Source organism: Lentzea sp. NPDC020367 (genome assembly GCF_044387305.1).
Taxonomy (GTDB): domain Bacteria; phylum Actinomycetota; class Actinomycetes; order Mycobacteriales; family Pseudonocardiaceae; genus Lentzea.
Genome location: NZ_JBIRVV010000023.1, coordinates 56,651 through 99,484 on the forward strand (window position 1 = coordinate 56,651; position 42,834 = coordinate 99,484).

General features: G+C 70.4%; 40 protein-coding genes (1 of these 40 running past the window's edge). 11 read left to right on the forward strand and 29 right to left on the reverse strand.

Features of this window, described 5'->3' with window-relative positions; genetic code table 11:
• The 3 genes from ACH413_RS44370 to ACH413_RS44380 all read right to left on the reverse strand — a co-directional run.
• Nucleotides 1-1,338, reverse strand: the 5' portion of a protein-coding gene (locus ACH413_RS44370) for a tetratricopeptide repeat protein (protein ID WP_360038966.1). The gene continues 747 nt to the left of window position 1, outside the view; only the first 1,338 of its 2,085 coding nucleotides appear in the window; the start codon lies at nt 1,336-1,338; its stop codon lies beyond the left edge, outside the window.
• 11 nt (nt 1,339-1,349) lie between these two features.
• The gene (locus ACH413_RS44375) at nt 1,350-2,555 is read right to left on the reverse strand and encodes a hypothetical protein (RefSeq protein WP_360038968.1); all 1,206 of its coding nucleotides are present in this window, start codon (nt 2,553-2,555) and stop codon (nt 1,350-1,352) included.
• 302 nt (nt 2,556-2,857) lie between these two features.
• Nucleotides 2,858-3,328 (reverse strand): hypothetical protein, encoded by a 471-nt coding sequence (locus tag ACH413_RS44380; RefSeq protein WP_360038971.1) that lies wholly within the window; start codon nt 3,326-3,328, stop codon nt 2,858-2,860.
• A gap of 111 nt (nt 3,329-3,439) precedes the next feature.
• Here ACH413_RS44380 and ACH413_RS44385 point away from each other — a divergent pair, with 111 nt between their 5' ends.
• Nucleotides 3,440-4,363, forward strand: a complete 924-nt coding sequence (locus ACH413_RS44385; RefSeq protein WP_360038974.1) for a LysR substrate-binding domain-containing protein — start codon at nt 3,440-3,442, stop codon at nt 4,361-4,363.
• Here the strand turns inward: ACH413_RS44385 and ACH413_RS44390 are convergent.
• The 6 genes from ACH413_RS44390 to ACH413_RS44415 all read right to left on the reverse strand — a co-directional run bounded on the left by ACH413_RS44390 (nt 4,360) and on the right by ACH413_RS44415 (nt 9,363).
• Nucleotides 4,360-5,337 carry an amidohydrolase family protein gene (locus tag ACH413_RS44390; RefSeq protein WP_360038977.1) on the reverse strand — a complete coding sequence of 326 codons (978 nt, stop codon included), beginning with the start codon at nt 5,335-5,337 and terminating at the stop codon, nt 4,360-4,362. The two genes, ACH413_RS44385 and ACH413_RS44390, sit on opposite strands and share 4 nt — an antisense overlap.
• Nucleotides 5,338-5,339: 2 nt before the next feature.
• Nucleotides 5,340-5,858 carry a 3-hydroxyanthranilate 3,4-dioxygenase gene (locus ACH413_RS44395; RefSeq protein ID WP_360038980.1) on the reverse strand — a complete coding sequence of 173 codons (519 nt, stop codon included), beginning with the start codon at nt 5,856-5,858 and terminating at the stop codon, nt 5,340-5,342.
• The gene (locus ACH413_RS44400; protein ID WP_360038983.1) at nt 5,855-6,280 is read right to left on the reverse strand and encodes a RidA family protein; all 426 of its coding nucleotides are present in this window, start codon (nt 6,278-6,280) and stop codon (nt 5,855-5,857) included. Before ACH413_RS44400 ends, ACH413_RS44395 begins: the two co-directional genes overlap by 4 nt.
• Nucleotides 6,277-6,993: a 4-oxalocrotonate decarboxylase gene (locus ACH413_RS44405; RefSeq protein WP_360038985.1), complete on the reverse strand. Its 717-nt coding sequence runs from the start codon at nt 6,991-6,993 to the stop codon at nt 6,277-6,279. The genes ACH413_RS44400 and ACH413_RS44405 overlap by 4 nt, the downstream gene beginning before the upstream one ends.
• Nucleotides 6,990-8,429, reverse strand: a complete 1,440-nt coding sequence (locus tag ACH413_RS44410) for a 2-hydroxymuconic semialdehyde dehydrogenase (protein WP_360038988.1) — start codon at nt 8,427-8,429, stop codon at nt 6,990-6,992. The genes ACH413_RS44405 and ACH413_RS44410 overlap by 4 nt, the downstream gene beginning before the upstream one ends.
• Nucleotides 8,430-8,511: 82 nt before the next feature.
• Entirely contained in the window at nt 8,512-9,363 is an 852-nt protein-coding gene (locus tag ACH413_RS44415) for an alpha/beta hydrolase (protein WP_360038991.1), read from the reverse strand.
• A gap of 124 nt (nt 9,364-9,487) precedes the next feature.
• Between ACH413_RS44415 and ACH413_RS44420 the strand changes: the two genes are divergently transcribed.
• Nucleotides 9,488-10,072, forward strand: a complete 585-nt coding sequence (locus ACH413_RS44420) for an ABATE domain-containing protein (RefSeq protein ID WP_360038993.1) — start codon at nt 9,488-9,490, stop codon at nt 10,070-10,072.
• Here the strand turns inward: ACH413_RS44420 and ACH413_RS44425 are convergent.
• On the reverse strand, nt 10,051-10,728 hold the full coding sequence (locus ACH413_RS44425) for an alpha/beta fold hydrolase (RefSeq protein WP_360038996.1): 678 nt from the start codon (nt 10,726-10,728) through the stop codon (nt 10,051-10,053). The genes ACH413_RS44420 and ACH413_RS44425 overlap by 22 nt on opposite strands.
• Before the next feature lie 106 nt (nt 10,729-10,834).
• On the opposite strand from ACH413_RS44425, the gene ACH413_RS44430 reads away from it, so the two are divergent.
• Nucleotides 10,835-11,269 (forward strand): cupin, encoded by a 435-nt coding sequence (locus tag ACH413_RS44430; RefSeq protein WP_360038999.1) that lies wholly within the window; start codon nt 10,835-10,837, stop codon nt 11,267-11,269.
• 3 nt (nt 11,270-11,272) lie between these two features.
• Here the strand turns inward: ACH413_RS44430 and ACH413_RS44435 are convergent, their stop codons facing one another.
• A complete protein-coding gene (locus ACH413_RS44435; RefSeq protein ID WP_360039002.1) occupies nt 11,273-11,635 on the reverse strand; it encodes a helix-turn-helix domain-containing protein in 363 nt (120 codons plus the stop codon).
• 110 nt (nt 11,636-11,745) lie between these two features.
• Between ACH413_RS44435 and ACH413_RS44440 the strand changes: the two genes are divergently transcribed.
• The 5 genes from ACH413_RS44440 (at nt 11,746) to ACH413_RS44460 (ending at nt 16,151) form a co-directional block, all read left to right on the forward strand.
• Nucleotides 11,746-12,117 (forward strand): DoxX family protein, encoded by a 372-nt coding sequence (locus ACH413_RS44440; protein WP_360039005.1) that lies wholly within the window; start codon nt 11,746-11,748, stop codon nt 12,115-12,117.
• A 103-nt stretch (nt 12,118-12,220) separates the two neighbouring features.
• Nucleotides 12,221-13,444, forward strand: a complete 1,224-nt coding sequence (locus ACH413_RS44445; RefSeq protein WP_360039008.1) for a glycosyl hydrolase family 8 — start codon at nt 12,221-12,223, stop codon at nt 13,442-13,444.
• A gap of 105 nt (nt 13,445-13,549) precedes the next feature.
• The gene (locus ACH413_RS44450; protein WP_360039544.1) at nt 13,550-14,149 is read left to right on the forward strand and encodes a right-handed parallel beta-helix repeat-containing protein; all 600 of its coding nucleotides are present in this window, start codon (nt 13,550-13,552) and stop codon (nt 14,147-14,149) included.
• Between the two features lie 112 nt (nt 14,150-14,261).
• A complete protein-coding gene (locus ACH413_RS44455) occupies nt 14,262-14,978 on the forward strand; it encodes a spermidine synthase (RefSeq protein ID WP_360039011.1) in 717 nt (238 codons plus the stop codon).
• 69 nt (nt 14,979-15,047) lie between these two features.
• The gene (locus ACH413_RS44460) at nt 15,048-16,151 is read left to right on the forward strand and encodes a VanZ family protein (RefSeq protein WP_360039014.1); all 1,104 of its coding nucleotides are present in this window, start codon (nt 15,048-15,050) and stop codon (nt 16,149-16,151) included.
• Here the strand turns inward: ACH413_RS44460 and ACH413_RS44465 are convergent.
• Complete coding sequence (locus ACH413_RS44465) at nt 16,088-18,190, reverse strand: alpha/beta fold hydrolase (protein WP_360039017.1); 2,103 nt, start codon at nt 18,188-18,190, stop codon at nt 16,088-16,090. The genes ACH413_RS44460 and ACH413_RS44465 overlap by 64 nt on opposite strands.
• Complete coding sequence (locus ACH413_RS44470; RefSeq protein WP_360039020.1) at nt 18,187-19,260, reverse strand: class I SAM-dependent methyltransferase; 1,074 nt, start codon at nt 19,258-19,260, stop codon at nt 18,187-18,189. Before ACH413_RS44470 ends, ACH413_RS44465 begins: the two co-directional genes overlap by 4 nt.
• A 105-nt stretch (nt 19,261-19,365) precedes the next feature.
• Between ACH413_RS44470 and ACH413_RS44475 the strand changes: the two genes are divergently transcribed.
• Nucleotides 19,366-22,020, forward strand: a complete 2,655-nt coding sequence (locus ACH413_RS44475; RefSeq protein WP_360039547.1) for an AAA family ATPase — start codon at nt 19,366-19,368, stop codon at nt 22,018-22,020.
• On the opposite strand, the gene ACH413_RS44480 is transcribed toward ACH413_RS44475, so the two are convergent.
• From ACH413_RS44480 to ACH413_RS44500, 5 genes are all read right to left on the reverse strand, one after another.
• Nucleotides 21,988-22,614: a glyoxalase gene (locus ACH413_RS44480; RefSeq protein WP_360039023.1), complete on the reverse strand. Its 627-nt coding sequence runs from the start codon at nt 22,612-22,614 to the stop codon at nt 21,988-21,990. The genes ACH413_RS44475 and ACH413_RS44480 overlap by 33 nt on opposite strands.
• A 10-nt stretch (nt 22,615-22,624) precedes the next feature.
• Entirely contained in the window at nt 22,625-23,251 is a 627-nt protein-coding gene (locus ACH413_RS44485; protein ID WP_360039025.1) for a DedA family protein, read from the reverse strand.
• Entirely contained in the window at nt 23,248-24,387 is a 1,140-nt protein-coding gene (locus ACH413_RS44490; RefSeq protein WP_360039028.1) for a dienelactone hydrolase family protein, read from the reverse strand. The genes ACH413_RS44485 and ACH413_RS44490 overlap by 4 nt, the downstream gene beginning before the upstream one ends.
• Nucleotides 24,388-24,463: 76 nt before the next feature.
• Nucleotides 24,464-25,120 (reverse strand): response regulator transcription factor, encoded by a 657-nt coding sequence (locus ACH413_RS44495; RefSeq protein WP_360039031.1) that lies wholly within the window; start codon nt 25,118-25,120, stop codon nt 24,464-24,466.
• Nucleotides 25,117-26,574 (reverse strand): histidine kinase, encoded by a 1,458-nt coding sequence (locus ACH413_RS44500; RefSeq protein WP_360039034.1) that lies wholly within the window; start codon nt 26,572-26,574, stop codon nt 25,117-25,119. Before ACH413_RS44500 ends, ACH413_RS44495 begins: the two co-directional genes overlap by 4 nt.
• A 134-nt stretch (nt 26,575-26,708) precedes the next feature.
• Between ACH413_RS44500 and ACH413_RS44505 the strand changes: the two genes are divergently transcribed.
• Both ACH413_RS44505 and ACH413_RS44510 read left to right on the forward strand, forming a co-directional pair.
• Nucleotides 26,709-27,290, forward strand: coding sequence for an NAD(P)H-dependent oxidoreductase (locus ACH413_RS44505; RefSeq protein WP_360039037.1), 582 nt, complete (start codon nt 26,709-26,711; stop codon nt 27,288-27,290).
• A gap of 6 nt (nt 27,291-27,296) precedes the next feature.
• Nucleotides 27,297-27,926, forward strand: coding sequence for a helix-turn-helix domain-containing protein (locus ACH413_RS44510; RefSeq protein WP_360039040.1), 630 nt, complete (start codon nt 27,297-27,299; stop codon nt 27,924-27,926).
• Here ACH413_RS44510 and ACH413_RS44515 read toward each other — a convergent pair.
• From ACH413_RS44515 to ACH413_RS44565, 11 genes are all read right to left on the reverse strand, one after another.
• Nucleotides 27,889-28,794: an arsenic resistance protein gene (locus tag ACH413_RS44515; protein ID WP_360039550.1), complete on the reverse strand. Its 906-nt coding sequence runs from the start codon at nt 28,792-28,794 to the stop codon at nt 27,889-27,891. The two genes, ACH413_RS44510 and ACH413_RS44515, sit on opposite strands and share 38 nt — an antisense overlap.
• Before the next feature lie 82 nt (nt 28,795-28,876).
• Nucleotides 28,877-29,749 (reverse strand): alpha/beta hydrolase, encoded by an 873-nt coding sequence (locus tag ACH413_RS44520; RefSeq protein WP_360039043.1) that lies wholly within the window; start codon nt 29,747-29,749, stop codon nt 28,877-28,879.
• Complete coding sequence (locus ACH413_RS44525) at nt 29,746-30,702, reverse strand: glycerate kinase (RefSeq protein ID WP_360039046.1); 957 nt, start codon at nt 30,700-30,702, stop codon at nt 29,746-29,748. The genes ACH413_RS44520 and ACH413_RS44525 overlap by 4 nt, the downstream gene beginning before the upstream one ends.
• Entirely contained in the window at nt 30,695-31,744 is a 1,050-nt protein-coding gene (locus ACH413_RS44530) for a tartrate dehydrogenase (protein ID WP_360039049.1), read from the reverse strand. The genes ACH413_RS44525 and ACH413_RS44530 overlap by 8 nt, the downstream gene beginning before the upstream one ends.
• 57 nt (nt 31,745-31,801) lie before the next feature.
• The gene (locus tag ACH413_RS44535; protein ID WP_360039052.1) at nt 31,802-32,683 is read right to left on the reverse strand and encodes a LysR family transcriptional regulator; all 882 of its coding nucleotides are present in this window, start codon (nt 32,681-32,683) and stop codon (nt 31,802-31,804) included.
• A 9-nt stretch (nt 32,684-32,692) separates the two neighbouring features.
• A complete protein-coding gene (locus ACH413_RS44540) occupies nt 32,693-34,417 on the reverse strand; it encodes an ABC transporter ATP-binding protein (RefSeq protein WP_360039055.1) in 1,725 nt (574 codons plus the stop codon).
• Nucleotides 34,410-36,068, reverse strand: a complete 1,659-nt coding sequence (locus tag ACH413_RS44545; protein WP_360039058.1) for an ABC transporter ATP-binding protein — start codon at nt 36,066-36,068, stop codon at nt 34,410-34,412. The genes ACH413_RS44540 and ACH413_RS44545 overlap by 8 nt, the downstream gene beginning before the upstream one ends.
• Entirely contained in the window at nt 36,065-37,621 is a 1,557-nt protein-coding gene (locus ACH413_RS44550) for an alpha/beta fold hydrolase (RefSeq protein WP_360039061.1), read from the reverse strand. The genes ACH413_RS44545 and ACH413_RS44550 overlap by 4 nt, the downstream gene beginning before the upstream one ends.
• On the reverse strand, nt 37,618-39,198 hold the full coding sequence (locus tag ACH413_RS44555; protein WP_360039064.1) for a hypothetical protein: 1,581 nt from the start codon (nt 39,196-39,198) through the stop codon (nt 37,618-37,620). Before ACH413_RS44555 ends, ACH413_RS44550 begins: the two co-directional genes overlap by 4 nt.
• Nucleotides 39,195-39,923 carry a GNAT family N-acetyltransferase gene (locus ACH413_RS44560; protein WP_360039067.1) on the reverse strand — a complete coding sequence of 243 codons (729 nt, stop codon included), beginning with the start codon at nt 39,921-39,923 and terminating at the stop codon, nt 39,195-39,197. The genes ACH413_RS44555 and ACH413_RS44560 overlap by 4 nt, the downstream gene beginning before the upstream one ends.
• Nucleotides 39,920-42,670 (reverse strand): lanthionine synthetase LanC family protein, encoded by a 2,751-nt coding sequence (locus tag ACH413_RS44565; protein ID WP_360039070.1) that lies wholly within the window; start codon nt 42,668-42,670, stop codon nt 39,920-39,922. Before ACH413_RS44565 ends, ACH413_RS44560 begins: the two co-directional genes overlap by 4 nt.
• Between the last annotated feature and the right edge of the window lie 164 nt (nt 42,671-42,834).

Here is a 42,834-nt window from a genome sequence, read left to right on the forward strand (position 1 = left end):
GCGCAGCACCAGGCGGTGCAGCACGTGCTCGTCCGGCTCCAGGTCGCGGTCGAGCCTCGCCATTCCGTCGTTGACCAGGGCGAGCGCCACCTCGGGCTTCTGCTCGCGCACCTCGACCAGCGCCAGCCCGTTGCGGGTGAAGACCGACTGGAAGGCCTCCTTCTTCGGGTCGGTGAGCTGGGACGCGATCGCGATCGCCAGGTTCATCCACGCCCGTGCGCGAACGTAGTCGCGCTCGGCCTCCGAGTAGTGCCGCGCGTGCAGCATGGCCGTGGAGTACGCGAGTTCGAGGTGGATGGCCGCGTCCGTGGAGGCGGCGCGTCCCTCGACGTAGAGCGTCTCGGCCTCGGCGGCACGCCCGACGGCCGCCAGCACGATGCCCGTCTGGAACGTGAGGTGCCACCACAGGTCGGGGTCGGTCTCCCGATCCGCTGCCGCCCGCCCGCGCAGGCCGTGGTCCGCCGCGGCCTGGTAGAGCCCGACCTTGTGGCAATGGTCCAACGCGACGCGCAACGCCTTCGCGCCCGCTCCGGCCGGATCGCCGCCGTGCTCCAGGTGGTACGGAATCGCGCCGAGGTGCAACGAGAACTCCTCGGACGCCACGAGCTTCTCAGCACGGGCGTCGTGGAGCGCGGCACGGGCTTCGGCCGTCAGTTCGAGGTAGGCGGCCAGCACGCGTGGGTCGTCAGCGGTGCCGTCACTGTCCACATAGGCCTGCGCCAGGTCGCCTTCAAGAGCCTTCTCCGCGACCGGCTCGGCGTCGACGATCTGGGCGTGTGCCGCGATCGTCTGGGCCAGCGACACGTCGATCTCGCCGAGCGGGTCGGCCAGCGGCGCGCGGCTGGTGCCGACGACCACGGTGAGGTCCGGGATGTCGCTACGGCGCAACAGGACCGCGATGAACTCCTGATCGGACGCGTCCGCCTCGTGCGCGTTCTCGATCACGAGGGTGCGCGGACCGCCACCCAGGGCGGTGAGGTAGTCGCGCAGCAGTTCGGCCAGGCCGTTCGCGATGTTGCGGGTGTGCAGCCGCGAGTAGTAGCGGGTGCGTTCGCTGTCCTGCACGGCCCACTCGAGGGTGTGCCAGGCGCTCGGCACCTTGCCGGCGAGTTCCGGCGTGGTCGTGAGGAGCTCGATGTTGTGCCGCTCCCCCAGCTCAGGGCACCGTTCCAGCAGGTCGTCGGCGATCTGGCGCAGCAACGACCCCGCAGCCGTGTACGGTCCGCGCAGCCGCCGGTGGGCGTCGAGGACCGTCCAGATCGGCGGCAGTTCCAGTGCGGCGAGGGCGTGTGCCCGGTCGCGCCGCCGGTCGGCGCGGATCCAGTAGCGGCTGTCCATGGTGCGTCCTTTCAGTGAATGACGTGGTGCAGACGACGGTCCCGGCGTGCCCGCACGCGTTCCCGGACCATGAGCCAGCCGAGCACTGCGCACTGCGCGATCGCCACGCCGCCGAAGACGATCGAGTCGAGCAACTGGGCCGTGGGCACCCCGTCCCCCGTGAGCCGCCCGATGACGCCGGTGACGAACCGGTAGAGCACGGGAGCGCCGGCGAGCACGAACGTCGTGAGGCTGGCCGTGTAGCCGACGACGACGAGCCACGAGTACCAGCGCGCCACCTTGCGGTCGACCGGGTGCAGTGCCGACTCGTCCGTCTCCGGCTTGCCGAAGAGCCGCCGGACCCTGTTGCGGACCATCAGGAGCGCGGCCCCGTGCAGGTCGACGCAGCCGAGCACCGTGCTCACGAGCACGTAGATGTCCGTGCGCAGGTAGAGGAAGAACTGCCAGATGACCCGGAGCAGCGCGGCGAACGCGACGGCCAGCAGGAACCGCCCTGGCCCCGACAGCGTGCCGTCCGCGTGCCGCGTCAGGTCGGCGGCGATGGTGCACGCGGCGATCCCGAGCACGTCGGCCAGCAGTCCCGCGACGATCGGCAGGTAGCGCTGGCGGCGCGGTACCGCCACGAGCCCGTCGAGCGAGGTCTCCAGCACGATGAAGTAGAGCCGCCGCCCGATTCGCAGCCTCGAACGGACACCGAGCCGGCGTCCGGCCAGCGCGTGAAAGGACTCGTGCAGGAAAAGAAGAGGAATCGCGGCGAGGAACAGCCCGACCTGGATGACCATGTAATAGTCGGAGAAGAAGATGTTGTGATAGGTCGGCCGCAGGTCCGCGTTGAACACCATCGCGAACAATCCCCAGACGGCCACGGCCGCGTACACGAACCACGCCACCGGTGAGAACAACGCGGCACCCAGTCCGCTGAAACGCACCGGCGCCGTCTCGGTGGTGACTTCCCCGGATTTGCGAATGAGGTCGAGCTCGTCCAGGCCCGCGACGACGTCCTCGATGTCGACTTCTTCCCCGTATTCGCGCTCGAACCATTCAGCGGCCTGGCGCGGGGTGTCGCCGTCGACCAGCCTGCGCACGAGCGCGGCGCCCTCACCGGGGAAAATGCCGTACGAATCGACGTCGGGGCGACCGATCGTCACCTCGTCGCCGTCCTCCAGGAACACCAGCGGGTGCAATGGCACCGACCGGTCCAGATCGATCTCGCTCACGACGTTCCTCCCCGGCGTCAGGCCGGATGCGCTGGGCTCGGGACCCAGCGCATCCGCGTCGCGCCTTAGACCGGCTTGACGTTGTACTGCGAGCAGGCGGCCGCCGTGAGGCGAACCGGGCCCACCTTGCGAATGGTGATTCGCTTCATCTTGGCCTTGGTCTTCTCCATGAGTGCTCCTCCCTCCGATGTGCAACTGACATCGAGGAGTCTGCCCGCGCACTCCAAGAAAGCACCAAGAGCGCTCCAAAATCGTTCAGCCGTGCCTGAGCAATGAAAATCGAATGGGCAGTATTGCTCGGATCAGCGCCGGGTGGCCGTCGCGCCCTTGGCGATCAGGTTGTTGCCGATGTACTTCTCGGACAGCGCGCGGAACGTGTACCTGGCGGCGTCACCGTTCAGGTTCGGGGTCCAGCAGCGACGCTCACCCGCCTTGATGTGCTGGTTGCCGCCGGGCTCGGTGTCGCAGTTGACCTCGCCGACCCAGTTCCCGTTGTCGTAGCGCTGGAGCCAGACCTGCGCCGTCTGGTTCGTGACGAAGGTCTGCTCGTACAGCGCGAACGCGAAGTACAGGCTGCCCTGCCGGCAGAGGTAGATCGTGCCGATGCGGTCGCCGGTCGAGATGGACTTGATCGGCCCGGTGGTGACGACGGTCTGGAAGCCGTTGTCGTTCTGGCAGTCCGGGTTCGCCTCGATTCCCGCCGACGCCGGTGCCGCCAGGCCCACCAGAACAGCCCCCGCCACGGCGAGAGCCGCGGTGATCTTCTTGAACATGTCCCCTCCTCGTTGCACGGCGAGATGCCGTGTCCTCACGATGGAGAGCCGGTGCTGCGGACTCCTTGCGGATTTTCTTGAATCGCGAGGTCAGAGGCGTAGGGTCGGATCATGAAAACGCCGAAGCTGCTCGACGGCAGGCTGAAGCTGCGCCACCTCGTGCTGCTGGACGCGTTGCTCAGGCAGGGCACGGTCGTGGGCGCGGCGGCCGCACTGCACGTCACCCAGCCGGTCGTCACGCGCGGGTTGCACGAGCTGGAGGAGATCCTCGGCGTCACGCTGTTCGACCGCGGCCCGCGGGGCATCACGCCGACGGTGTACGGGTCGGCGTTCGGCGACCACGCCAGGGCCGTGCTCGCGCAGCTCAACGAGGCGGGCCGGCACCTGGTCGAACTGGCGCAGGCCGAACGAGGCACGGTGGTCGTCGGCACGCACCTCGCCGGCACGAACGTGTTGCTGCCGCGCGCGATCACCGCGATGAAGCGGCGGCGGCCGAACCTGACCGTCATCGTGCGCGAGGCCGCGCCCGAGCCGTTGCTCGCCGAGCTGGCGGCCGGGCGCGTGGACATGATCGTGGGACGGCTGACAGCCCCGTCGGACGAGCAGCTCGAACGGCGCAAGCTCTACGACGAGGCCGTGCACCTGGTCGTCCGGGCGACGCATCCGCTGGCGGGCCGCGAGGTCGGGCCGGCCGAGCTGGGCGAGTACCCGTGGATCATGCCGGGCGCGGAAACGGTGCTGCGGCGGGAGCTGGAGCAGTTCTTCGCGCGCCACGAGATCGCGCTGCCGGTCAACCGGGTGGAGACGACGTCGTTCCTGATCGTGCGGGAACTGTTGCTGGAGAACGACTTCATCGCCGCGCTGCCCAGCCTGATCACGGTCGACGACGCCCGGCTCTCCCGGTTGCCGGTCAAGCTCGACCAGGTCGGGCACAGCGTCGGGCTCACCCTGCCGTCCCGCACGCTGAGCCCGTCCGCCGAGGCGTTCATCGACTGCCTGACCGAGATCGCGTCCGAAATGGACAGCCGCAACTAGCCGAGAAACCGTTCGGCGTTGCCGCGTTCGATCAACGCGCGCTGCTCGTCGGTCAGGAACCCGCTCTTCGCCACGACTCCGCCGGCCGGGCGCTCCCCCAGCGGGTATGGGTAGTCGCTGCCGACCACCACCCGTTCCACCCCGACGGTGTCCACGAGCAGCCGCAGTGCGCGTTCGTCGAACACCACCGAGTCGACGTAGAACCGGTCCAGGTAGTGCGACGGCGGGTACTGCGAGGTGCCGATCACGTCGTGGCGCTGGTGCCAGGCGTTCTCGGTGCGGCCGAGCCAGAACGCGAACGAGCCGCCGCCGTGCGCGAAGCAGATCCGCAGCCGCGAGTCGATGCGGTCGAACACGCCGCCGAGGATCAGCGCGAGCACGGACAGGTGCGTCTCGGCGGGCATGCCGGTCAGCCACTGGGCCATCCACCGGTCGTTGCGCGGTGTGCTGGCCATGTCCCACGGGTGCACGAACACCGGTACGCCGAGCGACGCCGCGTGCTGCAGGAACGTCACCACGCCCTCGCTGTCGAGATCGTCGTCGCCGACGTGGTTGCCGATCTCGACGCCGCGATGTCCGTTCGCCAGACAGCGTTCCAGCTCCCGGCAGGCCTCGTCCGGGTCCTGCAACGGCACCTGGCAGAACGGGATCAGCCGGCCGGGCGCCGGTGCGCAGATGTCCAGCGCGAGGTCGTTGAAGATCCGGGCGATCCCGGCGGCCTGCGGTGCCGGTGCGCCGTAGGAGAAGAACGCCGGCGTGGGCGAGACGACCTGGGCGTCCACGCCGTCCGCGTCCATGTCGGCCAGCCGCGGTTCGGCGTCCCAGCAGTTCGACTGGACCCGCCGGAACTCGCGGGTGCCCATCATGATCATGGCGTCGGACGCCGATTCCAGCCGCAGCCAGGGTGCTTCGGCGCCGGGGAGTTCCGGCCAGCCCTGCGGAACGTAGTGCGTGTGGACGTCGATCAAGCCCATGGTCAGCCCTTGCCGGGATGCAGGGCGCCGCAGTTCTCGCAGGTGCGGCTGTCGACGGAGGCGTAGAACTTCTCGAACACCGGCGGCAGGTCGGCCACGATGTCGCGCACCTGCAGCTCGATCTCGTGGATGAGGTGCGAGCAGCTCAGGCAGTACCACTGGAACCGTTCGAGCGTGCCCTCCTCGCGGACGCGTTCGATCACGAGGCCGATCGAGTCCGGGTCGGGTCGCTGCGGCGAGTGCGGGGTGTTGCCGGGCAGCAGCCACGTCTCGCCCTCGCGGATGTGCACGGTCCGCGGGCCGTCCGCGGTCATGACGTCGACGTGCATGTCGCCCTTGATCTGGAAGAACCACTCCTCGTAGGGATCGTCGTGGAAGTCGGTGCGGCTGTTGGGGCCGCCGACGATCTGCACGATGAAGTCGTCGCCCAGTGCCATCGTCCTGTTCGCGACCGGCGGCTTGAGCAGGTGCCGGTTCTCGGCGATCCAGGCCTGGAAGTTGATCACGGGCGGCAGAGTCATCGAGTCTCCTCGGTACGCGGCAGGCGGGCGATCGCCTGGATCTCGATCAGCAGGTGCGGATGCGGAAGCTGGTGCACGGCGACGGTCGTGCGGGCCGGTCCGGTCTCGTCGAAGAACTCGGCGTAGACCTCGTTGTAGCCGCCGAAGTCGTTCATGGAGACCAGGAACGTGGTGACCTGGGTGACGTCGGCGAGCGTGCAGCCGACCTCGCCGAGGATGGTGGCGATGTTCTCGATCACGGCCCTGGTCTGGGCGCGGATGTTCAAGTTCGTGGTGCCCAGTTCGTCCACCTCGACACCGGCGAACGAGTCGTCGGGACGCCGGGAGCTGGTGCCGGAGACGAACACCAGGTCGCCGGAGACCTTGACGTGCGGGAACCGTCCGCGCGGGCGGGCGAGTCCGGTGATCGTGCGTGCGGTCATCGCGGCCGTCCTTCGAACGAGACGGGGCCGAGCCCGTCGATGGAGCACTCGACGTGTCCCCCGGTCAGTGGCAGGGCCACGGTCGCCGCGCCCGCCAGCACCACGTACCCGGCCTTCAACGGGATGTTCCGCTTCCGTGCCACCTCTTCGAGGGCTACCAGTGCGTTGACCGGGTCGCCCAGAATCGCGCTGGTGGAGCCTTCCACAATGGACGATCCCGCGGTCAGCCGCACGGCGCGGTCGCCGATGTCGGTCATGGGCTGCCAAGGTCCGATGACGTACCCGGCGGCGGAGGTGTTGTCGGCGATGACGTCGGTGTGGGTGAAGCGGAAGTTCTCGTACCGCGAGTCGATGATCTCGATCGCGGCGGCGACCGCGTCCACGCACTCCAGGATCGGGACGGTGCCGTCGACGTCGCGGGACAGCCGGTAGGCGATCTCCGGTTCGGCCTTGGGGTGGATGAGGTTCTCGCTCGTGCGGCCGGCCATCCCGCTCGTGAGCCTGCCGACGATCACCTCGGACACGCCCATCTGCCTCATCTTCGCCTCGCTGGTGAAGCCGAGCTTCACGCCGGTGACGATCTCGCCGTCGCGTTCCCGCAGGGCGATGAGCGCGTGCTGGACCGCGTAGGCGTCCTCCACCGTGAGGTCCCCGAAGCTGGAGATCGCCGTCGCGGTCGTCTGTGCTTTGTGGAGGGTCTCGGCGTGGTTCACAGCTGCACGCACACGTTCGTCGGCTCGGTGTAGAAGTGCAGCGACGACTCGCCGCCCTCGCGGCCGATCCCGGACATGCCCATGCCGCCGAACGGTGACCGCAGGTCGCGCAGGAACCAGGTGTTGACCCACGACATGCCGACGTTCATGGCCTGCGCGACGCGATGGCCGCGGCGCAGGTTGTTCGTCCAGACGGAGGCGGCCAGGCCGTAGTCGGTGTCGTTGGCGAGCGCGATCGCCTCTTCCTCCGCGTCGAACGGGATCAGCGCCGCGACCGGCCCGAAGATCTCGTCGCGCACCACGCGGTCGGCGTTGGTCAGCCCGGTCCACAGCGTCGGTTCGATCCACGAACCGTCCCGCAGACCTTCCGGCATCTCGGGAATCCCGCCACCGACGATCGCCTTCGCCCCGGCCTCCTCCGCCAGCGCGAGGTGGTCGAGCACCTTGCGCCGGTGCTGCTGCGAGATCAACGGACCGGTGGTCGTGTCCGGATCGGACGGATCACCGAGCTTGAGCGCTCGCGCGCGTTCGGCGAGCCCGTCCGCGACGTCGGCGAAGATCGTCCGCTGCACGTAGACGCGTTCGGTGCACAGGCAGACCTGGCCGGTGTTGGTGAAGATCGCCCGGCCCAGCCCGGCGAGCGCCTCGTCCAGGTGCACGTCGTCGAACACGATCGCCGCGTTCTTGCCGCCGAGTTCGAACGACACGGGGCGGACGCGCGGTGCGACCGTCCTCATGACACGGGTGCCGGTCGCGGTGGAACCGGTGAAGGTCACCCCGTCGATGCCGGGGTGTCCGGCCAGAAGCTCACCGATGTCACCGTGACCGTGCACCACGTTGTAGGCGCCCGCGGGCAGTCCCGCGTCGCGCAGCACCTCGGCGAGCAACGTCGCCGTGGCCGGGGTCAGCTCGCTCGGCTTCACCACGACGCTGTTGCCGCACGCGAGCGCGGCCGCCACCTTCCACGTCAGCAACAGCAGCGGGAGGTTCCACGGCACGATCACCGCGACCACGCCGAGCGGTTTGCGGACGGCGTAGTTCAGCGCCTGCCTGCCGTCCGCGAGATCGGTGAGGAACGACTCCTGACCGGCCGCGGACACCACGTCCGCGAACGTCCGGAAGTTGTGCACCGCCCTCGCCACGTCGAGTTCGCGGGCGAGCGCCACCGGTTTGCCGGTGTCCGCGACCTCGGCGGCGACGAACTCCTCGAACCGCGCCTCGATGCCGTCGGCGGCCCGTCGCAGCACGGCCGCCCGTTCCCGCACCGGCACCCGGTCCCAGCCGGACGTGCGCGCGGCGGCCACCGCCCGGTCGACCAGCGGCGCGTCGGCGGCCTGCACCATCGCGTGCGTCCTGCCGGTGGCCGGGTCGACGTCACCGAAGGCCGCGTCCCGCTCGGCGAACGCGCCACCGACGAAGTTGCGGATCATTTCCATGACCACCACTGTGGGCAGCGCCGCCATGCTCCGCCAATGCCGTTCTCGCGGCCGGTCATGCCCGCCCGGCTATAGCGTCAGGTCAGGCGAAAGTCTTCGCCAGCACCGTGTTCACGTGCGCGGCGATCTCGTCGGCCGCCTCCTCCAGCGCGAAGTGGCCGGTGTCGAGCAGTACGACCTCGGCGGAGGGCACGTCCCGGCGGTAGGCCTCGGCTCCGGGAGCGATGAAGAACGTGTCGTTGCGGCCCCAGATGGCGAGAACATTCGGCTGCCGCTCGCGCAGCCAGGCCTGCCAGGACGGGTAGCGGCCGGGGTTGGTCTGGTAGTCCCACAGCAGCGCCTTCATGTAGTCGGCGCGGCCGGGCAGGTCGATGACGGCCTGGTCGGCCAGCGCCTGCTCCGGGTCGATGTGCTCGGGGTTCTTCGCGCCCGTGAGCCACTGGTGCTGAGTGCCCGCGAGGCTGACGACCCAGTCGACGGTGTCCTGGTGCTTGGCCCTGTCGCTCCACCAGCCGTTCAAGCCCTCGACGTCAGGGCCGAAACCCTCCTCGTAGGCGTTGCCGTTCTGCGTGATCACGGCCCTGACCCGCTGGTCGTGCTCCAGCGCGATCCGGAAGCCGACCGGAGAACCGAAGTCGAACATGTAGACGGCGTAGTCGCCGACGCCGAGCAGGTCGATGACCTTGCCGGTGACCTCGGCCAGCCGGTCGAACGTCGGGCTCTCCGGCAGCGGGTCGGACGAGCCGAAGCCGGGGTAGTCGATCGCGACGAGGTGCCAGTCGGCGGCGAGGCGGTCGATCAGCCGCACGTAGGCACGGGTGCTCGACGGGTAACCGGGCAGCAGCACCAGGGTGGGCCTGCTCGCGTCACCCGCCTCGCGGACGAACACCTTCAGGCCGTCGACCTCGACGTGGTGGTGGCGGATCGCGGGCATCTCGTTCTCCTCGGTTCGTCCTAATGGATAGAACGACCGTATACACGTTAGGTTCGCCGCTGCAAGAGTTCCTGACGAGAATCTGCTAACGTCTTAAGAGTCGCTTCAACCATTAGGAGACGGTGTGGCCACGACCCTGCCCGAGTTCCAGGCGGCGGGCTTCCCGATGGGCGCCGAGCCGCTCGTGGCGCTCGACCTGGTGGACACGCAGGCGTTGTGCCTCGACCCGGTCAGGGACTTCCTCGCGGACGAGGCCGAGCACGCGAAGTGGTGGGCGCTGCAGGCGGACCGGCTGCCCGCCGCACCGCCACCGGCGATGAGCGCCACCCGCCGGTTGCGTTCGGTGCTCCAGGAACTGTTCGACGCTCACCTGACCGGGCGCGCGCCGGATCCGGCGCTGATCGCGGATCTCAACGCCGTCGCCGCCGCGGTTCCGACCAGCCCCCGGCTCGACGGCTGGGGAGCCGGGGCGAAGGCAGAGATCCGGTGGCACGACGACTACAACGGTCATCCGGCACTGGCCGCGATCGCGGGAGAGGCGATCCGGCTGCTGGCCGACCCCGTGCAGAGGGAGAAGCTGCGCGCGTGCGGCAACCCGGCCTGCTCCATGGTCTTCCTGGCCGAGAACAAGCGCCGGGTCTGGTGCGCCGCCAACGTGTGCGGCAACCGGGCCCGGGTCGCGCGGCACTACGAACGCACGCGCGCCTGATCCTTCGTGGCCTCGTGCAGCAGCACGGCGAGCGGGGCGGGCGTGGACAGGAACGGCGAGTGCGACGTCGGCAGGTGATGCACCACCGACGCGCGGGTGGCCAGCTCCTCCTGCAACGCCGGCGGCATCGTCTTGTCGTTGTCGCACACCAGGTACGTGGACGGGATCGTGAGCCAGCCGGCGGCCCTGAGCCGGTCGGAGGCGGAACGGGCGCTCTGCGGCCGCAGCATCGTGACGGCACGCTCGGCCAGCACGGGATCGACGTCGCCGTAGAACTGGGCGACGGCGTCGGGCGGCGGAGCGACGAACTCGGTCTCGAACGGCGGCATGCCCGCCGCCTCACCGATCGACGTGCCCGCTTCGAGCATCCACGCCGCCAGGTAGACCAGGCGCGTCACGAAGGCCGACCCCGCCGTCGCCTCGGTGACCGGGAAGCCACCGTAGGAGTGCCCGACCACCGCGACCGGCCGGTCGATCGCCGCGATCGCGTGCCGGATGGCCTCCGCGTCCTCGTGCAGCCCGGCGGGCGAACCCGAACTGGGCAGGTCGACGGTGTGCGCGGTGCGGCCGAGGTGGCGCAGCTCCTCGACCACGAGCTCCCAGCACCACGAACCGTGCCACGCGCCGTGAACGAGAAGGATGTCGGGCAAGTGCATCTGATCTCCCGCTAGGAAGCCGGAATCGTCTCACGGGCACGCCTCGCGCCGGACGAGACCCGGCTAAAATCGATCACGCTGCCGTTCTACGTCTGAGGAGACGCCCATGCGGACGATCAGCCGGCTCGCTCTGGTCACGGCGCTCGTCGGTCTCGCGGCCACCGCGGCACCGGCCGTCGCGGGTGCGACGCCGGGTCACGGGGTCAGCGCCGTCACGATCTTCGACCAGACCGTGGGCGACACCCAGTACGTGATCAGGGAGATCACCATCGAGCCGGGAGGGGCCACGGGCTGGCACTACCACCCCGGCCCGGTGCGCGGCGTGGTCACCAAGGGCGTGCTGACCCACCACGACTCCGACTGCTCGGTGGACGGCGTGTACCGGCCGGGTCAGTTCATCAGCGAGCGCAGCGGCACCGGGTACGTCCACATCGGACGAAACCTCGCGGCCACCCCACTGGTGCTGACCGTGTTCTACGAGAACCCGGTCGGCAACCCGCTGGCCGTCAGCACGCCGAACCCAGGCTGCTCCTTCGAGTGAGGACTACCGGCGGCGGTTCGCGTTGATCTCGTCGCGGTGCTCCAGCGCCCACTCGGCGAGCGCGATCACCAGCGGTACCAACGTCTTCCCGAGCTCGGTCAGCTCGTACTCGACCCGTGGCGGCACCTCCGCGTAGGCCGTGCGGCTGATCAGGCCGTCCTCGGCGAGGTGCTTCAACGTCAGCGTGAGCATGCGCTGCGAGATGCCGGTGACCGTCTTCTCCAGCTCGCCGAAGCGCAACGGGCCGGAGAACAGCGCGCCGACGACCAGCAGGCTCCACTTGTCGCTGATGCGGTCGAGGACCTCGCGGACCGCGCCCCCGTCGTTCATCGGCGGCGGGCAGCTGCCGCCGGGAGTGAACCCCATCACAGCCGGACCTCCCGTCCTGGACACATACATCGGTGTGCCTTTTGCGACGCCCTCATTGCAGACACATCATGAGGCTACGCACAAGAGGTAAGGATTGGAGAGTTCGAATGAACATCGCACTGTGGGTGGTCCAGGGCCTGTTGGCGGCGCTGTACCTGGGCGCCGGGGTCATGAAGCTGGTGCGGCCACGCGAGCAGATGATCGCGTCCGGAAACTTCGACTGGGCGAAGGACGTCACCGACACGGGCCTCAAGGGAATCGGTGCCGTCGAGGTGCTCGGCGCGCTCGGCCTGATCCTGCCGTGGCTGACCGGCATCGCTCCGATCCTGACGCCCATCGCGGCGGTCGGACTGGTCATCGTGCAGGTCTTCGCCGCGCGGGCGCACGTCAAGATCGGCGACACGAAGTCGTTGCCCGTCAACGTGATCCTGCTGCTGTTGGCCGCATTTGTCGCGATCGGCCGTTTCGCGGCATTATAGTATGTAAAGTTTCCTATCATATTGACCAGAGGTCTAGACGTGTGTCACGCTCACGAAAATCGCCGCCCTCCAAGCGAAAACGGCCACTTCGAGTGAGGGACACATGCGCAAAACCCTGCAAGCACTGGCTTTGACCGCTGTCGCCGCCACCAGCCTGATCTCCGCGCACTCGGCGATCGCCGCTCCGGTGGCGGCGAAAGCCGCGGCCTCCCCGTACGTTCCGGGAACGCTGCGACCGTCGGCTGACCAGGCGACCCAGGACGCCGCGTTGATGAAGTACTGGAACTTCTGGAAGACCAACTTCCTGAGCACCAAGTGCGGTTCCGGTACCTATGCCGTGCTGTCCAAGGACGCCGACCACGCCTACGTCGCCGAGGGCGAGGGCTACGGCATGACGATCGCCGCGATGATGGGCGGCAAGGACACCCAGGCGCGGGCGATCTTCGACGGCATCCTCAAGTTCGTCAAGGCGCATCCGTCGGTCAACAACAAGGACCTGCACGCGGCCGAGCAGGACGCGAACTGCAAGAGCGTCAACGGCAGCGACTCCGCGACCGACGGCGACCTGGAGATCGCGTACGGCCTGCTCGTCGCCGACAAGGTCTGGGGCAGCACCGGGTCGGTGAACTACCTGGCCGAGGCCAAGCGGGTCATCAACGCCATCAAGAAGTCCGAGGTCAACTCCAGCTCGAAGTACATGCTCCTGGGCGACTGGGGCAACGACGCCGAGTACAAGAACAGCTCGCGCTCGTCGGACTGGATGCCCGGCCACTTCCGCGCGTTCGCCAAGGCGACCGGTGACTCGACCTGGACCACGATCCGCACCACGCACGAGAGCGCGGTCACCAAGATCCAGTCGCAGTACTCGAGCAAGACCGGGCTGCTGCCCGACTTCGTGGTGAACACGAACAGCAGCATCAAGCCCGCGCCGGCGAACTTCCTCGAGGGCGAGTACGACGGCGCCTACAGCTGGAACGCCTGCCGCGACCCGTGGCGGCTCGGCGCCGACGCGATCACCGCGTCCGACAGCGCCGCGCAGGCCCAGGTCCGCAAGATGAACACCTGGATCCAGACCAAGACCGGCGGTGACCCCGCCAAGATCGGTTCGGGCTTCAAGCTCGACGGCACCGCGACCGAGTCCGGCGAGCACCCCTGCTTCACCGCGCCGTTCGCCGTGGCCGCGATGAACGACCCGGGCAGCCAGGTGTGGCTCGACAAGCTGTTCACCCAGATCACCAGGTTCAGCCCGGACAAGAACGACTACTACGGCACCGGTATCAACCTGCAGGTGCTGATCATCCTGTCCGGCAACTTCATCGCTCCCTGATCACCCTCCGCCGCCCCCATCGGAGGTTCCCTTGTCGGTCCGGCCGGTGAGCCGCCGGACTGCCCGGCCCCCGCCCCGGGCTACGACTCCGGTTACGGGCTATGGCTGGTCGACGCGCCGTACTGGCACCTCACCGGGTTCACGGTCGCGGAGTCCAAGAAGGGCATCGTCGCGGACAACTCGCACCACACGGTGATCGACCGCGTGACCGTGCGCAAGACCGACGAGGAGGGCGTCCACTTCCGGAAGTCCTCCGCCGACAGCGTCATCCGCAACTCGACGGTCACCGACACCGGCCTGGTCCAGATCGGGTTCGGCGAAGGTGTCCACATCGGATCCGCCGAGTCCAACTGGGAGTGTCACGGCAACAGCGGCGGCGTCGACAAGAGCGACCGGGTCCAGGTGCTGAACAACACCATCGGCCCGAACGTCACCGCCGAGCACGTCGACGTCAAGGAGGGCACCCAGAAAGGCGTCATCCGCGGGAACACGTTCAACGGCAAGGGGATCTCGGGCCAGCATTCCGCCGACTCGTGGGTGGACGTGAAGGGTTCCGGCTACCTGCTGGAGAACAACACCGGCACGTTCAGCAAGCCCGGCACCCTGGCCAACGGCTACGAGACGCACCAGATCACCGGCGGCGCAAGCGGGTGCCCAACGTGGTCCACGCGTCCAACACCGTGGCAGGCGCGAAGAAGGGCCTGACCAACGCGAAGGTCACTCCGTAGGCGGTACGCGGCTGTCCTGCGGGTTCGGCGAACCCGCAGGACAGTGCTCACCCGATCGGGTCCAGGTCCACGGGGTACCGTGCCGTCGCATGAGTGCTCGGTTCCAGGAACTCGACTACCGCCAGACCCCGCTCGGTGAGCTCACCCTCCGCCGCCGGCTCGAACCCGGCACCGGCAGGGAGATCCACGAGATCAAGCTCAACGAAGAGTTCCTGATGTCCAGCCTCTTCGTCGTCGCCGAGGTCGAACTGGCCCGCCTGGCACTCGCGGAACTGTCCGGGGACGGCCTGAACGTGGTCGTGGGCGGCCTCGGACTCGGCTACACCGCGCAGACCGTTCTCGAAGACCCGCGGGTCGGCGCGCTGCTCGTCGTCGACGCCCTCGGCGAGGTCATCGAATGGCATCAGCAGGGCCTCATCCCCGCCGGGAAGACGCTGGCGGCCGACGAGCGCTGCCGGCTCGTCCACGGTGACTTCTTCGACCTGACCCGGTCCGGGCAGGGCTACGACCCGGAAGCGCCCGGCAGGCTGTTCGACGCCGTCGTCGTCGACATCGACCACTCCCCGCGCCACCTGCTGCACCCCACCAACGCCGACTTCTACGAACCCGAAGGCGTGCGGCGGATCAGCGACCTGCTCAGCCCCGGCGGGGTGTTCGCGCTGTGGTCCAACGACCCGCCCGAGGACGAGTACACCGCCACTCTCGCGAGCGTCTTCACCGACGTGCGGGCCGAGGTCGTCAGCTTCCCCAACCCGATCCAGGGCCGTGACTCGACGAACACGGTCTACCTGGCGAAGCGCGGCTGACCGCGTCCATTCGCCCTATCTTCGAGAATCTTGGTTTGGCCGCGGCCGTTCGCGGGCATTGGATCGCTCATGATGGCGTCGTACTGGGAGACCGCCCGGACCGGTTTCCTGGCGTTCGTGGGTGTCGGGTTGCTGGTTCTGGTTCCGCTCGTGCTGCTGCACTACTTCCGATTCCGGCGGGTGGAGCCGCGCAGGGCCTTCGTGTTGTACGGCCTGCTGGCCTACGGGCTCGTCGCGCTGGCGTTGATCTTCCTGCCGTTCCCGTCGGACGTGGCGAAGCTGTGCACGGGCGACCAGATGCTGTCCACGGTCCCGTTCCAGTGGGTGACCGACATGAACAACAACATGGCGGCGTACGGACGTTCCGGCATCGGGGCGATGGTGCGGTCGCAGGCGTTCCTGCAGCAGCTGTTCAACGTCGCGTTGTTCGTCCCGCTGGGTGTGGTGCTGCGCAAGGCGTACGGCAAGGGGCCGCTCGCCGTGATCGCCATCGCCATGGGCCTGTCGCTGGCCATCGAGGTCGTGCAGTACACCGGCAACCTCGGTTTCTACCCGTGCCCGTACCGGATCGCCGACGTCGACGACCTGATCTCCAACACCTTCGGCGGCCTGCTGGGCTGGATGCTGGCACCGGCCGCGATCGTGGTGCCGAGGGTGCCCTCGTCGGACGAGGCGGCGGCGCCGATCGGCACCGTCACCTTGCCGCGCAGGCTGATCGGGCTGGTCTCCGAGCTCGTCCTGGTGATCGTGATCGCGAAGCTCGTGCTGCACTCGGACCCGCTGTGGGCCGTCTGCGTGCTCGTGGCGTTCCGCGTCGTGCTGCCCGCCGCGGCGAACGGGATGACGATCGGCGGAATCCTGCTGCACTACCGGATCCGCTCCCAGGACGGGTCGCGCGCCAACCCGGCCCAGCTCGCGTTGCGCGAACTCCTCGGGTTCACCGGTTTCATGGCCTACGCGACGGTCGTGTCGCCGCTGATCGACATCGGCTGGTGGGACCTGGTCGTCGTGGCGTTGTACGTCGGCGGCGCGTTCGTCTTCCCGGTCTTCCGGCGGGACCAGCGCGGCTGGCACGAGCACGCCGCACGGACGCGCGACCTGCCCGCCGTTCACAACAGTTCGGCGAGCAGGGAGGCCGCGACCGAGGCCCCGTTGGACTCGACCGCGCGGTAGGCGATCTCACGTCCGATCTCCTCGGCGATGGCCGTGGCCAGCACCTGACGGTCGACGACCTCCTCGTAGGTCATGCACCGGCCCGCTCCGTAGCGTTCGAGCCTGTGCCGGACGTGGAAGTTCTGCTCGAAGTGGTGGCGCAGCGGGACGAAGAGGAACGGGCGCCGGGCGGCGGTCAGTTCCATGCACGTGGTCAGGCCGCCCTGCACCACCGCCAGGTCGCACGCGGCGAGGTGCCGCGGCAGATCCGGCAGGTAGCCGCGGATCTCGACGCCGGGGTGGCTCGGCAGCGAGGCCGGATCGATGCGCGGTCCGGTGACGACGAGGAACCTCAGGCCCGGTACCCGCCGAGTCGCGGCGGGCACTGCGTCCAGCACTCGCCGCAGCAACGACTCCCCCACTCCCGAGCCGCCGACCGTGACCACGCACAGCTTCTCGTCGTCACGGACGCGGAGCTGCCTGCGCAACGCGTCGCGCTCGCGTTCGTCCGGCGGGTCGAATCCCGTTACATAGCCGGAGAAGTCGAAGTTCTGCTCCGTCCACTCGCGAATCGCGGGCAGGCCCTCGCCGAACGGCAGGGAGATCACGTCATCCGGGTTGCCGACGAACACCGAGCGGTCGCGCACGCGGCGCAGGCGGGCTCTTTGCTCGATCATGTCGAGGTTGTAGTCGGCGGTCAGGCGTTGCTCGCGGGCGCCGCCGTCGGGCATCGGCAGCCAGCCGACGAAGTCCGTCAGCCAGGCGAACGAGAACCGCTTCAGGGCGGGGTTCTCGTGCAGGAAGTAGTCGACGTCCCAGGCCTCGTCGCCGATCACCAGGTCGTACGGCTCGGCGTCGAGGACGTCGTTGAAGACCATGAAGTTGTTGACCAGCACCGCGTCCAGGCGCCGGAACGCCTCGAACACGTGCAGGTCGTGCTCGCCCGCGTCGTCCTCGACGTGGGCCGACTCGTTCGCGAGCCACGCGGACGCCGGGTGGATCCGCTCCCCCGCCGGGCCGAGCACCTCGGTGACCGGGTGCTGCGCGAGCCAGTCGATCTGCAACCTCGGATGCAGTTTGCGCAGCTCGGACGCTATGGCGAGGTCACGGCGGGCGTGGCCGAGGCCGATCGGCGAGCTCAGGTAGAGCGCTCGCGGCGGCCTGGTGATCGCCCTGGACGACCTCGTGCGCCGGGCCACGGGATGCACGCGATCGACGAACTCCTTGATCAGCAGGTTGATCCGCACCGGGTCGCGGGCGTGCACGCCGTGCCCGGAGTCGTCGAGCAGCACCAGCGAGCCGCCGGTGAGCTCGGCGAGGCGTTCCCCGATGGCGTGCGGGCGGATGCGGTCGTCGGTTCCGTGGATCACCAGCACCGGGCAGCGGACCTTGCGGCAGTCGTCCTCGATGGACGCGGAGCTGTTCCGGCCGATCGTCGTGTCGACCAGTGTGGCGGGCTCGACCTCGTGCGCCCACCGCACGGCGTCCTCGATCTGCTTGGTGGAGTGGGGTTCGGGGAACATCCGCGCGAAGAACCAGTCGGCGAAGTCGTCGTAGCCGCCGTCCAGCCAGTATCGCCGGTTGTACTTGCCCTCCGCTGATTCCCAGGCCTCCTTCTCCTGCGCCTGCGCGCCGATGAGCGAACCGCTGGCCGGGCCGATCACGACGATGCCGGAGACCCGGTCCGGGTGGTGCGCGGCCGCGAGCACCGACCAGGCGTCCCCGCGCGACAACGCCACCAGCACAGCACGTTCGGTGTTCGTCGCGTCCAGGACGGCGATCGCGTCCGCCGCGTACTCGGCATCCACATAGGACTCACCGCCGACCGGGCGGTCAGAATCGCCGGACCCCCGTCCGTCGAAGGTGACCACCCGGAAGTGCCGTGCCAGGTAGGGAACCTGGGCCTTCCAGAACCTCGACGGCACGATCGACCACGTCGGCATCATCAGCACCGTCGGCCTGCCGGGGTTGTCGTAGACCCGGAACGCGAGCCGCACCCCGGCGCGTTCGGCGAACCCCGCCTGGTCTGCCTCGCGCACCGGGCGCGGCTCGGCTCTCACGGCCGGACTTCGAGGACCTGGTTGAACGGGGTCTGGGCCACCCCGGCGAACCGGGTGAACCCGCCGGCCACCGCCACGTCGCGGATGCGCGCGGGCCCGGCCTGGGTGCCGAGCGCGAGTCCGACGTCCTGCGACAGCGAGGCCGGCGTGCACAGCAGCGCGGAGAAGCCGTAGTAGGTGCGGCCGACGGGGTTGAGATTGTCCTCGACGTGGTCGCCCGCCATGGGTTCGACGATCATCCACGTGCCGTCGGACGCCACCGCGTCCCTGACGTGCTGGGCCGCCCCGACCGGGTCGCCCATGTCGTGCAGGCAGTCGAACATGGTCACGAGGTCGTAGTCCCTGCCGCTGAAGTCCTTCGCGGAGGCGACCTCGAACGTCACCCGGTCGCCGACTCCGGCGGCCGCCGCCCGTTCGCGAGCGATCTCGATCGACTCGGGGTGGTAGTCCGACCCGGTGAAGAACGACTTCGGGAACGCCTGTGCCATAAGGATCGTTGATGCGCCGTGGCCGCAGCCGACGTCGGCGACCCGTGCACCGGCCTGCAACTTCGCCGTCACGCCGTCGAGCGCGGGCAGCCAGCCCTCGATCAGGTTCGCCGCGTAGTTCGGCCGGAAGAACCGCTCGCAGCCGAGGTGCACGTCGGTGTTGTGCTCGTGCCAGCCGACCCCGGAGCCGCTGCGGGCCGCGTCCAGCACGCGTCCGGCGTCGTGCACGGTGCCCAGCGCGATCTGGAACATGCCGGGCAGGAACGCGGGGCTGTCCTCGACCGTCAACGCCACCGCGTGCTCGATCGGCAGCGTGTATCGGCTGGTAGCGGGGTCGTAGGTGACATAACTGCCGGCTGCCTGGGCGTTGAGCCACTCCCGCGCGTAGGGCTCGGCGGTGCCGGTGCGGTCGGCGAGTTCGGCGGGGCTGATCGGGTCGCCCGACGCCATCGCGCGGTAGTAGCCGAGCTTGTCGCCCATCACGACGAGCGCGGCGTTCAGCGTGGCGCCCACCTCGTCGACGGCGCGGAACACGAACTGCATGAGCTTGTCGGTGTCTACCTCGGGTCTTGTCGTCGTCATCTGCTCTTCCCTCCGGTGAGGGTCGGAACCTATGAGCGCCAACGGGACGGTCGCATCAGGTGCCCCACCTAGTGCAGTGGTCTGCTTACACTCCCCCGTGTGCTGATGGGACGCGAGTCCGAGCGTCGACAGGTCGAGCGGCTCGTCGCGAGCGCCCGGCTCGGGCACGGCGGCGTCCTCGCGATCACCGGAGAGCCCGGTGTCGGCAAGACCGCGCTGCTGCGGTTCGCCGCCGAGTGCGCCACCGGCATGACCGTCCTGCAGGCCGCCGGGAGCGAGCCGGAGCGGGAGATCCCGTTCGGCGCCCTGCACCAGGTGCTGCGGCCGGCGCTCGACCGTCTCGACGAGATCCCGGCACCTCAGGCGCAGGCGTTGTCCGTCGCGCTCGCACTGAGCCCTGGGCCCGCCATCGACCGGTTCGCGGTCGGGGCCGCCACGCTGAGCCTGCTCTGCCGGTTCGCCGAGCAACGGCCGGTCGCGGTGCTGCTGGACGACCTGCACCTGGTCGACCGGCCGTCGGCGGACGCGCTGGCGTTCGCGGCGCGCAGGCTGGTGGCCGATCCGATCGTGCTGCTGGCCACCTCGCGCTCCCCTGATCCCGGACTGCCCGCGCTGCCGTTGTCCGGCATCGATCTCGCCGCCGCCGGTGAGCTGGTGTCGAGCCGTTCCGGCACGGCCCTGACGCCTGAGTTGATCGCGCGCCTGCACCGGGCGACGGCCGGGAACCCGCTCGCGTTGATCGAACTGGCCGCGCACCGGCTGGAGCACGTCTCTCCGGAGGCGCCGCTGCCGGTGTCCGCGGCGTTGGCCCACGAGTTCGCGGCGCAGGCCCGGTCACTCGGCGAGGACGGGCGGGCGGCGGTGACCGTCGCCGCGGTGGCGGGCAACGACCTGCGGGTCGTCGCGAACGCGTGCCGGTTGCTCGGTGTCACGGTCGGCTCGCTCGCCGAAGCGGAGAGCGCCGGGCTGGTCCGGATCGCCGACGGCCTGGTCGAGTTCCGGCATCCGCTGATCCGCTCCGCCGTGTACGGGGACTGCGATCCGCAGCGGCGCCGGTCGATCCACCGCGCGGTGGCGGAAGCCGTGGGGCCGCACGACGCCGACCGGCAGGCCTGGCACCTGGCCGAGGCGTCCGTCGGACCGGACGCGGACGTGGCGGATCTCCTCGGACGGGCGGCGGAGCGGGCCCACGAACGCGGTGCGCACGACGTCGCCGCGGCCGCCTACGAACGGGCCGCGCGCCTGAGCCCGGACGTCGAACGGCACGCCCTGCTGTGCGTGACGGCGGCGGAGTCGGCCTGGCTCGCCGGCACCACGCCGCGCGCCGTCGCGTTGCTCGACGAGAGCGGGTCGAACGAGCAGAGAGCCCTGGAGCTGCGCGGGGCGATCGCGGCGCGCACCGGTTCGCTGACCGAGGCCCGCGACCTCTGCTGGACCGCCGCCCGTCAGGCCGGTGACCAGGAGGAAGGCGTCGTGTTCCTGGCCGACGCCGTGAACGCCTGCTTCTACCTCGGCGACACCACGTCCGCGATCAAGCTGGCTCACGAGATCGAGGAACTGCTCGGGCAGGTGACGACACCGCGGGCGCTCGGGCTGGGTCAGATGGCGGCGGGCGTGGCGCGGATCCTCGCCAACCAGGGCGGCGCCGGCCAGATCCGGTCCGCCACCGGGCTTCTCGCCGCCTCCGACGAGTGGCGAGACGACCGGCGCAGGCTGTGGTGGCTGATGATCGGGCCGTTGTTCCTGCGGGACGCCGACTCCGGCGCCGAACTGCGGCGCATCGTCGGCCAGGCCCGTGCGGAGGCGGCCGTGGGAACCCTGCCGTCGTTGCTGTTCCACGTCGCGAGGGACGAGGCGACCACCAACCAGTGGGTGCGGGCCGAGGCCACCTACGACGAGGCGACCCGGCTGGCGCGGGAGACCGGGCAGGAGACCGACCTCGCGATGTGCCTGGCGGGCCTGGCGTGGCTGCGGGCACGACTGGGCGACGAGGCGCGGTGCCGTGCGCTCGTCGCGGAGGCACTGCCCCTCTGCCGCTCCCGCGACATCCACATCGGACGGGTCTGGTCGCTGTTCGCCTTGGGAGAGCTGGAACTGGGGCTCGGCGATCCGCAGAAGGCGCTGGCACACCTGGAAGAACTCGCGGCCCTCCTCGACGACCTCAAGCTCACCGACCCGGACCTGTCCCCCGCGCCCGAACGCGCCGACGCGTTGGTGCGACTGGGCAGGCACGAGGACGCCTGGCAGGTCGCGCGGCGCTACCGTGCCGAAGCCGCGGCGAAGGGCCAGCCGTGGGCGATGGGACGCGCCGAACGCACGATCGGCATGCTCAGTCCTGCCTTCGACACGCACTTCGAGGCGTCCTTGCGTTTCCACGAAAGGACTTTGGACGACTTCGAGACCGCGCGCACCCGTCTCGCCTACGGTGCCCGCCTGCGGCGCGCCCGGCGCCGGGTCGACGCCCGGCCGCACCTGCACGCCGCGCTGGAGACGTTCGAGAACCTCCGCGCGGCCCGGTGGGCGGATCTCGCCGCGGTCGAACTCGGCGCGACGGGCGAGACGATCAAGCGCCGCACACCGGGCGAAACCCTTACGCCCCAGGAGTTGCAGGTGTCGCTGCTGCTCGCGGAGGGCAGGACCACCCGCGAGGTCGCCGCCGCGTTGTTCCTGAGCCCCAAGACCATCGAGTACCACCTGCGCAAGGTCTACACGAAGCTCGGCATCCGCTCACGCGCCGAGCTGGCCGGCCGTCTGCCCTGACGCCCACGCGAACCCGTCCGGGTCGACGAAGCGACCGGCGCCGACCATCTCGATCCGGTGCGAGCCGGAGCCCTCCGGCGACACTCCCGCGTCCTTCGCGAGGGCGCGCCGCCGGTACAGCCCGAGCTTCACGGCACCGGCCGAGGCGAACTGGACGTACATGCGGCCGAAGCTCTTCTCCACGGTGAAGCCTTGGTCGAGGTAGCACTGCTTGCTCGCGACGATGTCGTTGGCGCCCAGCAGGAGCACGACGTCGCCGATCTCGCCGGTGGCCGGGCCGGTGTTCTTCTTCTGCGAGGTCGCGACCTTCCAGATGGTGCCGTCCGGCGCCTGCACGACCCCGCCGTAGCCCCACATCGACTTCGCGGCGGGCTTCAGCACGGTCGCACCGGCGTCGATCGCGCCGCCGATCAGCACGTCGACGTCGGCGGGCTGCGCCACCGTGAGGGACAGGGTGAAGCCGCGGAAGCCGGTGGCCGGTTCCTGGCTCTCGCGCAGCCGCAGCCGGGAGCCGAGCCCGAAAGCGTTGGCGTAGAAGCGTTCGGCGGCCGCGAGGTCGGCCACTTCGAGGGTGATCGCGTCGAATGAGGTCATGCCGGCAACGCTAGGCGCCACCCCCGGACCGTTGCTTCTCGATTTCTGACCGCCTGCGCAGCAGCACCACCGCCACCACGACGACCACAGCGACGGCCGCGACCGTGCTCCCGGTGCCGATGAGCTTCTCGATCCGCCGGGCGGTCTCCCCCGCCGCCGCGCCGAGGCCGATGTGCAGCGCGCACCAGCCCGTGGCGCCGGCGAGAACGGCGGGCAGGAACGTCCGGTACGGCAGCCCGGCCGCTCCTGCCCCGGCGGGCAGCAGGGTGCGCAGCACCGGGAGGAAGATCGCGATCAGCACCGCGACCGCTCCCCGTCTGCGCAGGAAGTCCGTTGCACGGTCCCAATGCCGCGCGCCGTGCCGCCGCACGATCCGCGTCTCGCGCAGCCGGGCGCCGTAGCGCCGGCCGATCAGGAACCCCACCGAGTCGCCTCCCACCGCGCACACCGTGGTCACCAGCCACATCACCACGAACGCGGACGGGCTGGTGGCGGTCGTGCCGAGCACGAAGAGACCGGTCTCGCCGGGAGCGATGAACCCCAGGCCGAGCGTGCACTCGCCGAAGACGAGCAGTCCGGCGGCGACGACCACCCAGGCAGGCGGCAGCTGCGCGAGCCAGTCGAGGAACGCGGTCACGGGACGAGCCTCGCGTCCGGATGGGCGGGAGAGTCGCCGTCGAACAGGGTCGTGTGCTGCCCGCGCAGGTGCAGGCCGAAGAACGCGGCGAGGTAGTCGCGCTGAGCGGTCAGGCTCCGGCGCGGGTCGACGGTGCCGATGGCCGCCGCGAGTTTGTCAGCGGGCAGAGGGTGTTTCTGATCGATCTGAGGCAGCAGCACCTGGGCGTCGGTGAAGCTCGCGTGCTCCGCCTCCGGCAGGTAGACGTCCCGCTTCCAGCCTGTCGAGTTCGCCCAGAACGACGCCCAGTCCGGTGCGTGCGCGTGATTGTGCGGGTGCTTGTCCGAGCCGCTGGTCCCACCACCCATGAGCAGGAACGGCCGGTGGGCGCCCCGCGCGCTGGCCTGGCCGGAGTTCGGGTCCATGCTGCCGTCGAGGTTGGCGCCCGCGTCGATGCGCGGGTCGGTGAGCATGGCCTCGGCGGCGGTGAACCCGCCCATCGAGTGGCCGACCATGCCGACCCTCTCCAGGTCCATCGTGCCGGCGAGGGCCGTGGAGCCGAGCCGGTCCAGCACGAAGCTGGTGTCGCGCACGCGTTCCCGCATCATCAACGCCGTGTCCGCGCGGCTCACCGGGAGTTCCACGCGGTCGGGGAACTCGACGGGTCCGGCGAAGGTGTGGTCGACGGTCACGACGACATAGCCACGACTGGCGAGGTCCTCGACCAGCGTGGTGCCGAACGAGCGGGAGTGCCCGCCTCCCGGCGAGTAGAGGATCACGGGTCGGCGGCCGGGCAGGGCGGCGGCGGTCCGCGCGTGAGTTCGGGTGCCCGCGAAGTCGGCGACGCCGGGGTCCAGCCCGACCGAGGGGCCGGAGGTCTGGTCGTAGAACGCCGCGATCCCGGGGCTGAGGTGACGGGACGGGGCCTTGAGCGCGGGGATCGCCGGGTACCAGAAGGAGATCATCAGTTCCCGTGACCGGCCCGGCGCCCACGGGTCGGTGCGCGACTGGTCGACGAGGTGCAGTTCGGTGGTGCCCACGGGGAACGGCCCGGACGGCCTCGGCAGTGCCAGCGCGACGGGTTCGGCCGCGGCCGGAACCGCCATCACCGCCGTCAGCCCCACCGCCGCGACGACGGCCTCGTACCTGGTTCTCATGTGGCCAGCCTGTCGATCACCACCACCGACCGGCATCTGCCGAAGGCTGTCGTGGGGACTGGCCGAAAGGCATAGATCAACCCTGAACGACGAGCCCCGCCTCGAACGCGATGATCGCCGCCCGCACCCGGTTCGGCACCTCCAGGCGGCGCAGGATGGAGCCCACGAACACCTTCACCGTGCCCTCCACGACGTGCAGGCGCCGGGCGATCTCGGCGTTCGGCAGCCCGGCACCGACCAGCGCGAGCACCTCCCGTTCGCGATCGGTGAGCCTCGCGACGAGGTCTCGCGCACGGGCCGCGCCGGTCTCCCGTTCGCCGCCCAGCCGCCGGATCGCCCAGTGCGCGATCTTCGGCGACAGGTACGCCGCCCCCTCCGCCACGGCCCTGATGCCCGCGAAGAGTTCCCTGGGATCGCCTGTCTTGAGCAGGAATCCGCTGGCACCGCCGTCGAACGCGCGGGCGATGTGCTCGTCCTCGGAGAACGTCGTCAGCATGATCACGCCGGTGCCCGGGACGGTGCGGCGGATCTCCGCTGCGGCGGCGAGGCCGTCCATGCCCGGCATCATGATGTCGAGCAGCACGACGTCCGGCCGGTGCGCCTGAGCGAGTTCCACGGCCGCGCGCCCGTCGGCCGCCTCGCCCACCACCCCGAACTCCGGGTCGGCGCCGAGCACGGCCCGGACGCCGGCTCTGGTCAGCGGCTCGTCGTCGGCGAGCAGGACCCTGATCACCCCGTCACCTCAGCCGAGATGGCGCTGCGCGGCACGGTTTCCTTGAGCACCAACCGGTTCTCGGCGAAGCACAGGCGGAAGAACAGCCGGTCGTCGGTCTGCACGGCGGACCAGTGGTAGCGGCAGTCGGCGCCCTTCGGCGGGTCGGACAGCATGCGTTCGGAGTCCCCCAGGATCTGGAACGGTGGCAGCACGGCCTCGACGTCCGCGCGCGGCGCGCCGAGCTGGATCTGGTCGAACACCTCGGGGTCGAGGCTGTTGTTCGCGCCGACCACCGCGTAGAGGGCCATCGCCAGCACGGCGACCGAGGTGCCGATCAGGAGCGGTTTCCGCGCCACGCGGATCAGGTTTCGGCGAGCCGGCGCGCTGACGGTCGCCGGCCGCGCGTCGTGCGGTAGTTCCGCCACCAGTGCGAACCCGCCTTCGTGCGGTTCGGCGGTGAGCGTGCCGCCCAGCAGCCTGGCCTGTTCGGTCAGCCCTGCCAGCCCGGCACCTCCGCTCGTCGCAACGGAACTCCTCGTCGCCGGTCCATTTGCGACGGTGACGGTCGTGGTGTTGTACGAGCGTTCGACTCGCACGCTGACCGGTGCTCCGGGCGCGTGTTTGGCGGCGTTGGTCAGTCCTTCCTGGACGATCCGGCACACGGCGCGTTCGACGGCTTCCGGTGACGGCTCGGCCGGGGTCCACGTGACGTCCATGCCGGCGGCCGCGGCGCGTTCAACGAGTTCGCCGACGCCTGGCCGGTCGTCCCGCGGACCCAGCACACCGATGATCTCCTGCAGTCGCTCGGTCGCCGCCGCGACTCCCGCCCGGATCTCTCCGGCCGCGACCTGATGCCGTTCGGGCAGGTCCGGGGCCACCTCGAGAGCCGCGGCGCGCAACGCGATGAGCCCCCACTCGTGGCCGAGCGAGTCGTGCATCTCCCTGGCGATGCGGGCCCGTTCCAGCAACGCGGCCCGCTCCTGCCCCGCCGCCACGAGTGCGGCGCGCGACCGCAGGTACCGGCCGGCGAGCCACGGTCCCAGCACCACGACCAGCACGATCAGCACCAGCAGGAACCAGTCGTAGATCCCGAACAGCACGCCGAACCCGCCGCGCACCGAGCCGTCCGCCAGCACGCTGACCGGCAGCCCGGCGAGCAGCACGGCCGCCAGCGGCACCAGCACCGGTTCCGGCACCCGCCGCCCGGCCCGGAACCCGAACACCCCGGCCGCGAGGAACGGCCAGACCCACGGCGGGTTCGTCACGGTCGGCGCCAGGACCAGCGCGGGTATCGCCGCGGCGGTGACGAGCGCGCACAGCGTCCACACCGGAAACCTGCGGAAGAGCAGCACCGCGGCGGTCAGCAGGACCAGACCAGCGATCAGCCCGTCCCACGCTTCCGCCACCAGCGGCACCGCCAGGACCACCCACAACGCGGCTTCCCGCCACCGCAGCCCCCAGCCGCCCCTCATCTGGTCATCGTAGAAGACGGCCGTTGTGACCCACGGCACCGAGCTGGATGACAGGAAGCGGGGTAGAGTCCATTTACAGAAACGGGGTGCAGTCCGCTTAACCCCAAGATGGTCTCGGCAAAGGACTTCAGGACATGACACACATCGGAATCATCATCGGCAGCACCCGCCCCGGCCGGAACGGCGAGCAGGTCGCCAGGTGGGTCCTCGAGCACGCGGAGCAGCGCGACGACGCGACGTTCGAACTGGTCGACCTCAAGGACTTCCCGCTGCCCCACCTCGACGAGCCGATGCCCCCGATGATGGGCCAGTACCAGCACGACCACACCAAGGCGTGGTCGGCGAAGATCGCCGAGTTCGACGGGTTCGTCATGGTCACGCCCGAGTACAACCACTCCACGTCCGGCGTGCTGAAGAACGCGATCGACTACCTGTTCGCCGAGTGGAACAACAAGGCGGTCGGCTTCGTCTCCTACGGCGGCGTCGGTGGCGCCAGGGCCGTCGAGCACCTCCGTCTCGTCGCGGGCGAGCTCAAGCTGGCCGACGTGCGCACGAGCGTGTCACTGTCGATGTTCACCGAGTTCACGAACTTCACCGAGTTCCACCCGTCCGACTTCCAGGTGGCGACGCTGTCCACGATGTTCGACGAGCTCGTGGCCTGGAGCAGCGCGCTCGCCCCGCTGCGCGACCGCCAGCTCGCCGCGCAGCAGGCCTGACGTTCCGTGGAACCCGTCGCGCTGTCGTTGGCCCGGCCCCGCGAGGTTCGGGCCGACGCCGCGCGCAACCGCGCCCATCTGCTCGACGTCGCCCGCGAGATGGTCGCCGAACTCGGTGCCTGCAACGTCACCATGGACGGCCTCGCCGAACGCGCCGGCCTCGGCAAGGGCACGGTGTTCCGCCACTTCCGCACTCGTGCGGGCATCTTCCACGCCCTGTTCGACGAGGAGGAGAAGCGCTTCCAGCACCGAGTGATGACCGGGCCGCCACCGCTGGGGCCCGGCGCACCGGCGGTCGAGCGGCTGGTCGCGTACGGCCGGGCGCGGCTCGAGTTCCTCGTCCAGCACGCCGCGCTGGCCCGCGCCTCGCTCGACACCGCCCAGCCGATCCCCAGCGAGAGCCCGTCGCTGTTCCACGTCCAGATGCTCCTGGCGGAGGCCTGCCCGGTCGACGCGCGCAGCGGCATCCTCGCGCTCCAGCTCGTGGCCGCGCTGGAAGGCCCGATCCTGCTCTACCTGCAGGCCCCGGACGACACGCCCGACCCGACCCGGCTGGTGCACACACTCGGCGCCAGTTGGCAGGTCCTGGCCGAGCGCGTCACGGCAGCAGGCGCGGCACCACCCGCACGTAGATGACCATGCCGACCACCTCCACCAACGTCTGCGTGACCACCACGACGGCGGCGAGGTCGTCCGGCAACGCCAGTGCCAGCGGCAGCACGACCAGCGAGTTGCGCGTGGCCCCGGTGAACACGATCGCCCGCCCAGCGGCCACGTCCAGCCGGAACACCCGCGCGACGGCCACCCCGGCGAACGCCATGACCACCAGGAACGCCACGTAGAACGGCACCACGCCGACGACCTGCCCGAGGTCGTCGCCGAGCTTCGGCACCTGCGACGCCACCACGGCGAACAGAGTCGCGGCCATCAACGGCACCATCGTGGTGCTGATCGCGCCGACCCGCTCCCCCGCCACTGCCTGAGTGAGCCACGCCAGCGCCAGCGGAATCGCGATCAACACCACGAAGGCCTCGACGAACGGCCCGGGCTCGACCACCAGGCCGGTACCGAGGAACAGCAGCAGATAACCGGGCAACAACACCATCTGCGCGATCAACAGGAGCGGTGTGGCGGCGAGCAGGCGCTGACTGTCGCCGCCCGCCAGACCGCTGAACACGATCACGTAGTCGACGCACGGCGTGAGCAGCACCAACAGCACGCCCAGCCTGATCGCCTGATCAGCGGGCAGGAACGCGAAGAAGGCCGCGACCACCAACGGCACCACCACGAAGTTCACGACGAGTGCGGCACCGAGGAACCGTCCCGCGCGCAGCGAACGCCCGAGCTCGGCCACGGGCACCTGCAGGAACGTCACGTACAGCAGGGCTGCCAGAACGGGGTTGATGGCGTGTTCGAGCAGCGGCCCGGCGCCAGGAGCGGCCCAGCCGGCCGCGCCACCCGCGGCCAGTGCTCCGAGGTAGACGGCGATCTGATGGCGCTCCATGCCCGCGACGAACCCCGGCACATCGCCCTCCCGATCAGTTGATCAGGACGATATCGCCCAGGTCGTCGGCACGGCGCTCCACTCAGGACTGGAAGAAGTCCTTCAACGCGGCCGCCACCTCGTCCGGCCGTTCCTCGGGAAGGTAGTGGTCGCACGGCAACGCGAACCCGCGCACGTCCCGCGCGTACTGCCGCCAGACGTCCAGAACGTCGTAGTGGCGGCCCACGAAGCCGTGCGAACCCCACAACGCGAGAAGCGGTGCCTCGATCACGCCACCCTCGCTGTCGTGCTCCAGGTCGACGCCCGCGGCGGCGCGGTAGTCGGAGCAGGACGCGGCGATCGCGGCCGGGTCGGAGAAGCAGCGGACGTACTCCTCGACGGCGGCCGGGTCGAAGGGCGCGCCACCGTGGTGGCGGGCGTTCATGCGGGTGGTGATCCAGAACCTCGGGTCGGCGCCGATGAGGTGTTCGGGGATGCCGTTGCCCGCGGCCAGGAAGAACCAGTGGAAGTAGCCCAGGCCGAAGTCCTTGTCCGCGTGTTCGAACGTGTGGCGGGTGGGCACGATGTCCAGCACCGCCAGCGCGGACACGGCCTCGGGCGCGTCCAGTGCGAGCCGGTGCCCTACCCGTCCGCCGCGGTCGTGGCCCGCCACGCCGAACCGGTCGAAGCCGAGCGCGTTCATCACCAGCAACTGGTCGCGGGCCATGGCGCGCTTGGAGTACTCCAGATCGTCGGGTCCGGGGGCCGGCTTGGCGCTGTCGCCGTAGCCGCGCAGGTCGGTGAGCACGACGGTGAAGTCCGCGGTGAGCTTCGGCGCGACGTGGTGCCAGATCACGTGCGTCTGCGGATAGCCGTGCAGGAGCAGGAGGGGCGGGCCGTCACCCGCGACGGCACACCGGATGTTCACACCATCCGCGTCGATCGTGCGGCGGTCGAAGGGCAGCGGGACGCTCATGACGACAGCTCCAGTTCACGGCCGATCTCGGTGAGAAGACGGCGGCTGAGGTCGGGATCGTTGGCACAGCGGGGATCGCGGTCGGCGAGGGCGTACACCGCGGCGAAACCGGCGGCCCTCGTCTCTGCCGAGGTGAGGAGGCACCGGCCCACGACAGCGATGACCGGGGCATTCGAGCGCCGGGCCACGGCAAGAGGGAGCTTGCCGGACAACGTCTGCGCGTCGAGGCTGCCCTCACCGGTGATCACCAGGTCGGCCGAGAGGTCGAGATCCGCCAGATCGAGGAAGAACTCCGCGCCGGGACGGTAGCGGGCGCCCAACTGGAACGCCGCGAAGCCGAGTCCTCCCGCTGCACCGGCGCCCGGTCGCGACGCCAGCTCCGGATGCTCCTGCGCGAGCCGGGTCAGCCGCTCCACGAGCACCGCGACCTCGGCCGGGCCGGCGCCCTTCTGCGGGCCGTAGACGGTGGCGGCGTCGATCAACGGGTTGTCGACGTCGCTCGCGAGCACGAGTTCCACCTCCGGCACCCGCCCGTCGAGGGCCGCGAGCATGCCCGCGCCGCCGTCGACCGTCCCGGTGCCGCCGGCCGCGAGGACGATGGTCTTCGGGTTCCAGTCGAGCGCGTGCAGGATGGCCTCACCCACCCCGAACGTGCTGGCGGCGAGCGGATCACGACGTTCGCCGAGCCCGCAGATCGCCGCGGCCTCGACCAGAACGGTGTCGTCCTTCACCGCCAGCGGGGCGATCACCGGCTCGCCGAACGAACCCCGCACGGTGACGGTCCGGCGTTCGAACCCGGCTCGCACCGCGGCGTCGACGCTGCCGTCACCTCCGTCCGCCAGTGGCGCGAGCCGGGCGTTCCCGATGCCGGCCGCCAGCGCCTGCGCGACCTCCATAGCGGTCAGCGTGCCCTTGAACTTGTCCGGCGCGATGACGACCCGGCGCTCAGACACGGTCGAGTACTTCCTTGGTGAACTCGCCGGTCGAGGCGGTGCCGCCCAGGTCCGGCGTGCGGACGGGGGTCGACGCCAGCACGTCCGCGATCGCGCGCTCGACCTCGGCGGCGGCCCCGGGATGGCCGAGGTGGTCGAGCATCAGCGCGGCGGTCCAGATCGCGCCCAGCGGGTTGGCCACGCCCTTGCCCGCGATGTCCGGCGCGGAGCCGTGCACCGGTTCGAACATCGACGGGAAGTCGCGCTCCGGGTTGATGTTCGCGGACGGCGCGATGCCGATGCTGCCCGCGACGGCGGCGGTGAGGTCGCTGAGGATGTCGCCGAAGAGGTTCGAGCCGACGATGACGTCGAACCGCGCCGGATCGAGAACCACCTTGGCGCACAAGGCGTCGATGTGCTCGGAGTGCACCGTGACGTCCGGAAAGGACAGTGCGGTCCGAGCGACCACCTCGTCCCAGAACGGCATGGTGTGCACGATGCCGTTCGACTTGGTCGCGGACGTCACGTGCCCGCGCCGCTGCCCCGCCAGCCGGAACGCGTACTCGGCGATCCGCTCGACCCCGGCCCGCGTGAAGACCGACTCCTGCACGGCCATCTCCTCCGGGAACCCCCGCCCGAACCGGCCGCCGACCTCGCTGTACTCGCCCTCGACGTTCTCCCTGACCACGACCAGGTCCATCGCGCCCGCTCCGCGCACCGGGCTCTCGACGCCCTCGAACACCTTGACCGGCCGCAGGTTCACGTACTGCCGGAAGCTCCGCCGGATCGGGATCAGCAGGCCCCACAACGAGACGTGGTCCGGCACCGTCGGATCGCCGACCGCCCCGAGCAGCACTGCGTCGTGATGCCGAATCCGGTCGAGCCCGTCGGCGGGCATCATCGCGCCCTGCTCGACGTACCGCGCGCAGGACCAGTCGAACTCGTCGTAGGCGAACGCGATGCCGTGCCGCCTGCCGACGGCGTCGAGCACCCGGCAGGCCGCCGGCGTGACCTCCTGGCCGATGCCGTCCCCCGGGATGAGCGCGATGCGGTGAGTGACCATGGACCCGACTACACCACCGCCGCCCGGACCGCGTCCAAGACGCAGGTCCACGCAGCGTTAGAGGCTCAGGCTATGAGCGACGTCGAGGAACGCGCTCGCCGCCGGAGTCAGCTCGCCCAGTCCCGTGACCAGCGCCAGGTGCAGATAGCGGGCGGGTTCGAGGGCCAGCACGAGCGCTCCTGCCTGGCTCGCGAGCGGCGCCCACGACTCGGCCAGCACGGCGATTCCGACGCCGCCGAGCACGAGCGGCAGGATGGCCTCCCGGTGCTCGGTCTCCACGACCTCGGTGAGCGCCACGCCGCCCGCGCGGATCTCGTCCACGACCCGCCGCATGCCGGTGCCGGGCTGGCCGACGATCAGCCGTTGCCCGGCCAGGTCCTCGTGGCGCACGACGGTGTCCGGCGCGAACGGGCCGTCAGCCGGGCAGACCAGCACGAACCGCTGCCGCCCGAACTGTCGCACGTGGACTCGCGCGTCCGCGAGCGGTTCGCCGGCGCCGAGCAGGCCGAGCTCGGTCCGTCCACTTCGGACCTCGTCGATGACGTCCTCGGCGGTGAAGGCGGCGCGCACCGACAGGGACAGGCCGGGGTGCTTCTCGGTGACGGCCTTGATGATCCGGGCGAGCGGTTCGACGGACTGCGACGGCATCGCCGCGATCTCGACCCGTCCGACCCGCAGGTCCGCGACCTCGGCAACGCTCGCCCGCGCGGTGGCGAGCACCCGGACGACCTGCCGCGCGGGCGCGATCAACGCCTCGCCCGCGTCGGTGAGCACCAGGCGACGGCCGACGCGGCGGAACAGGTCGATGCCGAGATCGCGTTCGAGCGCCCGGATCGCCTGGGACAGCGACGGTTGCGCCACGTACAGGGCGGCGGCGGCCTTGTTCACGCTGCCGTGGTCCACGACGGCGAGGAAGTAGCGCAGCTGCCGGACGTCCATTCCCGCAGGTTAATCGGCGAACGCGTTGGCCTGCGACCGGTAGAGCCGCGCGTAGCGGCCGTTCTCGGCCAGCAGTGCCCGGTGGGAGCCGAGTTCCTCGACACCTCCGCCGGCCAGCACCACGATCAGATCCGCCGATCTGACGGTGGAGAAGCGGTGCGTGACGAGGATGGTGATCACGCCGTCGGTGGCACTGGTCATGCTGTTGAACAGGGCGTCCTCGGTGAACGCGTCCAGCGACGCGGTCGGTTCGTCGAAGAACCGCACCAGCGGGGTGGTCCTGGCCAGGCCGCGGGCGAGCGCGATCCGTTGCCACTGGCCGGTGGAGAGGTCGGTGCCGCCCCACGACGTGCCGAGCTGGGCGTCCTGGTCCAGCACGTCCGCGCCGGCCCTGGTGATGGCGTCGCGGACGTGCCCGGTGTCGTCGAGATGTTCGAGGTCTCCGACGCCGACCGCGTGCTGAACCGTGAACTCGAAACGGGCGAAGTCCTGGAACGCCGCGGCGAGCCGGGCGCGCCACTCGTGGACGTCCAGGTCGGCGAGGTCCACGCCGTCGACCGTGATCCGGCCTTCGGTCGGCTCGTACATCCTGGTCAGGAGCTTGACGAGGGTGGTCTTGCCGGCGCCGTTCGCCCCGACGACGGCCAGCGCCGCACCAGCCGGAATGGTCAGCGAGACGTCGCGCAGCACCCACTTGTCGGTGCCGGGATAGCGGAAGGACACGTTCTCCAGCCGGATGCCCTGGACGATCTGTTCGGGCGCGCGTCCGGTTCCGGACGCCGTGTGGGCGTGGTCGGTGAGCCAGAGGAAGCGGCTGACCGTGTGCAGGGTGCGGCCGAAGCCCGCGACGGCCTGGATCGGCCAGATCACCGCGGTCTGCACCTGCTGCCCGAGGTAGATCGCCAGCACCACGTCACCGGGCGCGGACCTGCCCTGGATCGCCTGGTGCAGCACGAATCCGACGGCGGCGATCACGCCGATCACGTAGAGGACCTGCTGGGCGAGCGAGAGGATCGCGACCTTGCGTTCGGCGTGCTCGATCGGCCGGCGCTGGGCGCTCCAGAGCGTGCCGATGCGGCGTTCGAGGTTGTCCGCGAGCCCGAAGAGCCGGATCTCCACGGCGGCATCCCGGTCCTGGGCAACGAATCGCAGATGCCGGGCTGTGCGGCCGGGCAACGCCGACTCGTCCTCCGCCTTTGCCCGCCACCGTTGCTGGGCTTTCGTGATCAGCAGGGCGGGCAACGCGAGCAGCACCAGCAGCAGCATCGCCGGGTGCGCGACGACCAGTAGGACGAGGACCGTGAGACCCGCGCAGAGCGCCTTGATCGTGACGGCGAGGGCGCTCATCGAGTTGCCGAGCTGACCTTGGCGCTGCCGCAGGATCTCAAGCTGGTCCTGGTACTCGGCGCGTTCGAAGTGTTCGAGGGTGGGCAGTTCGGCGGACAGCCGCGCGATCTCGGTGTCGAAGGCGTGCGCGACCTTCTCCCCCAGCACCATCCGCCACTGGCTGGCCGACAGGTCGAGCTGCCAGCCGAGTCCGGCGCCGAGCACGAGCGCGGCGACACCGGTGACGACCTGGCGGATGTCGTTCTGGATCACGCCGTTGGTGAGCATCGCCAGCCACAGCCCCGAGAGCAGCACGAGGGTGTTGCCGAACGGCTCGGCGATCATCGCGAGGGTCAGCCTGCGGTCCACCCGCCACGCCATCGCGACCAGGACGCGGATCTCACGCATGGCTCACCTCCGCGAACCGTTCTGCCTGCAGGGAGTACATCGCGGCGTACTGCCCGTTCGCCGCCATCAGTTCGGCGTGGGTGCCGTCCTCGGCGATGCGGCCGTCCGCGATGACGACGATGCGGTCGGCGTGCTTCACCGACGCCAGCCGGTGCGACACGAGAATGGTGGTGATCTCGCCGGCAAGTTCGCTGAAGCGGGCGAAGAGTTCCTCCTCCGCCAGCACGTCCAGGTTGGCGCTGGGCTCGTCCATGATCAGCGTGCCGGACTCGACTGCGCGGAGAGCCCTGGCCAGCGCGACCTTCTGCCACTGGCCACCGGAGAGGTCGCGGCCGTTCGGGTGCGACGACGACAGGACCGTGTCCCAGCCGTGCGGGAGGTCGTCGAGCAGGCCGCTGCCGCCGGCCCGTTCCAGTGCTTCTTCGGCGCCTCCCTCGCCGAACCCGATGTTGTCCTTCAGCGAGAGTTCGAAGCGGGTGAACCGTTGCACGATCGCGCTCACCTTGCCGGGCATGGCGATCTCGCCGCTGTCCGGCTGGTAGATGCCGCACAGCAGGTTGACGAGCGTGCTCTTGCCCGCGCCGTTCTCGCCGACGATGGCCAGCGACTGTCCTCTCGGGACCGTGAGGTCGATTCCCCTCAGGACGGGCTTTCCGGGATATCCGAAGTGGACGTTCGTGAGCTGAATGGCCGGCGCGCTCACCTGCGGTCGTGCGGGGGCCGCGGTGAGGCGCCGGACGAGCGTCCTGGCCAGTTCCGCGACCTTGCGGGCGCGGGCCAGCGGGATCTCGGCACCGAACACGTAGCCGAGCGCGCTCGTGGACAGCACCGCCTGGGCGTAGACGACGATCTCCGCCGGTGTGGTGGTGGTCCGGGCGATCGCGGTGAGGACGACGAGATGGGCGAGCAGCACGCCGCCGGTCGCGGCGAACACCGTGCGCATGCCCAGCTTCCGTCCCGCCCACACGACCTCCAGCGCGCCGAGGTAGGAGTCGCGGTACAGCGGCACCAGCCACCCGGCCAGGCCGAACACGCGGATCTCCTTGGCGGCGGGGCTGTCCACGGCGAGGCCGCGCAGGTAGCGGGCGCGGCGCATCGCGTTCTCGCCTTGCTGTGCGCCGAGGGTCATGCCGTGGTCGAGCCACTTCCGCACGCCGAAGCTCAGGCCGCGCCAGCCCAGGAACATGACGATCGGCGCCCACCAGGCGAACGTCGCCAGCACCACGGCCGCGCCGACGCCGGTCGCGCGTTGTCTGAGCAGCTCCTTGAGAGCGGTGACGGTGCCGACGAAGCCGTCGACGCGTTCGAACTCGGCCAGCGCGCCCAGTTCTTTCGTCGTCTTGGGGTCGATCAGGTTCGCGGCGCTCGTGCGGAGGGTGGCGCCGACGACCGTGTCGTGGATCGTGCGGGCGAACCGGCCGTCGAGAACCGCTGCTTCGTGGTCCAGGACCGCGGAAAGCACGGTGCCGACGAGGAGCGCGGTGCCGAACAGAGCGAGCCCGAACGTGGCTTGCGCGGGGTCGTCCGGGAGTCCGGCGACGAGCACGCCCGACGCGGCGATGGCGGCGGCCGGGGCGAGGCCCTGCAGCACCGCCAATACGCAGAACAGGGCGAACCGCCAGCGGCCTGCCTGCCAGAGCAACGTCTTCACACCGACACCTCCTCACGCACGGTGTGGGCCACCAGGTGCGCCACGACGGCAGCGGTCCACGCGGCCATGTCCGCTGGTTCGTGGCCGTTCCCCTGCTGCTCCACGTAGCGCTCCGCCCCCAGCCGCTCCACGAAGGCCCGCGACTGCCCGACCGGAACCCGGTCGTCGCCTTCGCTGTGCCCGATCAGCAGCCGTGGCGCGGTGAACGGCCGGTGGATCGGGCTGCGTTCGCGCAGCTCGTCCGGCTCCTCCGCGAGCGCGCCGAGTTCGGTCCTGAGCCACTGGCGGTGCAGGCCGGTCGCGGACTCCAGCAAGGCGTTCAGGTCCGTGACCGGTGCCCACACCGCGACGGCGTCCACCAGGCCGGGTGCGGCGGCGAGCAGGGCGAGGTAGGCGCCGTAACTCTGTCCGTACAGGCACAACGGCCGGTCGCCACGCAGTTCGCGCAGCCGGGCGACCACAGCCGCGACGTCGGCGCCGCCCCAGTCGCCGACCACGACGTCGCGGAACGAGTCCGCGTAGCCAGAGCTGCCGGGGTAGTTCATGCCGATGACGGTCCAGCCCGCGTCGATCAGCGCGGCGATCATCGGTTCGTGGATCTGCCTGAGCTGGCTGCGCGGGCCGCCGTGCAGGTGCAGCACTACGCCGCCGTGCCCGTTCTCGGGTTCGTAGAGCCATTCCGGCGACTGCGCCGATTCGCGGTGCCGCCAGCGAACGGTGATCTCCTCGCGCTGCTGGCCTGGCAAGGGCCGCATTCGTCCACTGTGGATTTCCCAGCGGACGAGCGCGGGTGAGGCGGCCGGGGACTGCTGGCGGCCGAGCAGGTGGCGTTCGTCGGCGGTGAAGGCCAGGTCCGTGGCGATGCCGTGGTCGGGCACCGGCGTTCCGATGATGTGACCATCCGGATCCAGCACCTGGTAGACGTACCGGTGGTCGGTCCAGGCCATCGTGAGAAGCAGGCCGGACGGCGAGACCGCGATGCCCCCGCTTCCCTCTTCGTACCACCGCGTCTGGCCGGTGGTGAGATCCAGTACGCCCGGCACTTCGCCCTCTCCCGTCAACGCGACGAGCGGGCCCTCCCCTGCCGCCGACACCGCGTCGAGGTCGATCCGCTCGCCGTCCTGGATCAGCGTCACGCCCCGGTCGCTGGTGAAGACCAGGGTGTTCCGATCCCACGCGGCGACCGAGCGCACGCCCTCGGTGCCGTCGAGGAGCCGGTAGCCGCCGTCGTCGGGGCGGTGGACGCACAGCATCGGGCGGCCGTCGCGCACGACCGCGATCAGCGCTTCCTCGCCGTCGTACCGCAGGGTGCGTCCGACCACCGGATGCGATGACGTCAGCATCCGGCGGTCGGTGTCCAGGAGGCCCAGTTCTCCCCGGCGGCGCAACGCGACCAGGGTCGGGGCCGCCCAACCGGCGACGTGCCAGTCGCCGGCCGCGATCCAGTCCGTCGCGGCCAGGTCCGCGCCGCCGTCCGGGGCGACCGCGACCAGGCCCACCTCGCCCGGTCGCGTCAGGGCGAGGAGGTCGCCACCCGGCGAGAGCAGTGTCATGCCGCACCGGCCAGCAGACCCCGCAGTGCCAGGAGATCCTCAGCGACGACGGCGTGCGCGGCACGTTCCCGCAGCAGTGCTTCGGGCTGTTCGCCGAGGTTGCGCAGGACCGCGTCGACGACGTCCGGCGCGCCGCGGCGCATCCGGCTGACCGCGGCGAGGTACCAGCGGGCCGCCTCGGTGGTCGCGCCGGCAGCCAGTCGCAGGTCGGCCAGCCGGAAGCACACCGCGGAGACGGCCTTCTCGCTCGCCTGGTTCGTGTCGGCCGCGCGGTCGAACAGGTCGAGCAGGCGCGTGGCGACCGTCTCCGCCTCGGCCTCCTCCCCCGCGTCCAGCAGCACCCGTACGAGGTCGGACGCGACGTAGGTGGCGTTGGCGACGTCGTCCGCGATGCCCCACGCCTGCCGGTACAGGCCCATGGCCTCGGGGGTGCCGCGGCGCAGTTTGGCCAGGTTCGTCAGGAGCTGGACCTGTTGGTCGGCAACGGTGTCGTGGCCTTCCAGCAGCTTCAGTGCGGACCGCATGCTGGTGACGGCGCCGTCGAAGTCGCGGTCGCGGTAGAGGGCGAGGGCGGCGCCGTTGAACGACGCGGCGACCTGGGTGATCGGAACATCCAGTTCGCGGGCGCGGGCGAAGCACCGCGCGGCGGACGAGCGCTCGGCCGGGTCGGGGTCCTTGGCGAGCAACTGGCCGAGGCTGTAGGCGAGCATCGCCTGCTGAGCCGGTGCGACGTCCCACTTCGCGGCCTGACCGAGGATCAGGCCTGCGAATGTGCCGGAGACCCGGCGGCGGTCCGCGACCAGTGCCGCCAGGTAGGCGCTCGCCGCCGTGCCGTGCGGGACGTCGTCGGATCGGAGCGCGCGCCGGTAGAGGTTGCCCGCGTAGCGCGACAGGACGCGCCCCTGACCGGCAGCTTCGGCGGCGGCACCGGCGGTGAAGGCTTTCAACGCCAGCATCGGATCGGTGAGCAGCGCAGCCGTCGACAGCGGCGCGGACGAGGTCGTGACGACCTCCGCGGCCAGTTCCGGAGTGATCGGCAACGGGCGCGCGACCGGGGTGGCGTAGGTGCGCAGACCGTCCCTTGTGGACGTCACGGCGTGGACGAGCGAGTCGTCCCAGCCGTGCGCGGCCTGCCAGGCGCGGAACTCGTTCTCCGGCACCGCTCCCCCGGCCAGGCGGAGCATCGCGAGGATCTCGTCGCCTTCGCGCGGCAACGCAGTGCGGATGTGCCGGAGCACGGTCACCGATTGCGCTTCCCCGCGCATCAGTCGCATGCGGCATTCCTGCAAGAACCGCACGTCGTCGTGCGTCGGCGCACCGAACAGTTCGACCACCACGGCCCGTTTGCCGCCCTCGGCCAGCCACTCACGCACGGCCCTGACCTCGGCACGCAGCCGCGCCTCGCGTTCGTCGTGGCACCTGAGCAACGCCGTGGTCAGGTCAGCGGGTCCGTCTTCCTTCAGCCACAACGGCCGTCCGGCGGACAGGTAGTAGCGGACCTTCCCGTGTCGCGCGCGCAGGTCGGCCAGCACGCCGGGAATCCACGCGGACTCGACCGACAGCACCGTCACGCTCATGACGTCACCCGGCTCGCCTTGAGCGTCGCGCGGTCCTGCACGAAGCCGATCGACCGGTACAGCCGGCGCGCCGTGAAGTTCTCCGCCATGACGTTGAGGCGGCAGTCCGCGTAACCGGCGGACGCGAGCGCGAGCATGCTGCGCACCAGCAACGTCTTGCCGAGGCCCGCTCCCCGTTGCCCGGACTCGACCACGAGGTGCCCGATCAGCGGCACACCCCGGTCCTCCGACACGGCGATCGCGCCCTGGGTGCCGTCGGCGACGATCCGCAGGCTGGCGCCGTCGATGAGCGGCCCGTACTGCCCGGACACGATCTCCTGGAACACGCCGCGGTCGTGGTCGTCGCCCGGCAGGTCGTCCGTGAACGGCGCGATCCGGTACCCGACCGGCAGCGCCCGTTCGAATGACGCGATCATCTCGCTGTCGAGCTTGACCCACATCGGCACGATGCGGCCGCAGTCCGTGCCGCCGACGTCCCAGAACTCCGGGTGGACCGCGACGATGTCGTTCATCCCCAGTCCCTGGAGGTGCACGAGCACTTCCGCCAGATGCGCCACGGTCGCCGGGTCGTCGCGCTGCGGCAGGCATTCCGTGACGTACGTGAGGCCGGGGGCCGGCCGCACGACGCACTCGAACACCGTCTCGCCGTTGCGCTTGGTGATGACGCGCCGGTTGGGCCCCCAGTCCACGACCATCTCGTGGACCAGGAGGTCGGTGAGGTTCACGGTCGCTCCTCGAGTCGCAGGGTCAGTGGCGAACGGGCGACGTGGCCCGCGAGCCGAAGCCGGAACGCGTGCACGCCGGTGTAGCCGCGCATGTAGTCGGGCCGGGGCACGCCGAGGCCTTCCGGCGCCCACTTGACGGCGAACCCGTCCCGGAACCGCAGCGCGTCGAGCTTGCGTCCGATGTGGACGGCGCCCTCGTGGAACTCCTCGTGGTCCGCCGCCAGGTCGAGCAGGAAGTCCCCGTCCCCCGCCAGCCCGTGGCATCGGCAGGTGCTCCCGAACGGCCGCGCGGTCGTGATCGCCCGGCCCGCCTCGATCGCGCCCCGGGTCAGGTCGTCGTCCCCGGTGTGGCGTGCCAGCGCGTGCAGCAGGATGCCGACACCCGCAGCGCCGTTGCACCAGTGCGACCAGACGGTGTCGCTGTTCGGCTTGTGCGGCCAGGACAGGCCTCGCGCGGCGGGCACCGCGTTCGCGAGCAGCGCACGCCCGGTGGCGACGGCCAGATCGACCGCGACCGGATCGTCCACGGCTCGTCCGGCGTGCAGCAGGAAGTACGCGACACCCGCGCTGCCGTGCGCGAACCCGTGGAACGCCGAGCCGTTGTTCGGCCAGGCGGGAATGCCGTCCTTCGTCGACACCCCGGCGAGGATCTTGACGATGATCCTCGAGACCTCGTCCGCTCCTTCGCCGGTGGCGCGCAGCAACGCCGTTCGCGCCAGCCCGACGCCAGCCCAGCCGTGGGTGATGTCCCAGCCGTGGACGTCGATCGCCGTGAGTTCGTCGGCGAACCTGAGCGCTTCCCGTTGCCACAGCTCGGGTTCGTGGCCGGCCCGTGCCAGGTCGGTCATGAGCCACGGCAGCGAGCCGAGGCCGAAGTACAAGCCGGGCGGGGTCTGGCCGGGGACCACGGGGGTGTTCTCGACGGTCCAGGTCAGGAGCTTGTCGGCGTGCTTGAGCCAGGTCCGGTCGCCGGTGGCTTCCGCCAGGTCGAGGTAGAAGCGTGCGATGCCGGCCGTGCCCGCCATGAAGGAGGCGGGGTGCATCGAGCCGGGAGCCCAGCGCTGGGGCCACGGCCAGGGATGCCGATCCCACTCGGCGAGGCGGACGAGCTCCTCACCGGCCTCGACCGCTTCCTCGACCGTCGAATCGACGCCGCTGACGGGGTAGCCCGTGCGTTGCGCGGACCACTTGTCGAGCGCGACCTCGTCCGGTCCGGCCGGCTCCGTGCCGCTGGTCAGCTCGTGGCGCCGTGGGTCGAAACCGACCCCGCCGTCGGATCCCGGAGTGTCGACGAGCTTCCCGTCCTCGCCAACCGTCGAATCGACGTCGCCAGAACTGTCAGACCCGCTTGAGATGATGGGAGTGGGGGCCTCACGCACCCCCCGGAGGGGGCGAGGGTGGATCGATTCCGCGCCATCACCCAACCGGGTGCGAATCTCGTCCAACGCCGCGTCCACCCCGCCTGGGGCGAAGGCGTCCAGCACAGCCGACAGGTGCGAGGCGTAATCGACGTCCCGCCCCAGAAACGGATCGATGCCGGTCAGCACGTAATGCCCGACAGCCGCGAGCGCGTACTCCGTGTCCGCGACCCAAGGCGCGGAAGCCGGCACATATCCAGGCGTGTGCGCGACGAACGGCGGCTCCGGCGAGTCGACGAGCCCGGCGTGCTCCAGATCGATCACGGCCAGCCGATCCCCGTCGACCATGATGTTGTTCGGCGTCAGGTCGAGCAGCCGGATCCCGCGAGCCTCGACCGCGGAGACCAGCCGCCGCACCCCGTCCAGCAGCTCCAGCAGCGAGGCCGGCGACACCTCCGAACGGTAGTTCCGGCGCTCCACCTCGGCCCGCAACGTCCGTCCCGGCAGGAACTCCTGCACGAGGTACGCGTTGTCCTCCTGGTGGAAGAACGCCAGCGGCTCAGGCGCGAGCCCCGACCCGCTCAACGCCCGCAGCAGCTGCCACTCGTTGCGCAGGGCGGTGCGCGAGTCCCGGCCGAGCCGGTCGGGTGTGGTCCCGATCCGGGCTTCCTTCAGCACCGCCGGCACTCCTCGGTGCAGGACGCGGAACACGCCACCCTTCACCGACTGCCGCAGCACCCCCTGCACGACGATCTCGCGCCCGAACAGCCCGCTGCCGGGCCTGGCCAGGAACGCCCGCGGCCGTGCGGGCACCAGGTCGTCGATCCAGTCCGGCGCGGCCACGCCCGGCGCGCGCCGATCTTCCACGCGGCGGCCGGACGGGTCGACGAGCACGTACTTCAGGCTCTGCTCGACAGGATCGAAGACGCTCTGCCCGACGAACGCGCCGTAGCGGAGGTAGACGTTGCTGTGCGGCCGGAACCGGCGGTCGGACGGGACGACGGGCGCGTCGAACTCGCGGGTGACCGCGTCCAACGCCGCCGCTAGCGACTCGACGTCCGACTCCGGGTAGATGGTGATGAACTTGCCGGACTGGGTCAGCGGGGAGGGCGGCGAGCTGAGGTCCATCAGCTTGTCGACGGACCGCGCGGCCTTCCAGCGCAGTGACAGCGGAACGACGACGGCGGCCACCCGGCGCAACACCTCGGCGGCGTGCAGGGGCGAGGCACTCACGTGGATCTTCCAGCCCTGGCGGCGGGCCGGACGGTCGGCCACCGGGTCGAAGTGCCACCAGAACGGCTCACCGCGCACGGTGTAGGTGTCGGCGCAGGCGGCGGCGATCTCGCCGGCCTCGCGCCGGATCGGGTCCGGGGCAACGCGTCGTCGCATGACACTCACCTGCCTGAGAAGGGACTTGCGGTGGGGCCCCCCAAAGCGGCCCCCCCCCAAAAACCCGCTACCGGGAGGTGTTGGGGGGGGTGCACGGGGCCAGCGGGGCCCGGGGGTTTTTCAACCAAACCCCCCCGGCGGGCAACAAACCCCAAGGGAGCCCG

Coding starts and splice junctions, on each gene's coding strand:
- ACH413_RS44395 (WP_360038980.1), bottom strand. CDS start 5,858: ATGACTCTGCCGCCCGTGATCAACTTCCAGGCCTGGATCGCCGAGAAC.
- ACH413_RS44500 (WP_360039034.1), bottom strand. CDS start 26,574: ATGAGGGGCGGCTGGGGGCTGCGGTGGCGGGAAGCCGCGTTGTGGGTG.
- ACH413_RS44415 (WP_360038991.1), bottom strand. CDS start 9,363: ATGCCCGCGATCCGCCACCACCACGTCGAGGTCGACGGCCTGAAGGTG.
- ACH413_RS44400 (WP_360038983.1), bottom strand. CDS start 6,280: ATGACCGCACGCACGATCACCGGACTCGCCCGCCCGCGCGGACGGTTC.
- ACH413_RS44435 (WP_360039002.1), bottom strand. CDS start 11,635: ATGGGGTTCACTCCCGGCGGCAGCTGCCCGCCGCCGATGAACGACGGG.
- ACH413_RS44515 (WP_360039550.1), bottom strand. CDS start 28,794: ATGGAGCGCCATCAGATCGCCGTCTACCTCGGAGCACTGGCCGCGGGT.
- ACH413_RS44530 (WP_360039049.1), bottom strand. CDS start 31,744: ATGGTCACTCACCGCATCGCGCTCATCCCGGGGGACGGCATCGGCCAG.
- ACH413_RS44540 (WP_360039055.1), bottom strand. CDS start 34,417: ATGCGTGAGATCCGCGTCCTGGTCGCGATGGCGTGGCGGGTGGACCGC.
- ACH413_RS44385 (WP_360038974.1), top strand. CDS start 3,440: ATGAAAACGCCGAAGCTGCTCGACGGCAGGCTGAAGCTGCGCCACCTC.
- ACH413_RS44505 (WP_360039037.1), top strand. CDS start 26,709: ATGACACACATCGGAATCATCATCGGCAGCACCCGCCCCGGCCGGAAC.
- ACH413_RS44460 (WP_360039014.1), top strand. CDS start 15,048: ATGATGGCGTCGTACTGGGAGACCGCCCGGACCGGTTTCCTGGCGTTC.
- ACH413_RS44410 (WP_360038988.1), bottom strand. CDS start 8,429: ATGGAAATGATCCGCAACTTCGTCGGTGGCGCGTTCGCCGAGCGGGAC.
- ACH413_RS44475 (WP_360039547.1), top strand. CDS start 19,366: ATGGGACGCGAGTCCGAGCGTCGACAGGTCGAGCGGCTCGTCGCGAGC.
- ACH413_RS44440 (WP_360039005.1), top strand. CDS start 11,746: ATGAACATCGCACTGTGGGTGGTCCAGGGCCTGTTGGCGGCGCTGTAC.
- ACH413_RS44550 (WP_360039061.1), bottom strand. CDS start 37,621: ATGACACTGCTCTCGCCGGGTGGCGACCTCCTCGCCCTGACGCGACCG.
- ACH413_RS44490 (WP_360039028.1), bottom strand. CDS start 24,387: ATGAGAACCAGGTACGAGGCCGTCGTCGCGGCGGTGGGGCTGACGGCG.
- ACH413_RS44520 (WP_360039043.1), bottom strand. CDS start 29,749: ATGAGCGTCCCGCTGCCCTTCGACCGCCGCACGATCGACGCGGATGGT.
- ACH413_RS44445 (WP_360039008.1), top strand. CDS start 12,221: ATGCGCAAAACCCTGCAAGCACTGGCTTTGACCGCTGTCGCCGCCACC.
- ACH413_RS44555 (WP_360039064.1), bottom strand. CDS start 39,198: ATGAGCGTGACGGTGCTGTCGGTCGAGTCCGCGTGGATTCCCGGCGTG.
- ACH413_RS44425 (WP_360038996.1), bottom strand. CDS start 10,728: ATGCACTTGCCCGACATCCTTCTCGTTCACGGCGCGTGGCACGGTTCG.
- ACH413_RS44380 (WP_360038971.1), bottom strand. CDS start 3,328: ATGTTCAAGAAGATCACCGCGGCTCTCGCCGTGGCGGGGGCTGTTCTG.
- ACH413_RS44470 (WP_360039020.1), bottom strand. CDS start 19,260: ATGACGACGACAAGACCCGAGGTAGACACCGACAAGCTCATGCAGTTC.
- ACH413_RS44455 (WP_360039011.1), top strand. CDS start 14,262: ATGAGTGCTCGGTTCCAGGAACTCGACTACCGCCAGACCCCGCTCGGT.
- ACH413_RS44390 (WP_360038977.1), bottom strand. CDS start 5,337: ATGGGCTTGATCGACGTCCACACGCACTACGTTCCGCAGGGCTGGCCG.
- ACH413_RS44480 (WP_360039023.1), bottom strand. CDS start 22,614: ATGACCTCATTCGACGCGATCACCCTCGAAGTGGCCGACCTCGCGGCC.
- ACH413_RS44535 (WP_360039052.1), bottom strand. CDS start 32,683: ATGGACGTCCGGCAGCTGCGCTACTTCCTCGCCGTCGTGGACCACGGC.
- ACH413_RS44430 (WP_360038999.1), top strand. CDS start 10,835: ATGCGGACGATCAGCCGGCTCGCTCTGGTCACGGCGCTCGTCGGTCTC.
- ACH413_RS44565 (WP_360039070.1), bottom strand. CDS start 42,670: ATGCGACGACGCGTTGCCCCGGACCCGATCCGGCGCGAGGCCGGCGAG.